Annotated in this window: 52 protein-coding genes, 1 tRNA gene and 1 pseudogene (2 of these 54 cut by a window edge); 21 read left to right on the top strand and 33 right to left on the bottom strand. The window is 68.4% G+C overall.

Annotated elements, in window-relative coordinates:
* On the top strand, positions 1-419 hold the 3' portion of the coding sequence (locus HBB12_RS03570; protein WP_236988102.1) for a Crp/Fnr family transcriptional regulator. 247 nt of this gene lie to the left of the window's left edge; 419 of the gene's 666 nt are visible here — the last part of the coding sequence; its start codon lies beyond the left edge, outside the window; its stop codon occupies positions 417-419.
* Between the two features lie 42 nt (positions 420-461).
* On the opposite strand, the gene HBB12_RS03575 is transcribed toward HBB12_RS03570, so the two are convergent.
* From HBB12_RS03575 to HBB12_RS03615, 9 genes are all read right to left on the bottom strand, one after another.
* On the bottom strand, positions 462-1,358 hold the full coding sequence (locus HBB12_RS03575) for an extracellular catalytic domain type 1 short-chain-length polyhydroxyalkanoate depolymerase (protein WP_236988103.1): 897 nt from the start codon (positions 1,356-1,358) through the stop codon (positions 462-464).
* 419 nt (positions 1,359-1,777) lie between these two features.
* A complete protein-coding gene (locus HBB12_RS03580; RefSeq protein WP_236988104.1) occupies positions 1,778-2,812 on the bottom strand; it encodes a fatty acid desaturase in 1,035 nt (344 codons plus the stop codon).
* A gap of 107 nt (positions 2,813-2,919) precedes the next feature.
* Complete coding sequence (locus HBB12_RS03585) at positions 2,920-4,941, bottom strand: transketolase (RefSeq protein ID WP_236988105.1); 2,022 nt, start codon at positions 4,939-4,941, stop codon at positions 2,920-2,922.
* Entirely contained in the window at positions 4,938-5,075 is a 138-nt protein-coding gene (locus HBB12_RS03590; protein ID WP_177303217.1) for a hypothetical protein, read from the bottom strand. The genes HBB12_RS03585 and HBB12_RS03590 overlap by 4 nt, the downstream gene beginning before the upstream one ends.
* Positions 5,076-5,150: 75 nt before the next feature.
* Positions 5,151-6,149, bottom strand: a complete 999-nt coding sequence (locus tag HBB12_RS03595; RefSeq protein WP_236988106.1) for a patatin-like phospholipase family protein — start codon at positions 6,147-6,149, stop codon at positions 5,151-5,153.
* A gap of 536 nt (positions 6,150-6,685) precedes the next feature.
* A complete protein-coding gene (locus HBB12_RS03600; RefSeq protein WP_177303221.1) occupies positions 6,686-7,048 on the bottom strand; it encodes a CsbD family protein in 363 nt (120 codons plus the stop codon).
* 90 nt (positions 7,049-7,138) lie between these two features.
* Positions 7,139-7,297, bottom strand: coding sequence for a hypothetical protein (locus HBB12_RS03605; protein ID WP_236988107.1), 159 nt, complete (start codon positions 7,295-7,297; stop codon positions 7,139-7,141).
* Between the two features lie 157 nt (positions 7,298-7,454).
* A complete protein-coding gene (locus HBB12_RS03610) occupies positions 7,455-8,429 on the bottom strand; it encodes a PhnA-like protein (protein ID WP_093570990.1) in 975 nt (324 codons plus the stop codon).
* Positions 8,430-8,467: 38 nt separating this feature from the next.
* Entirely contained in the window at positions 8,468-8,725 is a 258-nt protein-coding gene (locus HBB12_RS03615; protein WP_093570991.1) for a GlsB/YeaQ/YmgE family stress response membrane protein, read from the bottom strand.
* Positions 8,726-9,942: 1,217 nt separating this feature from the next.
* On the opposite strand from HBB12_RS03615, the gene HBB12_RS03620 reads away from it, so the two are divergent.
* The gene (locus tag HBB12_RS03620; protein ID WP_093570992.1) at positions 9,943-10,227 is read left to right on the top strand and encodes a hypothetical protein; all 285 of its coding nucleotides are present in this window, start codon (positions 9,943-9,945) and stop codon (positions 10,225-10,227) included.
* A gap of 298 nt (positions 10,228-10,525) precedes the next feature.
* Here the strand turns inward: HBB12_RS03620 and HBB12_RS03625 are convergent, their stop codons facing one another.
* On the bottom strand, positions 10,526-10,861 hold the full coding sequence (locus HBB12_RS03625; protein ID WP_093570993.1) for a hypothetical protein: 336 nt from the start codon (positions 10,859-10,861) through the stop codon (positions 10,526-10,528).
* A 227-nt stretch (positions 10,862-11,088) separates the two neighbouring features.
* On the opposite strand from HBB12_RS03625, the gene HBB12_RS03630 reads away from it, so the two are divergent.
* The 3 genes from HBB12_RS03630 to HBB12_RS03640 all read left to right on the top strand — a co-directional run bounded on the left by HBB12_RS03630 (position 11,089) and on the right by HBB12_RS03640 (position 12,746).
* Positions 11,089-11,922, top strand: a complete 834-nt coding sequence (locus HBB12_RS03630) for a Crp/Fnr family transcriptional regulator (RefSeq protein WP_236988108.1) — start codon at positions 11,089-11,091, stop codon at positions 11,920-11,922.
* Complete coding sequence (locus HBB12_RS03635; protein ID WP_093570994.1) at positions 11,919-12,161, top strand: hypothetical protein; 243 nt, start codon at positions 11,919-11,921, stop codon at positions 12,159-12,161. Before HBB12_RS03630 ends, HBB12_RS03635 begins: the two co-directional genes overlap by 4 nt.
* Before the next feature lie 201 nt (positions 12,162-12,362).
* Entirely contained in the window at positions 12,363-12,746 is a 384-nt protein-coding gene (locus tag HBB12_RS03640; protein ID WP_093570995.1) for a DUF7831 domain-containing protein, read from the top strand.
* A 289-nt stretch (positions 12,747-13,035) separates the two neighbouring features.
* On the opposite strand, the gene HBB12_RS03645 is transcribed toward HBB12_RS03640, so the two are convergent.
* From HBB12_RS03645 to HBB12_RS03670, 7 genes and pseudogenes are all read right to left on the bottom strand, one after another.
* The gene (locus tag HBB12_RS03645) at positions 13,036-13,302 is read right to left on the bottom strand and encodes a hypothetical protein (RefSeq protein WP_093570996.1); all 267 of its coding nucleotides are present in this window, start codon (positions 13,300-13,302) and stop codon (positions 13,036-13,038) included.
* Positions 13,303-13,769: 467 nt separating this feature from the next.
* Positions 13,770-14,369, bottom strand: coding sequence for a phasin family protein (locus HBB12_RS03650; RefSeq protein WP_236988109.1), 600 nt, complete (start codon positions 14,367-14,369; stop codon positions 13,770-13,772).
* Between the two features lie 233 nt (positions 14,370-14,602).
* Positions 14,603-15,958 (bottom strand): cation:proton antiporter, encoded by a 1,356-nt coding sequence (locus HBB12_RS03655; protein ID WP_236988110.1) that lies wholly within the window; start codon positions 15,956-15,958, stop codon positions 14,603-14,605.
* Between the two features lie 110 nt (positions 15,959-16,068).
* Positions 16,069-16,188, bottom strand: a complete 120-nt coding sequence (gene tnpB, locus HBB12_RS03660) for an IS66 family insertion sequence element accessory protein TnpB (protein ID WP_093570998.1) — start codon at positions 16,186-16,188, stop codon at positions 16,069-16,071.
* Between the two features lie 34 nt (positions 16,189-16,222).
* Positions 16,223-16,558 (bottom strand): annotated as a pseudogene (gene tnpA / locus HBB12_RS34440) (IS66-like element accessory protein TnpA); the annotation flags it as partial.
* Positions 16,559-16,868: 310 nt separating this feature from the next.
* On the bottom strand, positions 16,869-17,837 hold the full coding sequence (locus tag HBB12_RS03665; RefSeq protein WP_236988111.1) for an ADP-ribosylglycohydrolase family protein: 969 nt from the start codon (positions 17,835-17,837) through the stop codon (positions 16,869-16,871).
* A 1,588-nt stretch (positions 17,838-19,425) separates the two neighbouring features.
* Entirely contained in the window at positions 19,426-19,977 is a 552-nt protein-coding gene (locus HBB12_RS03670; RefSeq protein ID WP_236988112.1) for a hypothetical protein, read from the bottom strand.
* Between the two features lie 125 nt (positions 19,978-20,102).
* Between HBB12_RS03670 and HBB12_RS03675 the strand changes: the two genes are divergently transcribed.
* On the top strand, positions 20,103-20,363 hold the full coding sequence (locus tag HBB12_RS03675; RefSeq protein ID WP_236992649.1) for a helix-turn-helix transcriptional regulator: 261 nt from the start codon (positions 20,103-20,105) through the stop codon (positions 20,361-20,363).
* A gap of 122 nt (positions 20,364-20,485) precedes the next feature.
* Here HBB12_RS03675 and HBB12_RS03680 read toward each other — a convergent pair whose 3' ends face one another.
* On the bottom strand, positions 20,486-20,761 hold the full coding sequence (locus tag HBB12_RS03680; protein WP_236988113.1) for a hypothetical protein: 276 nt from the start codon (positions 20,759-20,761) through the stop codon (positions 20,486-20,488).
* Between the two features lie 306 nt (positions 20,762-21,067).
* The gene (locus HBB12_RS03685) at positions 21,068-21,580 is read right to left on the bottom strand and encodes a hypothetical protein (RefSeq protein ID WP_236988114.1); all 513 of its coding nucleotides are present in this window, start codon (positions 21,578-21,580) and stop codon (positions 21,068-21,070) included.
* A 308-nt stretch (positions 21,581-21,888) separates the two neighbouring features.
* Between HBB12_RS03685 and HBB12_RS03690 the strand changes: the two genes are divergently transcribed.
* The 4 genes from HBB12_RS03690 to HBB12_RS03705 all read left to right on the top strand — a co-directional run bounded on the left by HBB12_RS03690 (position 21,889) and on the right by HBB12_RS03705 (position 28,129).
* Positions 21,889-23,370 carry a VapE domain-containing protein gene (locus HBB12_RS03690; protein ID WP_236988115.1) on the top strand — a complete coding sequence of 494 codons (1,482 nt, stop codon included), beginning with the start codon at positions 21,889-21,891 and terminating at the stop codon, positions 23,368-23,370.
* Positions 23,371-23,529: 159 nt separating this feature from the next.
* Entirely contained in the window at positions 23,530-25,641 is a 2,112-nt protein-coding gene (locus HBB12_RS03695) for a DNA polymerase III delta subunit-related protein (RefSeq protein WP_236988116.1), read from the top strand.
* Between the two features lie 3 nt (positions 25,642-25,644).
* On the top strand, positions 25,645-26,997 hold the full coding sequence (locus tag HBB12_RS03700; protein WP_236988117.1) for a hypothetical protein: 1,353 nt from the start codon (positions 25,645-25,647) through the stop codon (positions 26,995-26,997).
* Positions 26,975-28,129, top strand: a complete 1,155-nt coding sequence (locus HBB12_RS03705) for a DNA polymerase III delta subunit-related protein (protein WP_236988118.1) — start codon at positions 26,975-26,977, stop codon at positions 28,127-28,129. Before HBB12_RS03700 ends, HBB12_RS03705 begins: the two co-directional genes overlap by 23 nt.
* An 817-nt stretch (positions 28,130-28,946) precedes the next feature.
* Here the strand turns inward: HBB12_RS03705 and HBB12_RS03710 are convergent.
* A complete protein-coding gene (locus HBB12_RS03710) occupies positions 28,947-30,503 on the bottom strand; it encodes a DUF6538 domain-containing protein (protein WP_236988119.1) in 1,557 nt (518 codons plus the stop codon).
* A gap of 85 nt (positions 30,504-30,588) precedes the next feature.
* A tRNA-Ser gene (locus tag HBB12_RS03715) sits at positions 30,589-30,680 on the bottom strand.
* Positions 30,681-30,808: 128 nt separating this feature from the next.
* On the opposite strand from HBB12_RS03715, the gene HBB12_RS03720 reads away from it, so the two are divergent.
* Genes HBB12_RS03720 through HBB12_RS03740 form a run of 5 tightly spaced genes read left to right on the top strand, consistent with a single transcriptional unit; the run spans position 30,809 to position 33,848 of the window.
* Complete coding sequence (locus tag HBB12_RS03720) at positions 30,809-31,708, top strand: polysaccharide deacetylase family protein (RefSeq protein WP_236988120.1); 900 nt, start codon at positions 30,809-30,811, stop codon at positions 31,706-31,708.
* Positions 31,709-31,726: 18 nt separating this feature from the next.
* Positions 31,727-32,020, top strand: coding sequence for a hypothetical protein (locus HBB12_RS03725; RefSeq protein ID WP_236988121.1), 294 nt, complete (start codon positions 31,727-31,729; stop codon positions 32,018-32,020).
* A complete protein-coding gene (locus HBB12_RS03730) occupies positions 32,017-33,042 on the top strand; it encodes a CobW family GTP-binding protein (protein WP_236988122.1) in 1,026 nt (341 codons plus the stop codon). The genes HBB12_RS03725 and HBB12_RS03730 overlap by 4 nt, the downstream gene beginning before the upstream one ends.
* 50 nt (positions 33,043-33,092) lie before the next feature.
* The gene (locus HBB12_RS03735; RefSeq protein WP_236988123.1) at positions 33,093-33,392 is read left to right on the top strand and encodes a hypothetical protein; all 300 of its coding nucleotides are present in this window, start codon (positions 33,093-33,095) and stop codon (positions 33,390-33,392) included.
* 45 nt (positions 33,393-33,437) lie between these two features.
* Complete coding sequence (locus HBB12_RS03740) at positions 33,438-33,848, top strand: thiol-disulfide oxidoreductase DCC family protein (protein WP_236988124.1); 411 nt, start codon at positions 33,438-33,440, stop codon at positions 33,846-33,848.
* 93 nt (positions 33,849-33,941) lie between these two features.
* Here the strand turns inward: HBB12_RS03740 and HBB12_RS03745 are convergent, their stop codons facing one another.
* Positions 33,942-34,919 carry an alpha/beta hydrolase gene (locus HBB12_RS03745; protein WP_236988125.1) on the bottom strand — a complete coding sequence of 326 codons (978 nt, stop codon included), beginning with the start codon at positions 34,917-34,919 and terminating at the stop codon, positions 33,942-33,944.
* Positions 34,920-34,996: 77 nt separating this feature from the next.
* Positions 34,997-36,208 (bottom strand): acyl-CoA dehydrogenase family protein, encoded by a 1,212-nt coding sequence (locus HBB12_RS03750; RefSeq protein WP_236988126.1) that lies wholly within the window; start codon positions 36,206-36,208, stop codon positions 34,997-34,999.
* A 378-nt stretch (positions 36,209-36,586) separates the two neighbouring features.
* Here HBB12_RS03750 and HBB12_RS03755 point away from each other — a divergent pair, with 378 nt between their 5' ends.
* On the top strand, positions 36,587-38,260 hold the full coding sequence (locus HBB12_RS03755; RefSeq protein WP_236988127.1) for a methyl-accepting chemotaxis protein: 1,674 nt from the start codon (positions 36,587-36,589) through the stop codon (positions 38,258-38,260).
* A gap of 61 nt (positions 38,261-38,321) precedes the next feature.
* Here HBB12_RS03755 and HBB12_RS03760 read toward each other — a convergent pair whose 3' ends face one another.
* The 4 genes from HBB12_RS03760 to HBB12_RS03775 all read right to left on the bottom strand — a co-directional run bounded on the left by HBB12_RS03760 (position 38,322) and on the right by HBB12_RS03775 (position 42,139).
* Positions 38,322-38,831, bottom strand: coding sequence for a hypothetical protein (locus HBB12_RS03760; RefSeq protein WP_236988128.1), 510 nt, complete (start codon positions 38,829-38,831; stop codon positions 38,322-38,324).
* Entirely contained in the window at positions 38,828-40,630 is a 1,803-nt protein-coding gene (locus HBB12_RS03765; RefSeq protein WP_236988129.1) for a PQQ-dependent dehydrogenase, methanol/ethanol family, read from the bottom strand. Before HBB12_RS03765 ends, HBB12_RS03760 begins: the two co-directional genes overlap by 4 nt.
* Before the next feature lie 148 nt (positions 40,631-40,778).
* Entirely contained in the window at positions 40,779-41,360 is a 582-nt protein-coding gene (locus HBB12_RS03770) for a QcrA and Rieske domain-containing protein (RefSeq protein WP_236988130.1), read from the bottom strand.
* Positions 41,361-41,530: 170 nt separating this feature from the next.
* Complete coding sequence (locus HBB12_RS03775) at positions 41,531-42,139, bottom strand: SCO family protein (RefSeq protein WP_236988131.1); 609 nt, start codon at positions 42,137-42,139, stop codon at positions 41,531-41,533.
* A 294-nt stretch (positions 42,140-42,433) separates the two neighbouring features.
* Here HBB12_RS03775 and HBB12_RS03780 point away from each other — a divergent pair, with 294 nt between their 5' ends.
* Complete coding sequence (locus HBB12_RS03780) at positions 42,434-42,913, top strand: cupin domain-containing protein (protein ID WP_236988132.1); 480 nt, start codon at positions 42,434-42,436, stop codon at positions 42,911-42,913.
* A 418-nt stretch (positions 42,914-43,331) separates the two neighbouring features.
* On the opposite strand, the gene HBB12_RS03785 is transcribed toward HBB12_RS03780, so the two are convergent.
* The 4 genes from HBB12_RS03785 to hisC form a co-directional block, all read right to left on the bottom strand.
* On the bottom strand, positions 43,332-44,060 hold the full coding sequence (locus HBB12_RS03785) for an SDR family oxidoreductase (RefSeq protein ID WP_236988133.1): 729 nt from the start codon (positions 44,058-44,060) through the stop codon (positions 43,332-43,334).
* Between the two features lie 22 nt (positions 44,061-44,082).
* A complete protein-coding gene (locus tag HBB12_RS03790) occupies positions 44,083-45,279 on the bottom strand; it encodes a patatin-like phospholipase family protein (protein WP_236988134.1) in 1,197 nt (398 codons plus the stop codon).
* 108 nt (positions 45,280-45,387) lie between these two features.
* A complete protein-coding gene (locus HBB12_RS03795; RefSeq protein WP_236988135.1) occupies positions 45,388-46,320 on the bottom strand; it encodes a prephenate/arogenate dehydrogenase family protein in 933 nt (310 codons plus the stop codon).
* Entirely contained in the window at positions 46,313-47,428 is a 1,116-nt protein-coding gene (hisC, locus tag HBB12_RS03800; protein WP_236988136.1) for a histidinol-phosphate transaminase, read from the bottom strand. Before hisC ends, HBB12_RS03795 begins: the two co-directional genes overlap by 8 nt.
* Before the next feature lie 239 nt (positions 47,429-47,667).
* Between hisC and HBB12_RS03805 the strand changes: the two genes are divergently transcribed.
* Entirely contained in the window at positions 47,668-48,447 is a 780-nt protein-coding gene (locus HBB12_RS03805; RefSeq protein ID WP_236988137.1) for a DUF1499 domain-containing protein, read from the top strand.
* A 506-nt stretch (positions 48,448-48,953) separates the two neighbouring features.
* Here the strand turns inward: HBB12_RS03805 and HBB12_RS03810 are convergent.
* Both HBB12_RS03810 and HBB12_RS03815 read right to left on the bottom strand, forming a co-directional pair.
* Entirely contained in the window at positions 48,954-49,880 is a 927-nt protein-coding gene (locus HBB12_RS03810; protein ID WP_236988138.1) for an MBL fold metallo-hydrolase, read from the bottom strand.
* A 356-nt stretch (positions 49,881-50,236) separates the two neighbouring features.
* On the bottom strand, positions 50,237-51,226 hold the full coding sequence (locus tag HBB12_RS03815; protein WP_236988139.1) for a DUF2865 domain-containing protein: 990 nt from the start codon (positions 51,224-51,226) through the stop codon (positions 50,237-50,239).
* A gap of 257 nt (positions 51,227-51,483) precedes the next feature.
* Between HBB12_RS03815 and HBB12_RS03820 the strand changes: the two genes are divergently transcribed.
* The 3 genes from HBB12_RS03820 to trxA form a co-directional block, all read left to right on the top strand.
* Complete coding sequence (locus tag HBB12_RS03820; protein WP_236988140.1) at positions 51,484-51,837, top strand: CsbD family protein; 354 nt, start codon at positions 51,484-51,486, stop codon at positions 51,835-51,837.
* Positions 51,838-52,003: 166 nt separating this feature from the next.
* Positions 52,004-55,459, top strand: coding sequence for a double-strand break repair helicase AddA (gene addA, locus HBB12_RS03825; protein ID WP_236988141.1), 3,456 nt, complete (start codon positions 52,004-52,006; stop codon positions 55,457-55,459).
* 142 nt (positions 55,460-55,601) lie between these two features.
* Positions 55,602-55,765: the 5' portion of a thioredoxin gene (gene trxA, locus HBB12_RS03830; RefSeq protein ID WP_236988142.1), read on the top strand. The gene runs 157 nt beyond the window's last position; only the first 164 of its 321 coding nucleotides appear in the window; it begins with the start codon at positions 55,602-55,604; the stop codon falls past the right edge of the window.

Here is a 55,765-nt window from a genome sequence, read left to right on the forward strand (position 1 = left end):
TGCGCGAGATCCTCGGGACCAGCCCCGACCTGCAGGCCTTCCTGCTGCGCTACGCCTATTCCGTGACCGTCCAGATCGCCGGCACCGCGCTCGCCAACACGCGCTACAAGGTGGACCAGCGTCTCGCACGCTGGCTCCTGATGTGCCACGACCGCACCACGGGCGACGAATTGCCGACGACGCATCGCTTCCTGTCGCTGATGCTCGGCATCAACCGTCCGGGACTGACGACCGCACTGTCGGTGTTCGAGCAGGCCGGCATGATCCGGACCGAGCGCGGCACCATCACGATCCGCGACCGGGCCGCGCTGCTCGCGAAGGCCGGAGCCTGCTACGGCGGTCCGGAGGGCGAGTACGAGCGCCTTCTCGTCGAAGGACGCCCGGTCCTCCCGGTAAGCGACGCTCGCGAGGGGCCCTGATCGTCGTCCCGCTCTCGCCCTTGCCGTGCGCCCGGCGCGGCATCACCGGCGCGGGTTCGCCATGAAGAACCGCACCATCTCGCGGCTGGCGTTGGGGCCCGCCGGATCGGTGTGGGAACCGGCCGGATGGCCGCCGGCCCAGGCATGCCCCGCGCCGTGCAGAATCCACTGTTCCGACGTCCAGGCGCCGGCCGGTTCTGTAAGGAGGGTGCGGGTATACGCCGTCCCGCCGCTGGAGCGCCCCTCGACGGTAGTGACGATCAGGTCCGAATCGGGTCGTGCCTGGGCGACGGCTTGGTCGCCGTTGATGGGGGCGACGGTCGTATCCCGGTCGCCGTGGAAGACGATGGTCGGCACCGGATGCGTCGCCTGCCGCGGCGGCAACAGGGCGCCCCGATACATCGTGGGCAGGGCAAGGAGCATCGAGCCGGCCGAACCGCAGGCGAGGCCGGAATGGATGCCGACGGCCGCGTAGAGGTCCGGATACGTCATCGCCATGACGGCGGCGGCGGCGCCGCCCGACGAGAAGCCCGCGATGTAGACCCGCGCCGGATCGACGCCGAAGCGGCCCATGATCTCCCGGGTGAGGCCGGCCAGGATCGACGGCTCGCCCCGCTCGCGCTGCTGATCCGCGTCCCGGAACCAGTTCCAGCTCTTGGTGATGTTGGCCGACCGCGGCTGATCCGGATAGGCGACGAGGAAGCCCTGCTCCTTCGCCAGGCGATCCATGTTCGTGCCGATGGCGAAGTCGCGCGCCGATTGCGAGCTGCCGTGCAGCATCACCACCAGCGGTCGGGGGCCGTCCCCGGGGCCGGACGGCACGAACAGGTCGTAGGCCCGGCTTCCGGCAGAGTTGCGGAACCGGCACTCGAGCGCCCGGGGCCGGTCGATCGACAGCCCCGAGGCTCCGGTCTGGTCGATCCTGAAATTCATGGTCATCGCTGAACTTTCGTGTGCGGATTCGCCTGGAGCATCACCGGATCGCAGCCGCGGTTCGTGGGCATCGCGCCTTCGCGGATGCGCCGACAGCCACGCTGGAATTCGTCGCCTCTCCGGACGAGGCCGATCTCGTCATCGCCCAGGGCCGACCGGCGGGCCGTGCCGGAACCCGCCCGCCGCACGGTGAGGGGCGGATGGGCACGAGGCGGGACGGCCTTGCCGGAGGATGGAACGAACGATGCCGTCGGCACGGGTCGGCGTGGCGGCGCCCTTCCGACAACCCCCCGGCCTCGGCGATGTTGCATTGCAACATGAAAGGCCGGACAGACCTGCCTCGTCGGAACCGATTGCCGGCCTCGGGACGGCGCCGGCTCCCGACCGCGAGGCGTGAGGCGGGGCCGTGGCGTTCCGGCCGTCCTTCAGGCCGCCTCGAGCGTCCGCACGCGCGAGAACCCGACCAGCCTGCGGGCATCCTCGTCCCAAAGCGCCAGACCGAGGCAGCGGAGGCTGTCGCGCAGCGTCAGGCGGCCCACCTGCCCGAGCATCGCGTGGTCGTCCATGCATTCCTGGAGGCGGTAGTTCGGGATGCGGCTGTTGAGGTGATGGACGTGGTGCAGGCCGACATTGCCGGTGAACCATTGCAGCACCGCCGGCAGCACGTAGTGCGAGCTTCCACCGAGAGCGGCGGTGTGGAAGTCCCAGGTCTCGGGACCGTCCCAGACCGTGTCCTCGTACTGGTGCTGGACGTAGAACAGCCATCCGCCGATCCAGGCCGCCACGCACGTCGTCGGAACGAGCGCGACGAGCACCGGCATCACCCCGCCCGCCGCGACAGCCAGCAGGCCGACGAGCACGGCGAGAGCCGCGTCGAGCGCGAGCACGTCGCGCCAAGCGGTGCGCCAGGGCAAGCCGACGCCGAACGGCATGCGCTGGAGCAGCATGAAGTTGAGCGGCGAGCCGAGCCCAATCAGCAGGAATGGATTGCGGTAGAGCCGGTACCGGAGCCGGCCCAGGCGCGACAAGGCGAGGTACTCCCGCACCGTGAGGGTCGCGACGTCGCCGGTGCCGCGTCGGCTCAGGTCTCCGGTCGAGGCGTGGTGCAGAGCGTGCGCCCGCTTCCAGCTGTCGTAGGGCGTCAGCGTCAGCAGGCTGAGGGCGCGGCCGATGCCGTCGTTGGCGGTGCGGGAGGGCAGGAACGATCCGTGCCCGCAATCGTGCTGGATGATGAAGAGGCGGACGAGGAGGCCGCCGGCCGGGACGGCGAGGAGCGGCACGACCCAGCCATGCCCGGTCGCCGCCGCGGCGACCATGGCGGCGCACAGGACGAGGTAGGGCAGACCGGTATTGGCAATCTGGCCGAGGGCGCTGCGCACGTCCGGCTCCCGGTAGGCCGCGCAATGGCGGGCGATGTCGCGCGCCGCGATTCCTGCGGGAGGCGTCGTCTGGGTATTCATGGGGTCAAGCCTTGCATCGGCGGGCGGCGGTCCTGCGCCGGTCGGCCGGGACGGGGGAGGGGGCAATCGCCGCCGCATTCCCGTCCGGCCTCACAGGGAGACGGGCCTCAGGCGACATTCCGGGCCGCCGCCTCGACGGCGGAGACGATGTCGGCCACCCCGAGACGGACATAGGCGAGCACGTCGTTAGGCGTACGGCCGCTCTTCGGCATGGTCCGGACCGCGAGGGCGTGCACCCTCGGCGCGTCGACGGCCTCCGCCGCGGCCTCCGCCAGTTCGCTGCCGATCCCGCCGACGTAGTTGTCCTCGACCGTCATGACCACGCCGCCGCGGCCGGCGAGTGCCAGGACCGGCGCGGTGTCCATCGGCAGGGAATAGGCGTCGACCACCGCCACCGAGTGCCCGGCGCTGGCCAGAACCTCCACCGCCTCCAGGCAGCCATGGACCATGTAGCCGGAGGCGACCAGGACCATCCGCGGCCCGTCGTTCGGCGAGCAGCGCAGGACCTTATGGCCGCCGAACGGGAAGCGCTCGTCGTCCGCGTAGAAGATCGGCAGGTCCGCCCGCACCGCCCGCAGGTAGAAGGCGCCCGGGGAGCACGCCATGGCGAGCACCATCGCGTAGGCGCCCACGGCGTCGCTCGGGGTCAGCACCGTGACCGCCGGGCGGCCGGCCTTGTCCTCGACATGCGAGAAGGCGCGCATAAAGGCGACGTCGGCGAGCGCCATCTGGCTCGGCCCGTCCGAGGCCAGGGTCGCGCCGGCATGGGTGCCGACGAGCTTGAGTCCGGCGCCGCCGATGACCGCCATCTCGATCTGGTCGAAGGCGCGCTCCAGGAAGCGCCCGAAGGTGCTGGCGAACGGGATCTTGCCGCCGCTCGCGAGGCCCGCGGCCGCCGAGACCATGTTCTGCTCGGCGATGCGCGCCTCGAAGTAGCGCTCGGGAAAGGCCTTCGCGAAGCCGTCGGCGTAGGTCGAGTTCTTCACGTCGGCATCGAGCGCCACGACGGCGGGATTCGCGGCGCCGAGAGCCTCCAAGGCGAGCCCGTAGGCCCGGCGCGGCGAGAGGGCGCGCTTCTCCTTCACAGCTGCGGCGACCGTCGGGTTGCGGCCGACCGCCGCCATGAACCCGACCGGCTCGGTCGCAGGCGTCGAGGCCGGCGGCGCGGGAGGCGGCGCGATCGTGAGGACCGCCGCGCTCGCGCCGGGGTCGATGCCGGCGACGCCTAGCGCCCGGGCGCGCGCATCGAGGGCGGCGAGGGCGGCGTCGAGCCCGCCTGCCGTGACGGGGGTGCCGTGATGACCCATGCCGCCGAGGTCGGGCACTCCCCAGCCCTTGACGGTGCGGGCGATGACGCAGAGGGGCCTCGCCTCCCGCGAGGTCGGCCGCGCCCGCAGGACCTGCTCGATCGCGACGGGATCGTGGCCGTCGACCACGACCGCCTCCCAGCCGAACGCCTCCGCCTTGCGTGCCAGGGACTGCCAGTCCTGGGCCGGGGAGACCCGGTCGCTCTGCCCGAGGGCGTTGCAGTTGAAGAGGGCGACGACGGACGAGAGCCCGTGATCGGCGATGAAGTCCATCGCCTCCCAGATCTGGCCCTCTCGCGCCTCGCCGTCGCCGATGATGCAGTAGATCGCCTTCGCGCTGCCATCGATCCGGGCGGCCGCGGCAAGCCCCGCTGCGACGGAGAGCCCCTGTCCGAGCGACCCGGTCGCCGCGTCGAAGAACGGAAACCCGAGCATCGGGTTGGGGTGGCCGTCGACGAAGCTGTCGATGCTGCGCAGGGCGAGGAGATCGTCCAGCGTCATCGGCCGCGCCGCGCCGCCGGGGCGGACCGTCACGCCGAGATCGGTGCAGGCCGCGTAGACGATGGGCACCGCATGGCCCTCGGAGAGGACGAGGCGGTCGGAACCGGGGGCGTCGGGTCGGGCCGGGTCCCAGCGCATCACCCCGTACATCAGCACCGTGACGAGGTGGGCGAGCGACAGCGCGGTGGTGGGGTGCCCGCTCCCGGCCGAGGTGGTGGCCCGAATCGCGAGCTTGCCGAGCGCGATCGCCTTGGCGTGGACGGCCTTCGACCGGATGTCGTCGGCCGGATCGATGGGCGGGACTGGCGCGGGCATGCTCATGCGGCGGCTCCTGTGCGGGACGTGTCGGGGGCCGCCGCCGCCGGCGCGTTGCCGGATTCGATGCAGGGGCGGCTCAGGTCGTCGAGCCAGACGGCGACCCCGTTCGCCGCGAGGTCGTGCAGTGGGTTGGTCATGCGGTCATCCTTGGTTCGTCGGAGCACCCGCCGGCCGGGCCGATCCGTCGCGCCGGCCACGTCCGGGGCGCGCGGTCATCCGATTGACCGCAGGGGCGGGGCGCGCCCGGCTGGGAGGCGGGTGCCTTCGGCGAGCCAGGCCTCCGCCGCGCTGCGCCCGGCCGCGCGCAGCCGCAGCAGGAAACGCCAGCCGAGATCGGTGCTGCTCTCGTCCCGGAGCGCCGGGTGGTGGTCCTCTGCCGAGACGCGGTGCAGCGCCAGGGCGCGGAGCTTCGCCACCAGGGCGCTGCGGCCCCCGCCGGACCACGACAGGTCCACCATCGTGCGCAACGCGGACAGCTCGCGCTGGAGCACGCCATCGAAGGTGATCTGCTCCAGTCGCCGGACGATGTCGGGCGCGCTGCAGGGCGCCCCCTGGCCGAGACTTGGCACGATCTGAACCAGCAGGATCGCCGGGGCGTCGGACGCCTCGATGAGGCGGATCAACGGCGGGTTGGCCGAGTAGCCCCCGTCCCAGTAGCGCCGGCCCTCGATCTCGACCGCCTGGGACTTCAGGGGGATGCAGCCCGAGGCGAGGACCATCTTGCGCACGAGTTCGGTCTCGCGAAAGATCCGGGTCGCGCCATCCGAGACCGCGGTCGCGGCGACCAGGAGCTTGAACGGAGGCGCGGCGCGAAGGGCGTCGAAATCGACCGCGTCGGCGAGCAGCCGGTCGAGGGCATCGTGGTTGAAGGGATTCGACTGGTAGGGCGAGAGCCAGCGGGACGTGATGTCGGTGAAGACGGTCACGGCGGGCCCGAGCTGAGGCGGCGCGGTCTCGCTGATGCGCTTCCAGAAGCGGTCGAGGTGGCGCCGCGCCTCCGGCCGGCCACCGGCGATCAGGCCGGCCGCCATCACGACGGCGTTGACCGACCCGGCATTCGTGCTGCTGACGGCGTCGATGACGAGATCGTCCTCCTCCAGCAGCCGGTCGAGGACGCCCCAGGTGAAGGCGCCGAACGAGCCGCCGCCCTGGAGTGCCAGCGAGAGGGTGCGAGGCGCGCGGTGCGGTGCGAGGTCGGTCGGTGCGGTCATCGGATCGGGTCCGGTGTCGGGGCGAGGACGCAGGCCGGTCCCGGGTCGGTCGGCGGGAGCGGCCGCTCCGAATGATCGCCTCTGTGCGGGGACCGCGTCCCGTCGCCTGCGCCACGACAGCGCGACCGCGCCGAGGCACAGGATCCCGACGACGGCGAGCAGCGACGGTCCGAGGCGGCGGAGAGGAGCCTGCGTCACCGGCCCGGACCTCGGCGCGGCGGCGGATCCCTCGACGCTGGGTCCCGTGGCGCCGGTTCTCACTTGGGTGCAGACGACGGGCCGGTCCAGGAAAGCGTCCGCCATCGCGAGGCGGAACGGAAGCGGCCCGCGGCGTTCCGAACGGGGATCGATGGCCATGGTGGTCTCGTGAGCGTGGAGGAAACGGGTCGGATCCCGGGGCGATCCTTGCCCGGAAGCGGCTTGGGACCGGGCAGGAGCGCCGCCGCTTCGCGCCATCCTCCGACGCCGTCGTGGGTCCGGCGGTGGGCGATGCAGGGGCGAAAAAGCCCGATCGGAGTTCGTCCGTGGCGTTCCCATCAGCGGCGTCTGCGGATCGCCACGGCGAGGAGGTAGCCGAGGGCACCGGCCATCGCGGCGAACGCGAGCGGGAATTCCTTCGCATACTGGGTGAGCGTGTCGCCGCCCCGTCGGGGGGCGGCTCCGGCCTCCGGAAGGACGTCGCGACCCGTGTCGATCGCCCGGTCGGCGAGGTCGCCGGCCTCGCCCGCCACGTCGCGCACGGTGTCGCTTGCCTGCCCGACGCGGGTCTCGGTGGCGCCTCCGACCTCGTCCCGCTTGCCCTCCGCCCTGGTCTCGTCGTTCCCGGCTACGGTGCCGGCCGCGCCCTGGACCTTGCCGCCGAACTCCCTGGCGGCGCCGGCGATGCGGTTCTCGTCCATCTCGTTCTCCTGTCGTCGTCGGGTCGGGGGCCGCCGCCGGGCGGAACCGGCTGGTCCGCCCGTCCGCCGTGCCACCCGCATGAAGGCCCGTCAGGGTCGGCCGGTCGTCGGGTTGGTGGGGTCGTCGTCGGTCGGCCCCAACCGCCGGGTTTCCGGACGGTCGTCCGACGCCTCGGCCCGCTCCGTCATGCCCGGCGGCGCGTCGCGGGCTTCGCTGCGGCCGTTGCCGGAACGGCCGCAGCGCCTCACGGGACCGATCTTCCGCCGCCCGCGTGGCGGGAGGGCATGGCCGATGCTGCGATCGCGAACAGGACGAGAAGCTGGATCACGGCACCGGCCTTTCACGGGAGGAGAGCCGAGGAGGCCCGGAGTGATGCGGGGCTCGCAGGCGCGGCCCGCAAGGACGTCACACGCGGCGCGGCGCCGGTGCGTGGGAGGAGATGCGGGTGACGACCGGCGCGACGGCCGCGCTGCGACCGGCGAAGAAGGCGGCGAGCGCACCGAAGATCAGGGCCAGCGCCCCGGAGAGGGCTCCCTGGGACACCCGACGGGCAGCGGCGTCGGCAACCTCCTTCGACTGCTCCTTGGCCGAGGCGAGGGTCTCCTTGAACTGCTGCACGTATTGGGCGACCTGGCTCCGGGCCTGCTCGACGGGGATGTTCTGGGCCTTCGCCAGGGCCTGGGCGGCCTTGTCCTGCGCGGCGGCCTGCTGGGCTCCGTCGCCCGAGACGGCGGCGCGCATGGCGGTCACCGCGGTGTCCTTCAGCGCGGCCGGATCGGACCCGGATCCGCCCCGGATTCCGGCCTCGATCCCTGAGAACGGGTCCGTGACCTTGCTCAGGGACGGCGCCGCCGCCTGCGCCAGGGTCGAGACCGATCCGCTCATCGCGTTGCCGACCCCGCCGATGGCCGAGGTGGCCGTGCCGAGGGCGCCACTGACGATGCCGCTGGCTGCCGACGACAGCATGTACAGGACGACGAGGGTCGAGACTGCCCAGGCGAGCAGGCCGTGATGACCTGCCATGGCGGGCGACGGCTTGCCCGAGAGCCGGCCGGCGAAGTATCCGCCAGCCCCCGCGGCGAGGATCCCGGAGAGGACGAACCAGAGGCCGGCGCCGATGCCGAGCGAACTCGCCGCCGGGGTGCCGTCGCCCAGGGGATCGACCGTCGAGAGGCCGATGCCGAGGCCGAGCATGTTCAGGATAACCTGGGCGATGAGCCCGACCGTGGCGCCCGCGAAGACTGCGCTCCACGAGACCGAGTTCAGCATCATCGTGCGCACCTCCTCGGCCGGCGCGACGGCATTCGTCTGGGATGGGGCCGGATCGAGGCCGGGCTGGCGGCCCGGGGCGACGGGCGTGGCTTCGCTGATGGTGGGCATTGGGGATTCCTGGATGTCGGGATGGGACGGGCGGCGGATCAGACGACCCGGCGGCCCACGAGGGCGTGGTAGAGCCACAGCACGACCACCGCTCCAACGGTGGCGACGAGCAGGCTGTAGAGGTTGAGTCCCGAGACGCCGGGCTCGCCGAACTGATGGAACAGGAAGCCGCCGACGACGGCGCCCACGATTCCGAGTGCGATGTCGACGATCAGCCCCTGGCCGGTGCTGTTGACGATCCTGCTGCCGATGAATCCGGCGATCAGGCCGAGGATGATCCAGGCGAGGAAAGACATGGGTTGGCTCCAGCTTGCGGCAGGCGGCGGGTCCCGGCGCGAACGCGCGACGGGCGATGGAACGCATCCGATGGCGAGGTCCGCATCGGGCGCGTGGACATGACGGGTGTCGAATGCGGCCGTGGCTTCGGCCTTGCCGACCGTCAGGCCGATGGCCTGCTTGCAGGGCACCGCATGATCGGGCGGCGGATGCCTACGGCATCGGATGGATCGGCCCCGCCGCCATGGCCATTCATACCTTCGCAGAGGGTACGATTATTAAATATCTGTTCGTGGCATAAGTTCCAAATATTTTAGCGATTTATTGAAGATAAGTCGGCGGACGGGCCGAAATATACAAATAACATATGTATGTCTTATTCGAGACAATCATCGTTGGATGATGATCGGCACGGAAGAGATCGTCGCCAGGACCGAAAAACACGTCGCCACGCGGATGGAAACACCGACCGGTCCGTCACGGGCCGCCGGCCGTCGAAACCAGGGACGGGATCCCGCAAGGCACGCATCCGTACGGCGTGACGATCCCCACTCCTCGTACCGGGCCGCGTCGGGCGGCCCCGTCGACCCCTCGGCGGAGCAGTCGCACCGACCATGTTTCTTCACATGTCCGACGCCTCGATATTGGCATACCCGAGAAAGACGCACCCGATCATATGATGAAATAATATAAATTGGCGCTATTCAATGGTGTCCAGGTCGGATTTTCGATAATACCCCCTCCTGCGATTAAGGGAGCGACATAAGTATCCGAGCGTTGCCGGGCATGGGCGCATGCCGTCTCGCGGGGTGTTGGCGCCGGCGGAACGGCCGATATCCGGGAGCGCCGACACCGAAGCCCGCAGGCTCGTCGGCGATTCGACCCGGTGTGTGGTGCCCGTCCGCCGCCCCTAGCGCATCCAGGAATCGATCAACCTTCAACGGAGATCCGGCATGGCCGAGCGTCACGATCAAGCCCTATCCCCGCCGGGGCCGCAGCGGAAGGGGGGCCGGATCAAAGGATTCCAGAGCTACGTCCGATCGCACCATGATCGGGCGATTCTCCGGGCAGCGGCTCCGCGCAGGCCTCGCGATAATAAATTCTATGACATTCAAATGATATTTTCGCACAATCCCCTTATAGGTGCGAATTATTTCAATGTCACGTGGCTGAACCATCCTGATATTCGGCAAGTTGTCGTTCATACGACTCGCAAAATCGCTAGCGGAGCATGCACATGACGGAAAACACATCGGGCCAGGACAGCCGCCAAGGCAAGCCTGGCAAGCCCGTGCTCTATGTCTTGATCGCCAGCTTCGGCTTGGCCTTGGTCTCGTTCGTCGCCCTGCTGACCTGGCAAGGCGCGAATGCGCCGACAGACGTGAGCCAGACCGCATCGCGACAGCAGGGCACGGGTTCGGCGAGCGGGCCGTCGAACGCAGCGACGTCGGCGACTTCCACTGGCGTGCCCGCCGGCAACCCGGCCTACCCGCAACCCGCGTCGCGCAGCGGCAATCCGTGACACCCGTCTCGACCGAGGGGTGGGGCGGCTATTCCGCGACATCGACCGGTGGCCGGCATGTCACTGTCGGCCGATAGCGGCGACGGCGGCGGCATTCGCAAGGATCGTGTCCGGGGCCGCGGGCGGGGGGCGTCCCCACGGGTTGATCGGCGCTCGCGCGGCGGGGCTCGCCGCACAGGCGCTGGCTGTCCGCCGGCCGTATCCTCGCTCCAGTCCGGGGACCGGCACCACCGATGAATCCGGCGGCGGTCGAACCCACCCGCGAGGGGCGCCGCCGACCGTGCCTCGGTCCTCGGCCTCATCCGCGCGGAAGGGGGCGAGCCTCGTCGAGGTCCGGCAGGTCCCGATCGGTTTCCGACCGCGCCGTGTAGTGCGGATCGAGCTGAGTCGTGAGCAGATCGCGGCCCTCGCCGGTGTCCTTGCTGATGGCGAGCAGGGAGTTGTAGGACCGATCGTTGTCCCGCAGGGACGCGTTCAGGACCTCGTGGGGCGCCAGGTGCCGGCAAGCCAGGCGCTGAAGCATCGCAATGATGTCGACCTCCGTCGCGAGCTCGAAGCCGATCGTGCTCCTGAAAAAGATCTCGACGCCGCTCCGGCCTTCGATCACCCAGACGCGTCTCGGCTCATCCGACATTCGGTGCTTCTCCTTCGATGCCAACGGATGCACTCCTTGCGCGCGCGAGACCGAGGGGGGCGGGTGCAGGTGACGTCCGGTCTGTGCAACAGACCTCGCTTGAACGATCTCACGCAGGGATCGTCTTTCGCGCTCGGAGAGGCGGCCTTACGCTGCAACCCTGACCAGATATTATCCGGAAAAATCGAAGAAAACGGTGGTATGTTATATTTGGTGATAAATTTGTGTTGTATTCCAAGCTCGTCATCGGTTGTTTCTTACAGGTGCTGATGGCTGGGAGAGGTGTGCGCTTCCACCTGCAAAGTGAAGGGAGGGCCGCCTTGGTCCCCACATCGAGCCACCCGGCAGACATGCTCGTTCGCAAGCTGGGCAGCATTGCGCGCCTCTCCGACGAGGAGCGCCGCGCCGTCATGCGCCTGCCCATGACGATCAGGCCGTTGCCTGGCGGGCATGATATCGTATGCGAGCACGACCGTCCCATGCAGTGCTGCCTGATTCTGGATGGCTGGGCGAGCCGCTACCAGTTGTTAGCCGAGGGCAGGCGCCAGATCTTCTCGTTCCATGTTCCGGGCGACATTCCCGACCTGCAGAGCTTGCACCTGCGTGTCATGGACCACAGCCTGTGCGCCTTGACGCCCGTCACGCTGGCGTTCGTCCCCCACGAGGCGATTCGCGACCTGACGACCGGGTATCCCGGCATCGCGGCGACGCTCTGGCGTGATACCTTGGTCGACGGTGCCATCTTCCGAGAGTGGATGGTCGGGATGGGCCGTCGGTCGGCATACCAGGCGGTCGCGCACCTGTTTTGCGAGATGTATGTCAAACTCGAGGCCGTCGGGCTGGCCGAGAATCATCGCTACAGGCTGCCCGTCATGCAAGTCGACATCGCCGACGCGCTCGGTCTGTCGAACGTGCACGTCAATCGTGTTTTACGCCAGTTGCGCGAGGAAAATTTGCTCGCGCTTAGGAATGGCTGGCTCAATATTTCAAACTGGCCGGAACTCGCCAAGATCGGCGAGTTTGACCCCTTGTACCTCCATGTAGACCGACTGGCAGCATGAGCCTCCTCTTTCAGCCTGTCCCGATCGCAACGGGCAGCCGCGACGCAGAGAGCCGGCTCGTCTTCGGCGACGGCTTCCTGGTCGCTGTGCTGGTCCGCCTCTCCGAGGATCACGGGGTGGATGAGGGAAGGTGGTTTCTCGAGGCGGGCTTCGGCCGGGTGGATGACCAGGGCCAGCCCACCTTCGCCGATCTTGATGAAGCGCAGGCGTGGATCCAGCATCGCCTCGACGGGCAATGAGCCGGTCGCCGGCCCTCGCGCTTCGGGCGACACGACGGAAAAAGGCGTGCGCTATCCGTGAGAAATGCCAGGCCGCGCACGGGTTTCGCTGTCCTCGAGCGACATGGCTCTGCCTCGCGCCGGACACTCGGCCGTCTCGGCCCGATGTCGCGCGAGCCTCGGCCCCGAGGCATGGCAGAACGGAAACACGGGAAGTAGCGCATGCCGATCCGCCGGGAGCACCAGATCACCCGCCAGATGCTCCGAGATGAGCCCGACACGCTCTGGGTGTTCGGCGACACGCTGATCGGCAAGAGCCTGGGCGGCCAGGCGGCAGAGATGCGTGGCGAACCGAACGCCGTCGGCATCGCGACCAAGCCGTTGCCGGCCATGGACCCGGCCGCCTACTTCACGGACGCTGATATTGAGACGTTCCGCAGGGCTGCTGAAACCCCGTGTCGCCGACTCGCCGATCACCTCCGGTCCGGCGGCATCGTCGTCTGGCCGGCAGCAGGAATCGGGACGGGTCTTGCAGATCTGGAGCGACGCTCGCCGCGGATCTGGGCGAGCCTGGAGCGGACTCGTGAGACCCTTGAGAGGCTGTGAACTGCCCGTTTGCCTACGGAGAGGGAGCAGCGCTCCCAGCGGCACGGCCGTTTCGGTGGAGGGGTCCATCTCCTCGACGTCGATCGCCAGCCGAACTTTGCCGGATCGGCTCTCCTCCGCCGGATCATGAGAAGGCCGCCCCATCGGGCGGCCCCTCCCTGCCGTCGTTACAGGCCCAACAGGGCACCGGTGGTACCGGCGACCGTCATGGCGAGTCCTCCGACCAGTACCCCGATCATCGCGTAGGAGACGGCCCGCAAGAGCATGGCCTGGATTCCATCCGACCCGATCAACAGCGATACCCGCCAGAGGTCTGACCATACTGCTTGACCGGGAAGTTCTGCTGGTTGGCGTTGCCCTCCGAAGCCGAGCTCATCGGGCAGGCGCCGTAGAAGGGCACGCTGGTATTGGCACGGCCGCCGATCGAACCCGTCGTCTCGACGTCGTCGCTCCAGAATGGGTCCGAGGGGGAGCTCGACTCGAACGCCATGGCGGATGAGAGCGAGGCAATGCCGAGGACGAGCGCCACGGCGAATGAAGCGATAGTGATTTTCATGTCTTGTGATGTTCCTTGGTCCAAAGCGCGGACGATCCAGTAAATTGTCGTCCACGTCGATAAGATTAACTTACAGAAAATGTCTATGATGCGATGTGTCTATGCGCACTCACGATATCGGAATAAAGCCAGATTGGGCGGAAATCGAACTGAAATGATGAGAAATTTTTGCTGAAATCGCGAATTTGGCAAAATTATGCGAGATCAAATCAAAAATATCCTCATGGCGACTGCCCAAGATGCCGACGTGCTGAATCGTCTCGACCCCGGTGAGCCGAACCTTGATTGACGGCCTGGCCGGCGACAGCGCGCATCACGACGCCGAAGAGCGAAGGAGTTGGCGTTCTCCCAGGGCGAACTCCGCACCGCCCGGCATGGGCTGCTGTATCAAAAGAAGGGCCGCTGTCCGGCGGCCCTTCGCTGGATCGGCAGGATCCCGGGGTGTCTCGCCCGGGCTCCGGCACCCCTCAGCGGACGACCGGAGGGGTCTGGTCCACGCCGGAGAACGCCTTACCGGCCTCCTCGATCGCCCGGACCGAGCCCTCGGCGATGACCCGGCTGTCCTGGACCATATGCTGCAACCCCTCGCGGACCAGCTCGCTCTGGATCGCCGTGAAATCCTGCACCGACGACGCGCGCGTCAGACGGGTCAGGCCGTCGATATTGCGCTGCCACTGCTTCTGGCCCAGCTCGAACCAGTTGCGGGACGCGTCCTGCACCGCTTGCGCCAGGACCGTGCCGCACCGCGTGACCGCCTCGATGTTCTGCTGGGACTGACGGGCAAGGCGCTCGCTGTCCTGCCCGGTGAAGCCGAGGACGCGCGTGAACCGATCGGCAGCCTCCCGGGCCTGCTGGGATGCGGTGTCGACGTTCTTCTGCACGATCTGCTTGGCATCGTTGGACGCTTTTGCGCCGAGATCGGCCATCTTGCTCATGCCGTCCCGAGCCGCCTCGGTGAATTGAGTGCCCTGCTCGCTGGTCTTGCTCATGCTTGCCTTGACGGCGTCGGTCAGCTTGTCGGTCTGCTCGGCGTGCTTGTTCGACGTGGCGCTCTGATTGATGCCCATGGGAATTTCCTCGTTGTTTCGTGGAGGTGCACCGGAAGAACCACCGCACCCGCCCGGCGCATCGGCCGGGGGCTGCGAACTTCGATGGTTTTTTGCTGCACCGCATCCATATCGGTGCGAATTGGCCAGCTTCAAGTGCGGCGCATCATAATTAAACTGCCGTTTTCGTCCGTAAAAAGCATCAAGATCCATAGTTTAGGTGTAAGTGCATGGTTGCGTTGCACAATCTCGTATCAGCCGCGACGATCCCGGAGCTGATGGTCCTGGTCCGTCTCATTCGTCACGAATACCTTCGATCGATCGGCCTGCGCCGGCCTGGAAGCGGCGGGATCGGCCTGGGAGGGGAGCCCGGCCGGGCGTCCCATCTTCCGGTCGAGGGCGAGCAGGACCGGGGTGACCATGATGCCGTGCATCAGGATGGAGATCAGCACGGTCAGGCCGGCCGTCGCCCAGAGCAGGTCCGTTTGCTCGAACGGGGCATGGCCGATGGCGAAGCACAGGTAGTAGACCGTGCCCAGCCCGCGGATTCCGAAGAAGCTGACGACCGCCCGCTCCTCGCTGCGTCGGGCGCTGCCCAGCAGGCTGATCCAGCCGCTCAGCGGACGGACGACCAGGAGCGCCAGCAGGGCGAACGCGACGGCCGGCCAGGTCAGGGCGTGCAGGAGCCCCCCGCCGACGAGGACGGCGCCGAACCCGACCAGCAGCACCATCATCAGGATGCGCTCAAGTTCCTCGGCATAGTCGTGCATCGTGCGGTGGTAGTCGTGCCCCCGGTTCGAGGCACGCAGGGCGAGGGCGGCGGCGAACACGCCGATGAAGCCGTAGCCGTCGACTGCCTGGACGCCGCCATAGGCGATGCAGGTGACGCCGAGCGCCACGAAGCCGTCGCCGGTGCGGGACAGCTTCGAGACGTTCGGAAGATGGAAGGTCAGCCAGCCGAGCCCCCGGCCGATGACCGCGCCGAGCACGAAGCCGACGACGATCTTCCACACCACGTCGACCGCCAGCCAATGCGACCAGGACAGGCCGGCGAGGCCTCCGGTTCCCGCCATGGCGATGGCGAGGTTCACGAACGGAAAGGCAAGCCCGTCGTTGAGGCCCGCCTCGGAGGTCAGTGCGAAGCGCGGCTCGTCCTCGTGCTCTTCGGCCGGGTGACCCACCTGAACGTCCGAGGCGAGCACCGGATCGGTCGGGGCCAGCGACGAGGCGAGGAGCAGGGCCGCGGCGCCTCCGAGCCCGAGCAGGGCCGATCCCAGGAGAGCGAGCGCCAGGATGGTGAGAGGCATGCCGACCGCGAGCAGGCGCCATGTCACGGCCCAGCGCTTCCAGCCGATCATGCGGTCGATCTTCAGGCCGGCGCCCATCAGCGAGATGACCACCACGGCCTCGGTGGCGTGCTCAATGAGCTTGAGGTGCAGGCTCGGATGGGGCATCAGGTCGTAGAGCGTCGGAACGGCCGACAGGGCGGCACCGATGCCGACACAGCAGATGGGGAGCGAGAGAGGCAACCGGCGCAACACCATCGGCAGCCACGCCGTCAGCAGCACCATGACGCCGAACCCGGCGACGACGACGATGTATATGTCCATTGGTAGCCGAACGACGTCCTCTGTCGCCTCGTTCCTGGTCGCGTCGTCTCTGCGACTTTGAGAGCATCGGTGATCAGGTGGCCCTGCCGGCCGCGGAACAAGGCCTGGCCCTAGAAGGGATCGCGCGCCAGATGGTCCTGAACGAGGGCGGCCAGCCCGTCGAAGCCCTTGCGCATGTCGGTGTGCCCGGTGGCCAGCCAGACGCCCGAGCCGGACGGAACGGGGATCATCGACCGAGCAGCGCGGCGATCGCGCCCTGAGGAGCGTCAGGTCCGCCCCGGTTGCGGCCCGCACCCGATGCCCGCCGGCCAGCTCGATCTCGACCAGACCCGACCCGGCCGGCACGTCGGCTGTCGCCGTAGCTGGAGGTGGCAGGGCGAGCGGGATGTAGTTCGATGGGGCAGCCGCAGCCGAGGTCCGGTGCTCGGCCAGCGCGACGCGCCGCCATCGGAACAGCAAGCTGGAGTGCAGACCGTGCCGGCGGGCTACCTCCGAGGCTGTCGTGCCCGGATCGTCCGCCTCAGCCAGGATGGCGCGCTTCTGCTCGGGCGACCCGACTTGGCGCGTGCCCGCAACAACGACACGAGGAGAGTTAGTCATAGGTCCAGACGCAAGGCCGATACAACGCCATCTGACGTCAGACACTTATCCAAAACAAATTACTACAAGCACAAGGCGGCTGCCACCGAGATCTTACCTTGAAGGATATCGTCAGCTTCTGGATATGCGGTGCCTTCAATCGCGACTGCCAAGTTGCCGCATGAGAGACGTAAATGGGGTCAAGCAAACATCGCTCAATGAAAACGCACTAGTCCGCAGTCACCGCGCCTATGTCCGTTCTCGAAATTGCATCCGACCTTCGAAGTGCGCGAGATTGATGTCGGCATGCGGCGCATTTCGGTCCTTCACATCAGGTCGGAGGTGTCACTCTGGCCGACAAGAGCGTCATGGCTGACTCTTCGACCTGGGCGCGCCAAGCCAGAGGACGAAGCCAGCGCTCCGGGATGGCAGCGGCACCGTAGAGAGCGCCGGCGAGCTGGCCGGTGACGGCGCCGACCGTGTCAGCATCCTCCCCGAGGTTCACCGTAAGGACGAGTGCGTCCTCGAAGCTGGAGGTGGTGCCGACTGCCCAGAGAGCGGCTTCCAGCGTGTCGATGACGTAGCCAGACGAACGAATTTCGTCGCGCGACTTCTGCCGCCAGGAACCCCCACCGATCGCAGCGATAACGGGGTCGCCGGACCACGTGCGGGTATGGAGAACGTCGGGCTGACCCAGCACGGCTTCGCGTAGGAGCTGGACGAAGAAGGCGCAGGCTTCGATCGCCTGCGGGGCGGCGTGGGTCACCCGGCTCTGGTCGCGGGCAAGTTGGTCGGCGCGGGCGGCGTCATGAACGGCGAAGAGGGCAACGGGGGCCAGGCGCATGAGGGAGCCGTTGCCGGCGCTGCGTGGATCCGTGGAGCCGGCATAGGGCTTCTGGGTCTGGATAAAGCTGGCGAGCGCTTCACGAGTGGTGATGCCGATGTCGAAGCAGGTGCCGGTGCAGCTGTAGACACCTTGTTGCCACCAAGAGACGAAGCGGGTGGCGAGATCGTGCGGATCGAACCCATTGCAGGTGACGAGACTGTCGGCGAGCGCCAGAGTCATCGCGGTGTCATCGGTCCAGTGCCCGGCTTTGAGATCGAAGGGGCCACCCCCGGTCATCTCGGTATGAAGAGGCTGGCTGTCTCGTTCAGTGAACTCCAGGGTGGTGCCGAGGGCGTCGCCGACGGCAAGACCGAGGAGGGCACCGCGGGCGTGGTCGAGGATGGCGGGGGAGGGGGACTGAGCAATGATCAGAGGGGATCTCCTGCGGGTACTCGATGGAATGAAGGTGCCCATCTCGCCGTCGGCAGTAATCCTAGGCGTGAGACCGGGGCAGAAACGGAACCGAGAAAGGGAGAAGCGGAAACTGGTGCCTCTAAGCTGCTGATTTTATGAAAGGACCGAACAAGGGCGCGGACTGCGCTTTCCAAGGTGGGTGAGCGGCTGACCAGATGCGATCGGTTGGCCTCCGCGGGGGAGGTTGCGGGGGAGCCAAAAGGCGCCTGAGTGGATGAAGTTCGGGTGCGGGGCGCATGAGCCATTCAGCGCCGAAGCAGATCGCTATGGCAGACATGATGCGGGATCGGGTGGGAAGGTGTGTGCAGCTGTCCTGCGGCATGCAGCTTTCGGGATAGACGAACGAAGGGTGCTGTTTCGTGGCGACTGGGCCGTGAGGCCGGGGGTGGCAGCGGCAACCATCCAGGGGGCAGATATTGATGCCGGCAGCGTACCATAGGGAGTTGCTGACGGACTGTCGGGGCTGATCAGAGGTGCAGGCGCATCCGCCGGCGTGTTGTCGTCCCTGGCCTATCCCTCGGCTGGAGCGAGAGGTAGCTACGGGATCAGGATCATCAGTTCAGGTCACTCTCCCCACCCATCCGCATCCGGACTGCTCGGGGATGATGGAGAGAGGGACAGCAGAGAGCTGCAGACTACTGGAGCTGTGGGACGGATCTGTGAAGCTGGGGTATTTGATATAGTGTCGGCTGTGAATTCCTAGAAATGGCAAATGCGCGCTGACACTACAGCGTTTCCGAGCCTGCCGCCGACTTTGATTTTTTTCGTACGCGGGCCCCTTGCTTCCGCACCAGCCCGGGGATCAGCGCTCCAGACGAAGTTGGTCTAGATCGGAGAGGAGGAGATGGAGTTCGCGCCACGGCGAGCTGTCACAGAATGCGTCGCCCGGCTCCTGAGTTGCCAGCAGCGTTAGGAGTTTGAGGCGCAGGTCTGATAACGTTCGGGCTGGCGTGGCAATCAGTCTAGCAGCTGTAGCACGAACCGCTGCATCAAACGCGGCCTCACGTTCACGTGCACGAGCGAGACCGGAGGCTTGGACGCCCCGGTTCCAAGCATCTTGTCGCCGAATCAGGACCTGCTGCAAGCGGTACCGCTGCCGCCCAGGTGGGACATGCAAAGCAATGGTTTCCAGGTCTGCCGCGTACTGTACAGGCCCGTCGGGGCGGAGCGGCAGCTTGACTCGGGGATAGTCGAGTTCGGCGAGCAGCCAAGCTTCCCGCCGATCGCACCGCGTCAAAGCCGCCTCATGCTGCGCAAGCAGCCCTTCAAATTCGGCAAAAAGGCTTGGGATGAGATCAGATGCCGAGGGCTGATTGATGTCCGTAGCGAAAGTCGTCCTACTTGCAGAGCCTCGGGATGTGGCAATCAGCAACCCTGGCATGAGAGTTAGAAGGCGTCGCCGTGTTGGCGAGCGAGTGGCCTGCAACGCACGGCTACAGGCATTGCGATCGTCACAGCTGTCCACGATATTGCCTCATCCTTGTTGGACGAAGCTTCACAGAGGGTCTGGATTTCTTTCTGGTCGAACGACACAAATCTGACAAAATGAAAAGTCGGGCCAGAATCATATCGCCAATGAATGCTGATATCATTCGCCCAATTCGGCTTGCAGAAATATCTCATCATTGGCATCAGATGTCCAGACGATACTGTAATTGTAGGTATGTAGGCCCTTTGATGTGAATAGCTGCGCGGCACAGCTGCGCCTTTTGTTCAGGTTAGCCCGAACTGCGAGCATGTTGGCATCAGGGTTTGGATCCAATTTTGCTCCAGATGCGCTGGCTAAATTCAGAACCATAGCCAGGTAATCGGTGACAGCACCGACTTTATGAACCTTCACCGGACCAAGGAGCGGCGAAGGGTTGGTCTCTACGGCTTGCTTGAGCAAATCCCGGGCGATCGGAGCATCGCAGGCGGGAAGCTGGCCTTGGACGAAGCTTGCTTCAGCGGCAGTGGCCGCGGGTCCGGCTTCGGTGCCGCTGGCCCTGTGAACGAGACGATAGCCGCCCAGAAGGACGACGCCGATGATGGTGCCCACGGCGGCAGCTCGCCGGGTACGGGCACCGTCAGGGCTGGCAGCATTGTTGGCGTACCGAGCCTTGAGTCGGGTGATGATGTTCTCGGGACGGTTCTCGGGCATGGCTTTTCCCTCAACGTGCTGGCTTGAGATTCACGCGAACCAGCCCGCAGTTGCTGAAGCGTAGCCCTAAGGTGTGGCTATAGCCAGTGGTTTGATAGCCCTCACAGTGGTGCCTGTTCGTGATGATGAACGGGCGAGCCCTGGTGGCATGGAATCTGCGGCGAGTGCGCGTGGCGGCTGGCATAAGCCAGGAGCGCCTGGCGGCCGACGCCGGTGTGGATCGAGCCTACCTCGGCGGCTTGGAACGAGAGACCGAGAACCCTAGCGTCGACCTTCTGGATCGGGTGGCAGCCGCGTTGAGTGTGCCCCTGTGCGAACTATTTGTGCTGCCGCAAGAAGGGGCAGAACCACCACGGCCGCTGCGAGGCGGACGGAAGAAGGGCTGAGGTTAACGCCTCAGCGAAATCTGCGCTTCGGCGTGCTTGAATCGCAAGGCCGCAATTGCGGCGGCGCGGACTGCGCTACCACCTTGTATAAGGCATCTATACGCAGCCAGCAGACGGGGGCGCTACCGGTCGACTGGTTGGGTTTTGCTCTGAGCGACCCGAGCCGCCCTAAGCTGCCGATCGCGCTCGCCGTCCCTGGGTGAGCCGGGCGCGGGCAGGCCGAGAGCGTTCGTGAAGGCGGCCAAGCCCCGCTCGGGTAGACACACTGGATCATTGTCGCGATGGATGCGCCCCGTCGTCGGATAGAAGTTGTAGAGCCCGACCTTGATGTGGACAGCCCCAGGGCGGTGAAAGTAGGTCGGGCTGTTGCGCACGAGATAGCGCAGCGCTTTGGTCATGCTGGAGACGTCGTCGAGGCGAAGGGGCTCGTGCTTGTGTTGCGCATGGATCGACCGTAGCCGTTAGTTTTGCAACCTGCCTGTCTGGATGGCGCAGGCATATGGCAGCGTATGATTAGCCAAAATTATCCGCACGTCGCCTTCCACTCCGAGGGTTTCCCGTCGCTGCTGATGCCGTGGCTGGTCCGGCACATGACCTGCTGGCCTGCCGTCCTATCTCAGCGCTCGTTGTAGCGAGGTACCGACCGGCTCGCAGTCGATGCGCCGGCGCAGCAACAATACAACACAGCAACGAGGCCCCGCTGCTCAGCCTCCTCCCGCGTCCAAGCGCACATAGGTTTTGCGCACGCCATCCGCCGTCCAGTGGCGTCCCGTGGCCGTCGTGACCCCGCGCGCGTTCAGCTCGTCTGCCGCAGCCTTCCAGCGTCCAGATCCTTCGGGCAACTGCGACAGAACTGCAGCAACCTCCTGCTTGGCCTGCGATCGCGTCGCCTGTGCCTCCGACGATTGCCGGCGCTGCCAGCGCCGGAAGTGTTTCACCGGATCGAAGACGCCCCCCTCGATCGGCGCCGGATCGGGGCGCAGGTCCTGCACTTGGATGCCGCGGTTCTCACTCGCGTCTTCGAGAATGGTTCGCATGACGCCATGGGGGCGCCAGTGATGGACGAGGGAGAAGTCGACGTACACGAGCGTCGCAGCATTGGCCGCGCACAGCGCAAGGGGGCGAGCCAGCGCCTCAGCCACGGCGTCCGTCCCGCGATCGACCGCCAACTCGAGGAAGGCCGCCTCGTCGAGAAGATGGCCCCTCTGCTCGGTCACGTAGCGTCGCACCAGCGTGAGTTGATAACGGATTGTACGACTGAGCCGGGCGACCGCCTCGACGTCGCGAGGCCACGACCGCACAGGCCGACGCGGTACCGGGAGCGTCCAGTAGAACCCGACGAACTCTTGCCCCACAATACTCCCTCCGCTGCCGTGCCTACGACGCCCGCTGCGTTGCGACGATCCCGGACAATTCGGCCGTTTCCGCAGCCACCGGCCCTACCCGGCTACTCCTGGTCCATCGCCTCGCAGGCCGGAGCGAACATCCCGTTCCTCCCAGCAGGTTCTCTAGGACTGAGGGTACCATGACTCCCAATGAAGCCTACCACGTGCTCGGGCTCGAGCCGAGCGCCACCATTGAGGCGATCAAGGCTGCCTTTCGGGCGGGCGCCAAGACCAATCTCTCCGACCTTAACAGCGGTGGCAGCGACACGAAGTTTCACCGCGTTCAGGAGGCCTACGATGTCCTCGCCAAGAGCCGCGTAGACGGCGGCCTCGAAGAGGCTGACGCGGCCGATGACGCGGACGACGATCGTGGTCAGAAACACAGACAGCCGCCCACCGATGCCGCCGTTGATTTCGTTCAGGCCTTCCTCGCTGAGCGCGGCATCGAAATCCTGTTCGACGGCTCTCTCACCAAATCCGGCGCCATGCTCAAGGCTGAGAGCTTGGACGCGATCGTCGCCTTCCTCAATCAGGAAGAGGTCAACAGGGAGTGGCTCATCGATGAACTCGTCAGTCTGGCCCAGAGCCGTGGCATCGCCTTCAAGAAGAGCGACCTTACGCGCGCGGTGCGCGTCGTGATGCGCGTGGCGCAGAGGATGCGCCGCAACGCGGTCGTCTTACCCTTGCTGATGCCGCCCACTGATGCGGAGCGGGTGATCGCCCCCCAGGCGTGGTCGCAACTGACCGAGGCCGTCTTCGAGACCGATCCGGTGCTCGCCGCTGCCTGCCTGCAGCACTTTATCTGGCAGGTGAAGCGCAAGCTCCTAAACTTGAGCGTCGAGCACCACCTGATGCCCGTCATCTGGAGTCCGGTGCAGGGCGGCGGCAAGACCACGTTCGTGCGCGCCTTCCTTGAACCGGTGCGCGAACTCTCCGGCCCGGTTCTGCTTTCGGATTTCGCCGATAAACGCTCGGGCGACATTTACCACTTCCCCGTCCTGTTCGCCGACGACCTCGAGCAGATCGAGCCGCGTCTGGTCCAACCGCTCAAAGGCCTGGTGTCGGGCGATCGCATCCGGCGGCGCAAGCTTGGCACCTCGTCAAGCGACGGCTATGAGCAGCGCACTACGCTGATCGGCACGGCCAACCACCCCATCGACGCGCTCGTGGCCGATGCCACCGGAAACCGACGCTTCGCCAGCCTTGCCTTCCGGAATGGCAAGAAGGAGACGGGCGGTGACGAGAGCGTCTGGGACGCGGTCAAGGCTGCCGATTACGCCCTGCTCTGGCGCTCTGTGGACGTCTATGGGGCGGCGCCGATCGCCGCGCATCTGCCCGCCCTCGTCGAGCTGCAGAAGATGCACTGCCAGCCGGATCCCATACTGGCGTGGCTGCTCGCGCTCGACTTCTCCACAGAGCGGGTCAAGCGCGTCAACAGTACCTATGGGCCGCGCGCCTCCGACCTGCACGATCTGTTTTGCGAGCAGATGAACAGCGTGATGACGGGCACGCGGTTCGGGATCGGCATGACGCGACACGTCCGCAACCCTAAAGTGCCCTACGGCCCGCGGATCAAGAAGGTGTCGGGCTGGTATTACCCGATCAAGGATGTCGCGCCTTGACCCGGCAGACCCGGCAGACCCGGCAGACCCGGCAGACCCGGCAGACCCGGCAGACCCGGCAGTGTTTGCGGACGCCGGTGCGCCGTCAAGCCCCGATCTCGACCAGGTCGCGTGATGACATCCGCTCACATCACAGTCCCCGCACCCGGGATCAGACTCATGACGCCCATGAACCTCGCCCAGAAGTATCGCCCCGCCACTTTCGAGGCTGTGCTGGGCCAATCCCACCCTGTCCGGTTCCTCTCGGGCTTGATCCAGCATGGCCAAGCCGCCCGGTCGCTGCTGCTGCACGGGGCGATCGGGTCGGGCAAGACCTCGCTCGTGCGGATCTACGCGCAGGCGCTTAACTGCGAGACCCCGACTGCGGAGGGCTCTCCTTGTCGGACCTGCAGGTTCTGCCGCGAGGGAGCCGGCTTCCACGAGTACGACACGAGCGGCCGCGGCGGTGAGCGCGACGCCGTCCTCGAATGGGTCGCCCCACTCTACCGGACTCCAACCGAGCACCGCTGGACGGTGCTGTTCCTCGACGAGGCACAGGCGCTCGAGGCCAGGGCCGCCGACGCCCTCTTGAAGATGGTCGAGGAGCCGGAGCCGCGGGTAGCCTTCTGCTTCGCCACGACGGAGTTCGCCAAAATCAGACCGGCGCTGCGCTCGCGCCTGATCAGCTTCGAGATCAAGCCGTTGTCGGCAATTGATGCGATCGCGCTCATAAAAAAGTGCGCTCAACATGAAGGCATTAACTACGAGCCCGGCGCGCTCGAGCTCCTCGCCGGCCTGCGCCAGGGCTACGCCCGCGACCTGCTCACCGGGCTCGAGCAGGTGCGCGACCCCAACGGCCGCCCGGTCACGATCGCTCGGGTGCGCGAGGTCTTCGACATCGACCACACCGAGCGCCTTCTCACCTACGTGCACGCGCTCGCCGAGGGCGATCCGGCGGCACAGAACGCGGCGTGGTTGTCCTGGCAGGAGGTTGCCGCAACGAAGCTCGGATGGCTGCAGGCACTGCTCACTGGCCTATACTACAACGACGTGCTGGGTCAGGCGATCACCGTCGACGCGCTGATTGCCTCGATCCTGCCGGCGGAACGCGCGCCGATCCTGACCACCTTCCGCGAACGCCTCGGCGTAGCGTCGGCCGAAGGCCTCGCCCCTTACTGGCGGGCGATGATGTCGCACTGGACGGTCGCGTCGCTTGAGCGCGACGAGACGGCGCTGCAGCTACGGGTCGCGCTGTTCCATTACTTTGTGAACAACGAACTTCCAGCGCTCGAGCGTGGACCGCAGCCGAAGGCCCACCGACGCTCCACGACGCGCACGGACGTGCCCAACGAACCCATCGTAGCCGACGAGCCCGAGCTCTCACACCTGCCAGTCGGCGGGCCGGATCGCTCCCTGACGGTCGACGACGCGCGTGGCATGATCGCATCCGCCTCCTACCTGATGCAGGAACACGGTCGGTTATTCAACGCGCGCTTGCGGATCGAGCCAGCGCTGCTCGGCATCGAAGAGGAGGCGGAGGCCGTCGCTCTCATCGCGGAGTTCTGCCGGGATCTGGACGCGCAGGTCCGCCTTTGGAGCCGGGCACCCTTCGCACGCCTCAGTCTCATCGAGCGCGACATCGGGCGCGGGGGCCATGTTACCGGGTGCATCCTCGTCCATCTGCCGGAGGCAACCGAAGCCGGCCGCTCGGTCGAGACGATGGCTCGGATCGTGTCGTGGGCGAGCCTCTGGCGGCGCGAGGTGTGGCTTCCGGGCTGCAACGCGGTGGCCGTCGAGACCCCGGCCACGGCTAGGGCGAAGCCCGTGACCTTCCATTGGGACGGAGTCCTTAACCTATGCGCCGGGATCGGCGAGGACGCGATGGAATGGGATTCGGCCTGCGGTACGCCGGCCCCGCTGTTGGACTTGCTCGAGATCCCCCAGTCGCGTCGGCGGATCGTCGGCCGGATCGCCGCGCCGCTCGTCGGTCGTTCCGACCTCCTCGGCCCGCGCGCAGTCGAGGAGGCGTGCGCTAACGGCATGCTGCTCCTGTCGGCTCTTGAGGCAGGGCAATGGGGCCACATTCGCTCGGGCTGGGAACTGCAGGAGCACACCGACCGACGGCGGACGAAGACAGAGCGTGCCGCGGCGCTCGCGCATGTGGCGGAGGTATATGGCGACACGGCGGAAGCCCGAACACGCCGCGCGAACCTCGAAGCGAGCTGGCAGGGGCTGCCGGAGAAGCGATTACGGCGGGAATGGCGGGGCTGGTGGCTTCCGGAGGAGGTCTAAGCCATGATGCGCGACATCGACTTCCTCACGGATCGGCCCGCTTTCGCCGGCACGCTGATTTACCGGTACCATTCCGGGATCCTGCGCCCGCAGGTGCGCGCGGCGTTGGCCGAGATCGCGGGCTGGGAGGGACGTGCCCTCTCCCGCTGCGAACGAGATGACCTGCTCGGCACCGTAGGTGTGAGCTTGGTCTCCGACGCCTATTTGTGCGACTGGACGGCACTCACTCCATCGAGCGCGCTAGCATCCAAGCTCGACGCGATCCTCACGCGCATTGTCGCAATGGCCGGCCAATGCTTCGCGCTCTTCATCCCGTTTGAGAGCTCCCTTTCGGCGCGACCGCTCTGGGACGAGGTCGAGCGGACGGCGGGTCTCGTGCTCGTCGAAGACCATGTCACGAGCGATACGCTGCTGCCGGCGCTGAGCCTGTTTCAGGCGATGAGCGACCTTGCGACAGGTGCCGATTGGCTCGCCGACCCCGCCTTCGTCGCGAGCTTCGATCGATTCAGGGCGCGCGGGAGACGCACGCTGCTCGAGCTGCGCCATGCCTTCGACGAGCGCGTTGCCGCCTGCACGGATCCAGTCACCCACGCGTTCCGGCCGGAGGTCTATCGCGATCTTCATCCAGACGAGGAACGTTCGCACACGGCCTCGGCACGGCGCGACCTGCGCCGGCTTTTGGCGCGTCATCGTGGTTGGGACCGCTTCGCTCTTGTTCGGACACTCGACGATCGCCTTGCGCGGGACGGCTGGACGGCGCTCGCCGTGATCGCTGAGCTTCACCGTGCCACCGCTTCCATCCTCGAGCAGCCCAATTACTCGGCGGAACACGGCGTGATGAAGAGCGTCGGGATCATCGATCTCGTCCTGTGGGCGGCCCTCCTTCTGTCCTGGGATGGACGGTTTCGCGCGGTCGCGGCCACCGACGCGGACGGATACCGGCGCCGGCCAAGCTGCCTCGTCATCACGCTCGACGAACTCGGTCGGGACTTCCTCGCGCGGGCAGACCTCACGGTCGACGTCGACCCGTTGGCGGGCGTCTGGGCTGGGCTGGACGACGCGTTGATGCGCATCGCTACGAGTCCAACCGACGCGCTGGGGTCAGTCCGGATGGCGACGCTCGACGCGCTACATCAGCGCCTGTGCTGCGCGACGACAGATATCGCGTGGATGCTACGCCTGCGTCGGCGCGTCCGGCGGGCGATCGGCGAGGCAGAGGCAGCAGAGACCGAGCGTCGCGCCGACGAGATCGGGAGGGAGCGCGCGGTGCAGGACGCCGCGGTAGAGACGGCCCGGGCGAAGGCCGGAGCAGCCGCGATCGCACGAGCTCTCGATGAACCGAAGACAGGGCGCTGAGATGAGGGATCCTGACGAAACGACGCCGGACGACATCGAGGACCGGAGATGGCTTGGTTTGAGCCAAGCAACGGTGCTCGGACACGCCAGGACGGCGAACGCACTGCGCGAACGTGTTCGCGCTCGCCGGCACGACACCGGGATCATACTCCACGGGCCGAAGAGCGTCGGCAAGCGGACGCTCGCCCGGCTCTACGCCCGGGCTGTGCTGTGCGAGACACCGGACGAGGCGGGCGAGGCCTGTGGAGGCTGTAACGAATGCAGGTCGTTCATTGCGAGTCGTCCGCTCGGCTACAAGTGGCTCGATGCGGTGAAGCACGGCGATGAGAAGACGGCCCGCAAGCTCGTTTCGGAACTGGCTACCGGATCGCTGGCGGCCCGTCGGGTCATCGTCATCGCGAACGCGGATCGGTGTGCGAACAGGGTGTTCGATAGGCTCCTGAAGACTCTGGAGGAGCCTAAGAGCCCAACTACGTTCATTCTGCTGGCCCGTGCGCTCAGTGATGTGCGGTTGGCCGGGCAGTCGCGATGCGAACTCTACCGCTTGCGTCCCCTGATGCGGGAGGACGCGCGGGTACACTTGGTCAATTTGCTCTCCGTAACTGGAAGGAGGGTCGAGGAACGTGTGCTAGACGTGGTTGTCGCCGAGTCCGGCGGACGGGTTGGCGCGATGCACGCCGTCCTGCAGCGGCTCGGCACGCTGCCCGCCATAACGCTGGCCAGCGTGCGGACGACCCTGGGTCACGACTGGGTCGAGGGTGTCACAGCTTTCTGGCGAGCGGCACTGTCCGGGGAAACATCACCATCGGCGGCGTTGACGCCGCCTCTGGCGGATGACGCCCGCGAGACGGGGCGGCGCCTGCGGGCGGTCCTGCTGCAGCTGCGACCGTCCGATCTCGATGGCGTGCCGGCGACGGCATCAAGTCACGAAGCCGCGCTCGTGCACCGCACCCCGGTGATCCGTGGGCTGACCGCGGCGCTGGAAAGCCGGGCAGCGTCACTCGGTCGGCGGCCATCCGATCTCTGGTCCGCGCTTGCCTGCCTCTGGCTCTCGGACGATCACAGCGATGTCGAGGGGCTATCTGAAGGGGTCCGCGCGACGTGCCGCCTCCTTGCTCCAGAATATGTGTGATGGTGGCTCTGTTGAGCAAAAGTTCCAGCAATCGATCGATTTCAATTGAGCATACGAACAAGTCATAAGTCGTTGGAGGGGTTCATCAGCGATTTTGGTGGATCCGGCAGGCTGAGGGCGAGCGCCTGGTCGATGCCGGTGCTGATCCGCAGATCAGGACAGGACCCTGTTCCGCCATCTTCCCGGTTGCCGCCTTCTCCGTGTGGCACGTGCCAGCCGCAATGCTCTTGTCGTTGCCGCATAGGCCCAGCGTCACGATGTGACCGAGGCTCAGCAGATTGGCAGGATGGCGATCGTAGCGGCTGTGCACCGCGTGACTGGGTGTGCCACAATCAGTAGAGGGAGAGGCCCGAGTGGGCTGTTGGGCCCGCAGGGCACAGCTTCGCCGGTGACCCGGCAGAAGCTGGCGCTCGCTTCAGTCTCCACATTGGAGGCCGTCGGAGCCGGGGCCGGAAGTGAAACCTTGTGATAGGCAGGCCGGGGTTGGGCTGTCGGCCTTTACTCACCGCTTCCCGCCATCCAGGCGGCCAACGCGGACGGATGCCTACTCTCCGGACCCTTGGAGTAGGCGGTCGTCTGGAGGCTCGGGGCTACCCGGTCCTCGCTCCTGATCAACTCGGAAGTCCGAGTCGCCCTTGTATGCCGATGCCCTTCGGCGTTTGGTCCGGAGGCCCCATGTTCACCTGGTTAGCGTCATAGGCGCGGAGCCCGTAAGGGGCATGGCGTGTCATATATATTATTGCCACAAACCGACACTGTCTGTCAAGATAAAATAAGTAAAAATGCTGTCCAAAATGACATTTCCGTCTTTTAGAATTCAAGGTATCCGCGATATTTGTTCTAGAAGCATTGGTAAGCCATAGCCACCGTATGCGCCACTGACCGATTTCTGTCTACCCAGCATGTAGATTGTCACGTCCTCGCGCAAACCTTTATCGCGAGAGAGAGTTGAGAAGCGATGGCGCCAACCGTGATTCGGTTGCATGCGCGGATCGACCATTCCTAGTGAGCGGATCCAACGTCCCAGCACTTTGCTGCCGTTTCCTCCTCGACTGCCAAATCGATCAGGTGGAAGTTCGGCGAACAGAGGTCCCGATTTGGCTGAAGCTACGAACTCCAGGAAGCCTTGCGCAATCAAGTTCGGGTGGACTGGGATAGTACGCTCAGAATTTGCATTCTTGAGTGAGCCCGCTTCAGGGCGAATGGCAATAACATGGATCTTACTGTCTGCGTAGACATCTTCCTTGCGCAACTGACAGATCTCAGCCACTCGTGCGCCGGTATAAGCGCAAAGCCAGGGGACCCATCGCCGCACGCTGTCATGCGCCTCCGTGGCTGCCGCTAAGATTTGCTTGACCTCATCCTCTGTTGGATCCCGCTTACGGTCGACGCTACGAGCTTTGGTTGTGACCTTAATGCCGCGCGCTACATTGTTTGTGATCTTCTTATTATCAACGCCCCACTGAAGAATTGTTCTTAGTGGCCCAATTTTACCATTGCGAATTGTTGTGCCTCTCAAACCCTGTTGAAGCAGAGAATTTTTCCAGCGCACTACGTCGTCTTCTGTCACTGCTGTAGCATCGCCGCGCCCATTAAAGGCGATGAACTCCCGAACCACTCGTGGGAAGACGTAGGCAGTTTTGGCGGCAGGCTGGCGCTCGCGCAGCCAGCCTTCGATCAGTGCTTCTAATTGAACAACCTCTCCGCTGGCGCGCGATAAATCAGGAGCGTGAGCCTTGAGAGTCTTAGAGGTGGCCGATATTGCCGACGAGACCTTCCCGTCAGCAACTGGCGTCCAACGCCCCTGACTCATATCGCGGAGTTGCAGAGCGCCTATCTGCATCGCCTTAGCAATGGCACGCACAAGTTCCCGGCGGCTATCGAAATCAACGCGGAGTCCGTCCCGCGCGAGCTTCCAATCAGCCGTTCGTTCGCACCAGGCCCGCATATCCTCACGAACCATTATGAGAGGATCAAGCGGTCTATTAAAAAAGTCGAGGGCTGACTCTCCGGGTTTGAGAATGATAGACGCTGGCGAGAAGAGATCTCCGCCTGCTTCGATATTCCAAAGATCCTGACGGCTCGGATAGTCGTGATATTTGGCGACAAATTCCTCGCCGATGCTGGCGGCAAGAATATGCGCATCTTTCTCGGTGAGGGTACGTGCGCCGCCCCGGAGGTTCGCCCATTGTGCCTCAAGCTCGGCGAGCGCCAAAGCGAACAAGCGCTTCGCTTCTTTAGGATCGCGTGTGCCGAGGCTGCGGCGGACCTCGTTACGGCCGAGCACCGCCTTCAGATCGTCCGGGACGCGCCGGCGCAGGTAGTAGACCCGCGTGCGCGGATGAAGCCAGGGAGTCGCCATTGCAAGGGCCATGTGTACCACCCGTGTGTACCACCGGGCGCCCAAAAAGCCATTGTTAGACAGCAAGCTACGGCAGGATCACCACATATTTACGTGGTGGCGGAGACGGAGGGATTCGAACCCTCGAAGCCCTTTTAGGGGCTTGCTCATTTAGCAAACGAGTGCCTTCAGCCGCTCGGCCACGTCTCCGGTGGCCAACGCTCTAGGGAATCGGCGGGGCGCGGTCAACCGGTTTTCCGCGAGGCTTGCCCTTCGGAGGCGACTTGACCCCCTGGCGCTGCCGGTTGTCAGATGGCTCCGCAGGCGGGGAGACCGGAATGGCGAAAGAGATCTTCGTGTCCTACGGCGTCGACGTCGACGCGGTGGCGGGCTGGCTCGGATCCTATGGCGGCGAGGACAGCCCCTGCGACATCTCCCGCGGCGTGTTCGCCGGCAAGGTCGGGGCGCCGCGGCTCCTGCGGATGTTCGCTCGCTGGGGCATCCAGACCACCTGGTTCATTCCCGGCCACTCGATCGAGACCTTTCCCGAGGAGATGAAGGCCGTGGCGGCGGCCGGCCACGAGATCGGGATGCACGGCTACAGCCACGAGAACCCGATCGCGATGACGCCCGAGCAGGAGGAGGCGATCTTCGACAAATGCGTCGGGCTCATCACCGATCTCGCCGGGAAACCGCCGCGGGGCTACGTCGCGCCCTGGTGGGAGTTCGGGCAGAAGACCAACGAGCTCCTGCAGAAGAAGGGCATCCGCTACGACCACTCGCTGATGCACAACGACCACCACCCCTATTACGTGCGGGTGGATGAGGCCTGGACCAAGATCGATTACGCCCAGCATCCCTCGACCTGGATGCGGCCGTTCGAGCACGGCACCGAGACCCGGCTGATCGAGATCCCGGCCTCCTGGACCCTCGACGACCTGCCGCCGATGATGTTCGTCAAGGCGGCGCCCAACAGCCACGGCTTCGTCAACCCGCGCGACATCGAGCAGATGTGGCGCGACCAGTTCGACTGGGTCTACGCCAATTACGATTACGCCGTCTTCCCGATCACCATCCACCCGGACGTCTCGGGCAAGCCGCACGTGCTCCAGATGCACGAGCGCCTGTTCCAGCATTTCAAGGCCCATGACGGCGTGCGGTTCGTGACGATGGAGACGATCGCCGAGGATTTTTCGACGCGCTTCCCGTTCGAGGGCACGGCGCGGCCGGAATCCTGAGCCCGGTAAGCCAAGGCGATGTGCGGCCTGTGCGGCGCCTTCGGGGCGCCCGATCACTGGAGCGACGGCGTGCGGCGCGGGACCCCGCAGGCCGAGCGCCGGGCCCGGGCGTCGGCCGCCAACCGGGTGCTCGGCCTCTACGGCTTGCGCCTCGCCGCCTGGGCCGACCGCTACACCCTGTCGGGCCGCACCGGGCGGAGCGCGGTGGTCGACCATCTCGGTGCGCTGTGGCCGGCGGCGGAGCGCCTGTCCGGGCGCGCCTGCGATCCCCTCGACCCGGCGGTGATCGCGGCGCTCGAGGAGACGGCGTGACCCCCGTCACCCTGCTCACCGGCTTCCTCGGTGCCGGCAAGACCGCTCTGCTCGCCCGCCTGCTGCGCTGGCCGGCCCTGCGCGACACCGCCGTGTTGATCAACGAGTTCGGCGAGGTCGCGCTCGATCACCTGCTGGTCGAGCCGCTGCAGGGCGAGGTCGCGCTGCTGCGCGGCGGCTGCGTCTGCTGCAGCATCCGCGGCGACCTGAAGGCGGCGCTGATCGACCTGCACGACCGCCGCCGGCGCGGGCTGGTGCCGGACTTCCGCCGGGTGGTGATCGAGACCACCGGCCTCGCCGATCCGGGCCCCGCCATCGCCACCCTGGTGGCCGATCCGGTCCTGCGCCACGCCTTTTCGGTCGGGAGCATCGTCACCGTGGTCGATGCGGTGAACGGCGCCCGCACACTCGACACCCACCAGGAGGCCGTGCGGCAGGCGGCCTGCGCCGACCGGCTGGTCCTGTCGAAGACCGACCTGGTGGAGCCCGAATGCGTCGCGTCGCTGCGCACGCGGCTCGCCGCCCTCAATCCCGTCGCGCCGGTCACGGATCTCACCCTGGAGGACGAACCGGAATCCGCCCTTCTCACCGACGATCCGACGGGTGAGGGCAGCGCCCGGCGCTGGCTCTGCGCCGAGGTTCCGGCGGTCCCGCACGGCCCGGTCGGTGCGGTGACGATCGAGAGCGGGCCGGTGGACTGGACCCGGTTCGGGCTCTGGCTCGGCATGCTGCTCAACCGGCACGGCGCGCGGATCCTGCGCCTCAAGGGCCTGGTGGCGGTCGAGGGCGTCGGCACGCCGGTGGTGATCCAGGGCGTGCAGCACCTTGTCCATCCGCCCCGGCACCTGCCCGCCTGGCCCGACGGCATCGCCTGCACCCGCCTCGTGCTGATCGGCCACGACCTCGACGGCGACCTCCTGCGCCGCTCCTACGGCGCCTTCACGGGCGCACCAGCCTTGACCGGCGCATCGACCGTCCCGGGACCACACGCCGCTCCGCTCCCGGCGGCAGCCGATCGTTAACCCTGCGGGTCCTACATCTCCCCCCTGTCCGGCCGACGGGAGGGTGAGGCGTGAACGCACTGGTGCCGAAGGAACTCGCCGCGAAGCTGAGCACCCTGCCGCGCCGCCCCTGCGCGCTCGGCGAGGCCGGGCACGAGCCGCACAAGCCCGTCTTCGCCGAGATCCTCGACCGGTCCGGCCACGGCACCGGCCATTTCGTCCGCCTGCCGCAGAGCATGGTGGAGATGATCACCCGCGAGGCGCGCGGGCCCGAGCCGATGCGCGAGCCGGAGCCCGCCCCCGACCCGGAGCCGGCCGCCAAGCCCCGCCGCAAGCCGGCTGCCAAGCGCGGTGCAGCCAAGGCGGAGTGACGCGCGGGCTTCTCGTGCGTCCGGCCGATCGGCTAGGATCGCCGCATGACGATGTCGGCGTCCCCCGGTCCCATCATCCTGTTCGATGCCGAATGCGTGCTGTGTTCGGCCAATGCCCGGTTCGTCCTCGAGCGCGATCGCGCCGCGACCTTTCGCCTGGCCTCGATGCAGAGCGAGGTCGGCCGATCGCTCTACCGGCGGCACGGCATGGACCCGGACGATCCGGCGAGCCTGCTCGTCGTCGAGGGCGACCGGATGCGCCGAGACAGCGACGCCGTCCTCGCCATCTACGAGGGCCTCGGCTTTCCCTGGAGCCTGGCCCGGATGTTCCGGATCGTCCCGGCCGCCCTGCGCGATCCCGTCTACCGCGCGATCGCGCGCAACCGCTACCGCCTGTTCGGCCGGCGGGACACGTGCTGGATGGCGCCCGAGCGCTTCCGGGACCGGATTCTGTGAGGCGAATGGCGGCTCCCGGCGCCGTCACGGACCGCCGATTCCGCCTCTCACCGCGACGGCGCTCGCGTCCGACGCGACAGAGGAGCGAAGCCCCTACCTCCCGCCCCGCCCGCCTTCCGGCCCGCCCAGGCTCCAGCGCTCCAGAAGCGCCTCGGCGACGAAGCTCAGCACCGTCGCGGAGGTCCGCACCAGGCGGCTCATGGTCAGGATGCCGTGGGTCTGGTCGGAGAGGTGGAGCGCCGTGACCGGCACGCCCTCGCGCTCCAGGCGGTGGGCGTAGGCTTTGCCCTCCTCGCAGAGCGGGTCGTGGCCGCAGGTCAGCACCAGGGCGGGCGCCGTACCGGCAAGGCTCGCGGCGCGGGCCGGGGAGGCGCGCCAGTCGGACCGGTCGCGCGGCTCGGGGGCGTAATGGTCGACGAAGTAGCGCATCGTGCCGGCGGTGAGGGGCTGGCCGTCCGTGATGCGCTCGAAGCCCTCGCTGGTCAGGCCGAGATCGACGGAGGGATAGAGCAGCACCTGCATCGCCGTCCGCGGCAGGGTGCCGTCCCGGCCCATCAGGGCCAGCACAGCCGCGAGGTTGCCGCCGGCACTGTCGCCGCCGACCGCGAGACGGTTCGGATCGATTCCCAACCCCTCCGCCCGCTCGGCCACGAAGGCCAGGGCAACGGCAGCATCCTCGACTGCCGCCGGGAAGGGATGCTCGGGGGCGAGCCGGTAATCGACCGAGATGATGCAGGCGCGGGTCAGGTTGGCCAGCCGCCGGCAGATCCAGTCATGCGACTCGATGTTGCCGAGCACCCAGCCGCCGCCATGCAGGTAGAGGAGGCAGGACAGCGCCTCGCCCGGCACCGTGCCCTCGCCGCGATAGAGCCGCAGCGGTACCGGCCCGGCCGGGGAAGGCGCGGCGAGGTCGCGGATCTCGGCGACCGGGTCCGGCGGCGGTTGCAGGGCCCGGCGCCCGGCCAGGTAGCCGCGCCGTGCCGCCTCGGGCGGCAGCGCCTCGAGGGGCTGCGCGTTGGCGGCGCGTAGCATCGCCAGCAGGGCCTGGACATCGGGATGGAGGGCGGGCATCGGGCGGCTCGGACGAGGACAAAGGAGCGGAGAGCCTTAGCAGGTCCCCGCTTCATATGTGCCTCGGACCTTCGGCCTCACGCCTCGGCGGTCGGCCAGGCGAAGAAGCCGCGGCCTTCCGATTCGAGGTGCCGGTTGAGCACCATGCGGTGGACCTCGTCGGCGCCGTCGACCAGCCGCGCCTGGCGGGCGTAGCGGTAGATCCATTCCAGCACCGTGTCCTTGGAATAGCCGCGGGCGCCGTTGATCTGGATGCCGATATCGGCCGCCCGGTGCAGGGTGTTGGCGACGTGGACCTTCGCCATCGACACCTCCTTGCGGGCAAACCGGCCCTGGTCGAGCTCCCAGGCGGCGCGCATCACCAGCAACCGGCCGATCTCGATATCCATCGCGAGGCCGCCGAGCATCAGCTGCACGCTCTCACGATCGGCGAGGCGAATGCCGAACCCCTCGCGAACCGCCGCATACTCTTGCGCGATCTCGACGCAGCGGCCGGCGAGGCCGAGCCAGCGCATGCAATGGGTGAGGCGGGCCGGGCCGAGGCGCACCTGCGTCACCTTCAGGCCCTTGCCCTCGCCGCCGAGCACGTCCTCCGGCTTGATGGTGAGCCCGTCGAAGGCGAGTTCGCAATGGCCGCCATGCTCCTCCGGCCCCATGATCGGGATGCGGCGCACGATCTCCCAGCCCGGCTGGTCGCGGTGGAACAGGAAGGCGGTCAGCCCGTAGCGCGGATCGTCCGAGGTGCGGGCGATCAGGATGAAATGGGCCGCGTCCTCGGCGCCGGTGATGTACCATTTGCGCCCGGTGATCCGCCACGAGCCGTCCGGCTGGCGCTCGGCGCGGGTCCTGATCATCGACGGGTCGGAGCCGCCGCCGGGATGCGGCTCGGTCATGGCGAAGGCCGAGCGCACCTTCCCCGAGACGATGGGCTCGAGCCAGCGCGCCTTCTGGTCGGGCGTGCCGAGGGCCTCCAGCACCATCATGTTGCCGTCGTCGGGGGCGGCGGAGTTGAACACCACCGGCCCGAAGATCGAGCGGTTCATCTCGGTGTAGCAGGCCGCCATGCCGACCTTGCCGAGGCCCTGGCCGCCGGTCTCGGGCTTGAGCTGGAGGCACCACAGGCCGGCGGCCTTGGCCTTGGCGCGTAAGGCCGCCAGGGCCTCGGAGCCGATATTCTCGTGCTCGTCCCAGGTGCTGCGGTCGGCCTCGACGGGCAGGATCTCGCTCTCGACGAAGGCCGCGATGCGGGCGCGATACTCCTCGATGCGGGGGGAGAGCGTGAAGTCCATCGGCGAATCCTCCGGCGTGGAACTATATTTCCATACGCTTGCGCCGTCCGGAGGCCCGTGGTCAAGCGCGACCGTGCCGAGGCACCTCGCATTCGGTACCGCTCCGCCCCAATCGGAGGGATGGAAACGGCCGCGACGGCCTCCCGCCGCTTGCGCCGGTCGCTGCGCCGATCGCGCCGGAGCGAGGCAAACGTTCTTATGGTTGAACCGCTCGGGAGGACAGTCAGTAACGTTTCAGAGTGTCCGGATGCCGTGCATGGTCGATTTCGATCACAATTGTCATACGGTTGGGTAGTATATTACGATTTACCTTACGTTAATTTGCGTCAAATATATTTCGTAAAATACCGACTATTCCCATTTTCCGGATCTTCCGCGATGTCTTCGATTCGCGCGCGCCTCCTGGCCGCACTGGCATCGTTGTTCGCCTCCATCGTGACGATCGCCGGGATTGGCTGGTACGCGTCGAGCCTCGCCAATCGCGACATGAACGGCATGTACCGGGACCGCGTCGTGCCCTTGCGCGATCTCAAGATCATCGCCGACTTGTATGCGGTCGACATCGTCGACACGGCGCACAAGGTGCGCAACGGCAACATCTCCTGGCCGGCCGGGACCGCCTCGGTCCGGAAGGCGCAGACGCGCGTCGCCGAGATCTGGCAGGCCTACATGCTCACCAACATGGACGAGGCCGAGCGACGCCTCGCCGGCGCGGCCCGGCTCAGCATGGAGGCGGCCGACGGCAGCGTCTCCGATCTCCAGGCGATCCTGCGCGCGAACGACCAGGCGGCACTCGATGCCTTCGTCCGGACCCGCCTGTACCAGGCGATCGACCCGGTCAGCGAGCAGGTCGCGAAGCTCATCGATCTCCAGATCGCCGAGGCGGGCGAGCTCTACGACGGCTTCGCCGCGGCGTACCGGCTGAACCAGACGATCGGCGCCGGCATCGTCCTCGGCGGGCTGGCGGCGGGGATCTTCGCCCTCGCGACCACCTTGCGCGGCGTGCTGGCGCCACTCGCGGCGATCACGTCGGCGATGCGGCACCTGGCCTCCGGCGACGCGGCCCGCCCGGTTCCCGGTCTCGGCCGGAAGGACGAGGTGGGCTCGATGGCGGCGTCGGTCCAGGTCTTCAAGGACAACCTGATCCGCTCCCGGCAGATCGAGGAGGAGAGCGCCCTTGCCCGTGCCTCGGCCGAGGAGCAGCGCCGGGCGACGATGCGGGAGATGGCCGGGCGTTTCGAGGAGGCGGTCGGCGGCGTCGTCGACCGGGTGTCGTCCTCCGCCGCCCAGTTGCAGGCGACCGCCCAGGCCATGGCGGCGGCGGCGGCACAGACCTCCGGACGCTCCACCGCGGCGGCGGCTGCCGCCGCGCAGGCCTCCGACAATGTCGGCACCGTGTCGGTCGCCGCCGAGGAACTCGGGGCCTCGATCCAGGAGATCGGCCGCCAGGTCCACAACGCGGCGGGCCTGGCGCAGGGGGCCGTGCACGAGGCCGACCAGACCGGCCGCCTCGTCGAGGCCCTGGGTACGACCTCGGTGCGGATCGGCGACATGGTCGGGCTGATCTCCTCGATCGCCAGCCAGACCAACCTGCTCGCCCTCAACGCCACCATCGAGGCGGCACGGGCCGGCGAGGCCGGCCGCGGTTTCGCCGTGGTGGCGGCCGAGGTGAAGGAACTCGCGACCCAGACCGCGCGGGCGGCGCAGGAGATCGTCGGCCAGATCGGCGAGATCCGGGGTGTGACCGCCCAGGCGGCGAGTGCCATCGGCACGATCGGGGACCGTATCCGGGAGGTCGATGCCGGCGCCACCGCCATCGCTGCCGCGGTCGAGGAACAGAGCGCGGCGACCCAGGAGATCGTCCGCAACGTGGTCGAGGCCTCGGCCGGTGCCGGGGTGGTCACCAGCAACGTCGTGGAGCTGGCCCACGCCTCGGAGGAGAGCGGCGCCGCCGCCGCCCAGCTCCTCGCCTCCGCCTCCGACCTGTCGCGCCAGTCGAGCCAACTCTCGGCGGAGGTCGGCCGCTTCCTCGCCACCGTCCGGGCGGCCTGACGGCCCCCCGGATCCCGCCGTCACTGACCCACCGTCACTGACCCGCCATCACTTGCCTGCATCACTTGCTCTTCGGCGGCCCGGTCGGGACCAGGAGGGCGATGCGGTAGGTGCCGCCCTCCCGGCCGATCAGGAACACGCTGGTGGGCGGCGCGTCGCCCTCCACCGGCGGTTCGTCGAACACCACCCGCAGTCGCTCCGTCACCGGCATGTTGGCCTTGAGGGTGCCGCGCGAGGTCGCTTCCGCCAGGCCGTCCTCCGGCATCGGCTCCAGGGAGGCCGCCTTGATCGGCCGGCCGAAGCCGGCGCGGATCTGGTAGAGCGTCAGCCGCTTGCGGTGCGCCCGGGTGCCGGTCCAGTTCACCAGCCGCTCGAAGGCGGAGGCGTCGTGGTCGGTCATGGCCTTCGTCACGTAGGCGACGAGGGCGTCGGCTTGCGCGGGGAGGGGGCTTACGGCCCCCTGCTTCGCGGCGCTCTCCTGGGCCGGCTCGGAGTTCTGTGCCCGCGCCGCTCCGGTCAGGCTCGCCGCCGCGAGGGCGGCGAACCCGAGGGCCGTCAGGCGGCGCCTCATCGGGCCGCCGCCTCCTCGCCCATCACCCGGAAGACCCAGATCACCCCGCCCTGCGGCAGGACGCTGACCCGGCGCTCCTCGGGAATGAGCGCGTTGATGCCGGTCAGCATGCGCTCGGCATCGACGCCCCAGCCGGCCTGGACCGCGACGTACTGGATCCCGTCGACCATGTAGCTCGACGGCACGCCGGTGACGCCGGAATTGAGACGGGTCTCCCACAGCACCTTGCCGGTGGTGCCGTCCAGCGCCCGGAACTTGCGGTCGCTGGTGCCGCCGGCGAAGATCAGCCCGCTGCCGGTGGTGAGGAGCGGCCCCCAGTTCGCCGAATCCTGGAAGTCGTGCTGCCAGGCCTTCTTGCCGGTCTTCGGATCCCAGGCCTGGATCGCCCCGATGGCGAAGGGCTTCGACTTGTCGACGCCGTCACGCAAGCGCAGCGAGTTCAGCACCTCGTCGATCGGGATGCCGATATAGAGCTCGCCGGGCTTGCGCGTGCCGGCCTGGGCGCCGGCCAGCTCCGAGCACAGGTTGTCGTTACTGGGGATGTAGAACAGCCCGGTCTTCGGGTTGTAGGCCTCCGGCGGCCAGTCCTTGCCGCCCCACAGGCCGGGGCAGAAGGCGGCGCGGCGGTTGATGCCGGGGATCTTGGACTGGTCGTAGGTCGGGCGGCCGGTCTTCGGATCGAGGGAGGAGAACACGTTCTGGTACACGAAGGGCTTACCGTCGACGAAGCTCAGCGGCCCGTCCTTGCTGCGCTCGAGCGTCCAGAGATAGCCGTTGCGGCCGGCATGGATCGCGGCCGGAATCGTCTTGCCGTCGCGCTCGATGTCGATCAGCACCGGCGCCGAGACCTCGTCCCAGTCCCAGGCGTCGTTCCAGTGATACTGGTGGTGGCCCTTGATCTTGCCGCTGTCGAGGTCGAGCGCCACGACCGACGAGGTGTAGAGGTTGTCGCCCGGCCGCGCATCCGGCGTCCAGGGACCGCCATTGCCGGTGCCGAAATAGGCGAGGTTGGCCGCCGGATCGTAGCTGCCCTGGATCCAGACCGAGCCGCCGCCGGTCTTCCAGGAATCGCCCTTCCAGGTATCGGCCGCCGGGTCGCCGGGGCCGGCCACCGTGTAGGTCTTCCAGGCCTCGTTGCCGGTCTCGGCATCGAGCGCCGTGATGAAGCCGCGCACGCCGTACTCGCCGCCCGAGACGCCGACCACCACCTTGCCCTTCGCCACGAGCGGCGAGAGCGTCATGTAGTAGCCGTCCTGCCAGGGGGCGACGCATTTCTCCCACTTCACCTTGCCGGTGGTGGCGCCGAGCGCGACCACGCAGGAATCGGTGGTGGTCATGTAGACGCTGTCGCCGTAGAGGCCGACGCCGCGATTGGTCGGGTGCAGCTGCGACAGCTCCGGCGGCAATTCCTTCTGGTAGCGCCACAGGATCTCGCCGGTGCGGGCGTTGATCGCCATCACCTGGGCCTGCGGGGTGGTGACGAACATCACCCCGTTATTGACGATCGGCGGGGCCTGGTGGCCCTCGCTCACGCCGGTCGACAGGCTCCAGGCCGGGACGAGCTTGGTGACGTTCTTCGCGGTGATCTGGTCGAGGGGGGAATAGCCCCAGCTCTGGTAGTTGCCCCGGTATTGCAGCCAGTTCTCCGGCTCCGGGTTGGCCAGCCGCTGATCGGTGACCGGCTTGTACTCGACCTTGCCGGCCGGGTCGGCCTTCAGCGGTGCGGCGGCGAGCGCGAGGGCCACGGCACAGGGCGCGACCGCGGCGAGCCAGCCCCTGGCTCGAACGAGACGTGACATGCTGCTCTCCTCAAAACAGGGGCAGGCACGGGCCGGCCCGGCGTTTCCTCGATCCCGATTCCTTGTTCCGGACCCGCGTCGTTGCTGCGTGGGTCTCGGTCTTTCTCTTGGAAGACCAAGGCGGCGCGTGCGCCGCCTCACCTCCCGCTCAGGCGGGCCCCGGCCCCGGCTTGCCGATGAAGCCGCCGGCCACCATCAGCGTGCCGCCCTCGCCCTTGGCGAGCGGCAGCATCGGCAGGCGCTTGCGCGCCGGCCCCTTGGCCACCCGGCCGCCCTGGGCCGGCAGGAACTCGGAATGGTGGCAGAAGCAGCTCAGGCGCTGCGTCTCGTGGCTCCAGCCGGAGATGGTGCAGCCCTGGTGGGTGCAGATGGCCGAGAGCGCCACGACCCCGTCGACCGCGTGGGCGCGCTGGTCCTCCGCGACCTGGTCGGGCGCGACCCGCACCAGGAGGATCTTGGCGAAGCGCGAGCCCTCGCGCCTGACCCCCTGCGGATCGACCGCCACCGCCTCGACGAGGTCGCCACCGACCGGCAGCGCGTCGAGGGTGATCGGCTCGCCGGCCTTCGCGCCGTCGCCGAGCACCAGCCGGTCGCCCTTCTGCGGCAGCGCCTCCTCCGGTCCCGCCCAGGCGGCGCCCCCCGCCGCACAGCAGGCCACGGCCCCCATCACCACGCTGCGCCGGTCGAGCCCAGGCTCGTGCCGCTGCGCGCGTCGTCTTGCGCGATCCATCGTTCCTCCCGGTGGAATCGTTCTTTGTTCTTATGATTTTCTATATGAGTAGCCGAGCCGGCGGTCGCGTCAACCCGCTTCATGCCAATTCACGGGTTCCTGATGTTTCGTATGCTTGGTGCGGCGCACCCAAATCCTGTGCGGTGCAGCGCGGCCGCGGCATCGGAGGCTCAGCGAGCGAGGTCTTGACGGGCCAGATCCTGACGGACGAGCGCGGATCGCAGGGTCTCGGCCAGCGCATCCGGCGCGATCGTGGTCGGGATCCGCGCCATCACGGCTCCCGTCGGGCCGACAAGGAAGAACTCGGCCGGGTGATCGACCACGCCGTCGTGGCGCCGGATCGGCGGTGCGGCGTAGGAAGCGGCGAGGCCGTCGATGACCGCGAGCGGGCCGGTCACCGCCACGATGGCGGGGTGGAACGTGTCGAGATAGGCCGCGAGCACGGCCGGGCCGTCGCGCTCGGGATCGGCGGCGACCAGCACCGGCACCAGCCGGGCGAGCAGGGCCGGGGCCAAATCGTCGAGGGCCTGCGTCACCGTCATCAGGGCGGTCGGGCAGAGGTCGGGACAGCGCGTATAGCCGAAATAGACCAGGCGCAGCCGGCCGGCGAACCGGGCCTCGTCCACGGCCGCACCGGTCTGGTCGACGAGGCCGCGCCCGGCGGGCCAGGCCAGGGAACCGGCTCCCGCGGGCGGGACGACGCCTGCACCGACCGACAGCAGGGCCGCGACGAGCGGTCCCCGGCCGAGGCGCCGCACCCATGACGAGACCGCACCCATGGCCAAAACCTCACACCACTTGGCGATGTAAGCGTCTTCGCCACGAAGCGCCATCGGACGGCGCCGATGATCCCCACATCTCGCAGGCTTTTGACCGATAACCTCGCGCCCCGGCGGCCTTTTACAAAAGGTTGCCCTGTCGCGGCGAGGGCTGCTTAACCGTCTTCTGCCGGCATTGCCGCATGCGGGCACATTCGAGCCTTCGCCGCAGCCCTCCGTTAACGGCGGTCGGTTGGTATGGCGCCACGAGGGAACGGTTCGTGACGGCCGGCGACGGTCACCGCGGGGGGCATCATGGGAATCATCAAGCAGCTCATCACATCGTCCGGGCCGCTCCTGGCCTATATGGGCGTCGTTCCCCTGCTGCGCATGGTGCCGTTCCTGCAGCGCCCGGCGCCGCCGTTCCGCGATGGACCGCTCCAGGCCACCGTCGACTTTCCGGCTTTGCAGCCCCCGGCCGAGCCCTACGCGTGGCCGCGCTCCCACATCCTGTCGGGCAATCCGGTCCAGACCGCGACCTACATCTATACCAGCCCCGACAACCTGTTCGCCGCCGGCATCTGGACCTGCGAGATCGGCAAGTTCCGCATCGATTTCGGCCGGGCCGAGTTCATCCAGATTCTCGCGGGCGTGGTGATCGTCACCGATGCCGAGGGTGTCTCGAAGACCTACCGGGCCGGCGACGCCTTCGTGACGCCCAAGGGGTTCTCCGGCACCTGGGACGTGATCGAGCCGATCAAGAAGCACTTCACCTGGTACGGCTCGGGGGAGTGAGCGGGCGGACGGCTCCGTCTGTATCCTTCGACCGAGCTATCACGCCCATTGCCAACTCGCAGGGTCATTCCGGGGCCGCGGAAGCGGAGCCCGGGATGGCAGCCTGTTTCACTTAGCTTGCATCTTTGTCCAACCCACGACCTCATCCTGAGGTGCGACCGAAGGGAGCCTCGAAGGAGGGCTCCAGATACCACTACGACTCCTGGAGCCCTCCTTCGAGGTCAGTCGATCTCCGATCGACTAACACCTCAGGATGAGGTGAAGATTAGGATGTTCTAGGGATTTCCCTAAATTTTAGCAGCTCGATCCGCCCAAACAGACTCTCAGAATGAGATTGCGGGGCAGGAGGGAATACGTTGATCGGTCAAACAAGCTCTCGACGGCATGGAGCAAATCGATCCGATATCGCAGAAAACCATTACAGATCGAAGTTCGTCGGCATCATCACCACGTCGCGGATGGTCATGCCCCGCGGCCGGGTCAGCATGAACATCACCACGTTCGCCACCTCCTCGGGTTCGAGCAGGCTGCCGGAGGCGCGGGCCTCCTCCAGCTTCTCGGCCGGCCAGTCGGCCAGCAGCGCGGTGACGACCGGGCCGGGCGAGATCGCGCCGACGCGGATGCCGTGCTTGAACACCTGCCGCCGCACCGTCTGGACGAAGCAGTTGATCGCCCATTTCGACGAGGCGTAGACCGGCTCCCACGGCGTCGGGTAATGCGCGGCGAGCGAGCTCGTCACGATGATGTCGCCGGAGCCCCGCGCGATCATGTGCGGCAGCACGTCGTGCACGTTCTTCATCACGACGTTGACGTTGAGGTTCAGCATCCGGTCGATCGCGGTGCTGTCCGCATCGACGAGGTCGCCGCCGACGTAAGATCCCGCATTGGCATGCAGGATGTCGAGGCGGCCCGCCGCCTCGAGGATCCGCGGCAGTAGGCCGGCGCAGGCGGCCGGATCGAGGAGATCGAGGGAGAGCGGGATCGCCGCCCCGCCATGCCTGGCGCATAGTCTGGCAAGCGCCGCCTCGTCCCGGTCGACCAGCACCACGCGGGCGCCCGCCGCCAGCATCGCCTCGGCGCTGGCGAGCCCGATCCCCGAGGCCGCGCCGGTGACCGCCGCGACCTTGCCTTGCAGTTCTCCCGCCACGGCGTTTCCTTCTCTGCCGATGTCAGCGCAGGGCCAGCGTCGGCACCGCCGGCTCGCCGTCCCGTGGCAGGCTCGTCTGCCACACCGTGCCGCTGCTGCCCTTCTGGTAGCCGTCGTCGTAGAGGCGGCGCATATAGGCGGTGTCGAACCCCTGCGAGGCCGGGACCTCGGGGATGCGCCGGTCGATATAGGTCAGGTTGAAGCCCATCCCGTTGCGGCGGGCGAAGGCCTGGGTGCTGGCGAGCGTCGCCCGGGCGCGGGATCGCCCGACCGTCGAGAGCGAGCGGACGGCGATCGGCAGGGTGCCGTTCTGCACCACGTCGAAGCTCGGCTCGATGCGGCCGTTGATGACGACGTAGATGTTGGGCTTGCCGCGGCTCGCGGCGATGCGCCCGTCCTGGGTCAGGAAGGCCTCGGGCAGGGTGAAGACCGGCGTCACCACCGAGCCGTCGACATGCATCTCCTGGAAGGCGTGGTTGCCGGCCTGGGCGTCGATCAGCATCGGCGGGAAGACCGCGGGCACGCTGGCCGAGGCGGTCAGCACGTCGCGGAAGAGTTCGACGGCATTGGGCTGGCCGCTCGCCGCGATGGCGCCCATGTCCCAGATCACCGCGCGCTGCGAATCGAGGTTGGTGGTGACGACGAGGAGCCGCCGGCCCTTGCGGTGCTCCTCGGCCACCGCCGCCAGCAGGTCCGGCGTCACGTAGCGCCCGACGAGGTCGCGCAGGCGTGCATCGCCGAACAGGCCGTCACCGGTCAGCACGTTGAGGGGGTTGGGCGAGCGCACCAGGGTCGCGGCCTCGCCGCTGGTGTAGATCTGGCGCAGGTAGCCGTCATAGGCCGGGCCCAGGAACGCGAACGGGGCGATCAGCGCACCCGTCGAGACGCCCGAGACCATGGTGAAGGTCGGGCGCTTGCCGGTCTCGCTCCAGCCGTTGAGCACGCCGGCGCCGTAGGCCCCGTCGCCGCCGCCGCCCGAGAGGGCGAGGTAGCTGAACGGCTCGCGCGAGGCCTTCACCTGGTCGGCCACCGCCGCGAAGCTGCGGGCCGAGCCGTCGGCCCAGAAGCGGATGTCGGGCTGCTGGCCCGGCACCGTGGCGGTTGCGGCTTCCGCCGCCGTGTAGGGCATGCGCGGCAGCGAGGCGCAGGCGGCCGCTTGCGCTCCGATCAGGGCCACCGCGAGGCCGCGCTTCCAGGTCGATCGAAGGGACACGATCATCACACCACGAGTTTCGCCACGCCGCCTCGCCGGGGAGTATCCGACGAACACGACGAAACGGCAACGCTTATGGCAAAGCTCGAGAGGCCGAACGGTTCCGCGCGAGGCTCACTCCGCCGCCTTGGAGCCGGCGCGGCGGCCGAAATCCGGCTCGGCGGTCTCCTGGCCCACGGCGACGATGCCGCGGCGGATCGCCCGGGTGCGGGTGAAGAGCGCGTGCAGGGCCTCGCCGTCGTCCCAGCGGATGGCGCGGGCCAAGGCCGCCAGATCCTCGTTGAAGCGGCCCAGCATCTCCAGCACCGCCTCCTTGTTGGTGAGGAAGATGTCGCGCCACATCGTCGGGTCGGAGGCGGCGATGCGGGTGAAATCGCGAAACCCGCCGGCCGAGAACTTGATCACCTCGGACTGGGTCACGGTCTCGAGATCGGCGGCGGTGCCCACGATGTTGTAGGCGATGAGGTGCGGCACGTGGCTGGTGATCGCCAGCACGAGGTCGTGGTGGGCCGGCGTCATCGTCTCGACGACCGACCCCAGTCCCTCCCAGAACGCCCGCACCCGCGCCACCGCCGCCGGATCCGTGCCCTCCGGCGGGGTCAGGATGCACCAGCGGCCGTGGAACAGGCTGGCGAATCCCGCATCCGGCCCCGAATGCTCGGTGCCGGCGACCGGGTGGGCGGGCACGAAGCCGACGCCTTCGGGCAGGTGCGGCTCGGCCGCCGCCACCACCGCGGCCTTGACCGAGCCGACGTCGGACAGGATCGCGCCGGGCGCGAGCGAGCCGGCGATCTCCGCCGCCACCGCCCCGATGGCGCCGACCGGCACGCACAGGATCACGAGATCCGCCCCCACGACGCCCGCCGCGAGGTCGGTGGTGGCCTCGTCGGCGATCCCGAGCGCTCGCACCCGCTCGATCACGCCCGCGTCGCGGTCGACCGCGACGATCGCCTGAGCGAGCCCGCCCGCCCGGGCACCGCGGGCGATCGACGAGCCGATCAGCCCGAGGCCGATGATGGCGAGGCGCCGGAACGGGGCCTCAGCCACGCGGGGGAGCCTTCACGAACTCGGTCAGCGCCGCCACCACGGCCTCGTTGGCCTCGGCGGTACCGATCGTCATGCGTAAGCCGTTCGGCAGCCCGTAGGCCCCGACCCGGCGCAGGATCATCCCGCGGGCGGTGAGGTAGGCGTCGGCGTCGGCCGCGGTCCGGCCGGCTGTTTCAGGGAAGTGGATCAGCACGAAGTTGCCGACGCTCGGCGTCACCACGAGGCCGAGGCCCTCCAGCGCCTTCGTCACCTTCGGCAGCCACGCGTCGTTGTGGGCCACGGCCTTGGCGATGTGGGCGTCGTCGGCCATCGCGGCGGCGCCCGCCGTGATGGCGGCGGCCCCGAGGTTGAACGGCCCGCGGATGCGGTTGACCGCGTCGGCGATCGCGGCGGGCGCGACCATCCAGCCGATCCGCAGCGCGGCAAGCCCGTACACCTTCGAGAAGGTGCGGGTCATCACCACGTTCTCGGATTCGGCCACCAGCTCCAGGCCGGCGGCGTAGTCGTTGCGCCGGACATATTCGGCATAGGCCGCGTCGAGCACCAGGAGGGTGGATTTGGGCAGGCCGGCATGCAGGCGCCGCACCTCGTCGAAGGGCAGGTAGGTGCCGGTCGGGTTGTTGGGATTGGCGAGGTAGACGATGCGGGTCTTGTCCGTCACCGCCGCCAGCAGCGCGTCGACGTCGGTGGTGCAGTCGCGCTCCGGCGCCACCACCGGCGTGCCGCCCGCCGCCAGGATGGCGATGCGGTAGACCAGGAAGCCGTATTGCGAGTACAGCCCCTCGTCGCCCGGGCCCATATAGGCGTAGGTCAGGAGCGACAGCAGCTCGTCCGAGCCGGCGCCGCAGACGATGCGCTCGGGATCGAGGCCGTATTTCTGCGCGATGGCCTGGCGGAGCTTGGTGGCGCTGCCGTCCGGGTAGAGCTCCAGATGCGCCGCCGTCTCCTGCATCGCCGCGATCGCCGCCGGGCTCGGGCCCATCGGCGTCTCGTTCGAGGAGAGCTTGTGCAGCGTCACGCCGGCCGGCGCCGCGCTCTTGCCCGGAACGTAGGCCTCGATCGCGAGGACACCGGGGCGCGGGACGGGGCGAAGGGCGGCGGCGGACATGGGCGAACCTTGGAATCGGCGTCGAACAACGTCACGCCGTCTAGAGCAAGTCGCGGCCTTTGGGAAACGGCGCGAAAAGCGCGGGAGCCCTGCGCCGGGCACGGCGGCGATTCGCCGGTTCAACGCGGCGGGCGCCCGGTAGCGCCGGCGGTCGCGGGGCGATACACCGGGGCTTCAAGGCCGCCCGTTCCGGCGCGGTCCTCGCCCCGCCGGATCATGCAGCCGAGTCGTCCTTCTTCATGCGCCGCCTGATCGTCGAGGAACCCGTCACCCGGGCGGCGCCCTGGGCGTTGCGCCTCGCCTGGCTCTCCCTCGCGGTGGTCGGCCTGTCGCTGCTCCTCGTGCGCGACCCGCGGGCGCAGACCGAGGCGGCGCTGGCGGCCCTCGGCTCCGGGGTGGGGCTCGCGCTCCTGGCGGTCCTGCTCGCCCTGGCGGCCTTCGTGCGGATCTGGCGCGAGGGCGCGCGCGGCCTCGGCATCGCGGTGGGCGGCCTCCTGCTCGCCGTCGTGGTCCTGGCCTATCCGGCCTACATGGTGGCCCGCGGCGCGATGCTGCCGCCGCTCACCGACGTCTCGACCGACATCGAGACCCCGCCGGCCTTCTCGCGCTCCCGCGCCGCCTGGGAGGCGCGGGGCTGGCGCCTGCCGCGCGATTCCAGCCCCGCCGCCCGCGCGCTCCAGCGCGAGGCCTATCCGCAGATCGCCCCGATCACCCTCGATCTCGGCCCCGACGAGGCCTTCGCGCTGGCCATGAAGGCGGCGCAGAACCGCAAGTGGCAGGTGGTCGAATCCTACAAGCCCGGCGGCCGGGTGGGCAACGGCCGCATCGAGGCGGTGGTGCGCTCGCGCCTGCTCGGGCTGCCCTACGACGTCACGGTCCGCCTGCACCCGCGGGCCGACGGCACCCGCATCGACGTGCGCTCCGCGACCCGCTTCGGGGATCGGGATTTCGGGCAGAATGCGGATCACATCCGGGCGTACTTGGATGAAATCGGGAATCTGGCGCTAGCGGTGAAGTAGGCGGGCGCTTTGTCGAGGTTGCTTGACTGAGCGACCCCGACATCTCACCCACGACCTCATCCTGAGTTCCTGTTTGAACGGGATCGTCTTTCATGAAGCCGGACACGGCAGGGCATATCTTGCCCGCGACCTCATCCTGAAGTGTCAGTTCATCGGAGATGGACTGACCTCGAAGGAGGGTTCCAGGGATCGCTGAGGTTTCTGGAGCCCTCCTTCGAGGTCAGTCGATCTTTGATCGACTAACGCCTCAGGATGAGGGGGAGGGTAGGATATCCTTGATCATCTGAATTTCAGCGATGGAAACACCACTCAAACAGGCTCTGAGGTGCGAGTGAACCTAGCGTCGACGGATGGCTCCAGACAACTCGGCGATCCCTGGAGCCCCCCTTCGAGGTCAGTCGATCTGCGATCGCGTGCGATCTCTGATCGACTGACACTCAGGATGAGGTTGCGGACGGGATCGCGATGGTCGAACGCATGCGCAGGGAACGGGCCGAGCCGACGTCTCATCCCGGCCGATACTCCGAATCCAACGTCGGCATCCCCTCCGTCACCACCCGCCCGCGCTCCACCAGATCCTCCAGATGGGCGAAGACCGAGAGCGCCGCCGCAGGGCGCAACGTCGGATCGAGGCCGGAATAGAGCGCGGCGACGAGGCCCGGGATGGTGCGCTCGCCGGAGGCCAGCCGTTCGACGATGCCGGTCTCGCGGGCGCGGCGGTGGCTCAGCAGACCGCGCACGAAGCGCTGCGGCTCCCGCACCGGGCCGCCATGGCCGGGCCAGTAGATGCTTTCCGACCGGCCGCGCAGTTTGTCGAGGGAGGCCATGTAGGCCCCCATCGCGCCGTCCGGCGGCGCCACGATGCTCGTCGACCAGGCCATGACGTGGTCGCCCGAGAACAGCGTCTCCTCCTCGGGGAACGAGAAGGCGAGGTGGTTCATGGTATGGCCGGGGGTGGCGAGCGCCGTCAGGGTCCAGCCCGGCCCCGAAACGCTCTCGCCGTCGGCCAACTCGCGGTCCGGCCGGTGGTCGGCATCGCCCGCCGCGTCGAGCCGTCCCCGCTCCGCGCCGCGCACGGCGCGCGCCGGCCGGTGCGGGCCGCAGCCGAGGATCGGGGCGCCGGTCGCGGCGGCGAGCGGCCGGGCGCCGGGCGAGTGGTCGCGGTGGGTGTGGGTGACGAGGATCGCGTCGACCGTTTCGCCGTCGAGGGCGGCGAGGAGGGCCGCCCGGTGCTCCGGATGGTCCGGGCCGGGATCGATCACCGCCACGCGGCCGTGACCGACGATGTAGGTGCAGGTGCCGCTCTGGGTGAAGGGCCCGGAATTCGGGCAGACCAGCCGCCGGACCAGCGGCGACACCGCCTCGACCCGGCCGCTCACCGGCGCTTCGCGCAGGAAGGAGGGCGCCGCCTCGGGCGCCTCGGACTCGCTCATCGGACGGGCTCCCGCGGCGTTGACGACGGGTCCGGGTTAGCCGGCGCGCTGCCCCCTGTCGAGGGGCCGGTCCGGGCGCCTCCCCCCGACGTCAGCCGGCCATCCACGCCCAGCACAGGAGGCCTGCGAAGAACAGGCCGGAACTCACGAAAACGGCCGCGACTTCGCGGAACGACGACAGACGATTCTCGAGCGCGGGCGACATGGCGGACGACGATGCGGGAGGGAGCCGGGCGGAGGCCTCGGCGGGAATGAGTTTCGTCACGAGCCCCTGTGAATCGCAAGCGCCGCGAGGGCGTCCTGCCCCGGAAGACGGTCCCTGTCTCCGGCCCGCAACAGAATCCCGCGGGCGCCGATCAGCGGAACGGGGAGGGCACCACGATCCGGATCGGGCCGGCGGTCGCGTCGCTGACGACGTCGGTAAAGCCGAGATTGCCGGAGGCGTAGCGCAGGCGGCCGAACCCGCCGGTCTTCTCCTCGGCGAGCGAGCGGCGGAACTCCGCCCGCGCCCGCTCCAGGCGGCTCACGTCGAGGGTGCGGTCGAGGTCGCGCCGCTCGGCGCGGGAGAGCATTCCGGCGCGGCGGAAATCGACGAAGCGGGCTTCCCCGCGCCGGTCGCGCCCCGCGAAGACCTGACCTCCCGTCCCGCCGGCCACCGCGTCGCCGGGCCGGAGGGTCGCGTCCTGCAGGAGCAGCCGGGCATAGCCGCCCGGGCCCGGGCTGCACGTGCAGTTCTGAACCCGCCGGCTGCGATAGGCGAAGGCGGCGGCGAGGCTGCGATAGGGCTTGCCCGTGCGGCTGACGGCCTGGTCCAGTTCCTCGCCGGCCCGCACCGTGTAGAGGGCGGTCTCCGCCCCCGGGCAGGCTGCGGCGCAAGCCTGTTCCTGCGCCGGCGCCGCGGTTCGTCCGTCGAGGTTGGCGAGCGGAAACAGGTAGCCGTCGCAGGTACGCACGCAGACGGTGCGGGCATGGTTGCCCGCGCCGGTGTGGTGGCTCGCGGCGGCGTCATCGGTCCGGCGCAGGGAGGCGGATTGCGCGACCGCGGCCCGCGGCCGCGGCGCCGGATCGGTCCAGCGCGGCCGCTCGACCGTCGCCTTGGCCGGCCGGCTCGTCCAGCGCACCCGCCGCTCGCCCAAGGAGGCCTCCGGTCGCGGCGCCCGCGCCGGCAGGCCGAGGCTGCGCGGCACGTCGCCGAGCAGGAAATCGAGCACGCCGGCATCGTCCGCCGCGTGCACCAGGGTGGTACCGGCGCCCACGCCCCCGATGCCGAGGAGCGCGCCGAGGGCCAGCGTGCGGACGAGGGCACGCGTCCGGGCGCCGCCGGACGGAGTCGAGGGGAAGTTCACGGGATGCCTCACCGAAGGTTAAGGTCAATTAACGATTCGCCCGGGACTCGCGCAACTGCGGAAAAGCGCTGAGATAACAATTTCATGACTCGACGCCGGCGGCGGGGTGATTCGGCTTGCCGCCGCCTCGGGCGGGAGCCCTGCGCCCGGCGATTCAAGAGGGTGAGCGCCGGTCCGCGCCACCGTTTGGCGCCTTGATGCGTTGAGGAGGGGAGCGGCGGCCCTGCGCGGACCGCCGACAGTCAAGGAGACTCGCGATGGATTCCGACCGGATCATCGGCGCCGGCAAGGAGCTCGGCGGCAAGGTGCAGCAGCGCGTCGGCGAGTGGACGGGCGATGCCGGCACCCAGGCGCAAGGCCTCGCCGACCAGGCGGCGGGGGCGGCCCGCAACGTCTACGGCCAGGCCAGGGACGGGGTGAGGGACGCGGTGCGCGGCCTTGCGGATACCGCACCGGACTATGCCGACCAGGCCCGCGAGACCGGGCGCCATTATTACCGGCGCGCCGACCGGGCGGTGGCCCGCCAGATCGGCGACCACCACCTCGCCGCCCTGCTGGTGGCGGGCGGGATCGGCTACGTCTTCGGTTGGCTGCTCCACAACCGCCACTGAGCACCGCTCCCTCGGGATCGGTGACGCTCGCTTGCGTCGCCGATCCTGTGCCCCCGCCGCCACGCCGCGCGAAATCCCTGTGCAGCACCCCCCGATCCCGCTTGAGGCAACGCCCCGTTGAGTGCGACCGCGGCAGGATGGCCGTCTGGCCTCGGCAGGAGTGCGGATGGGTATCGAGGGGTTCGTCGTCGACGGGCTGACGCAGGATGCGCAACGGCGGGCCGCGGATCCGCGCGCTTCGGCCTGGGTGTCGGCCAATGCCGGGGCGGGCAAGACCAAGGTGCTCACCGACCGGGTGGTGCGCCTGCTGCTGCACGGCGCGGCCCCGGCCAAGATCCTCTGCCTCACCTTCACCAAGGCCGCCGCCGCCAACATGGCGATCCGGGTGTTCGAGCGCCTCGGCCGCTGGGTCACCCTCGACGAGGCGTCCTTGCGCGCCGAGCTGACCGCGCTGGAGGGCGAGGCGCCGGACGGCGCGACCCTGCGCCGCGCGCGGCGCCTGTTCGCCCGGGCGGTCGAGACGCCGGGCGGTCTCAAGATCGAGACCCTGCACGCTTTGTGCGAGCGCCTGCTGCACCTCGTGCCGTTCGAGGCCAACGTGCCGGCCCGCTTCGTGGTGCTGGACGAGGCCCAGACCCGCGAGGCGATCGACCGCACCATCGACAACGTGCTGGCCGACGCGGTCGATACCCGCCATCCCGGCCTTGCGGCGGCTTTGAGCCTCGTCGCCCCCGAGGCGGCGGGTGAGGCCCTGCGCCGGGCGATGACGGCGGCGGTTCAGAATCGCGGCCTGATCGGCCATTCCGACGGGCTGCCGGCGCGCCTGGCCGCCCTGCGGGGCGCGCTGGGGCTTGCCCCCGACGAGACGCTAGCAGTGATCGAGGCGCGGATGCTCGACGGCGGGCCCGACCTCGCCGGGCTGATCGCGGCCCTGCGCACCGGCAAGGCCAACGACGAGAAGCGCGCCGACGCCCTGGCGCTCGCTCTCTCCGCCACCGGCCCGGCCCGGCTGACGCTGACCCTCGCCGCGTTCTTCAAGGACGAGGGCGAGGGCGACGCTTACGCCGCCTCGTCGCTCGGCACCAAGTCGGTCGCGGCCGACGCCAAGGAGGCGTTGCTCGCCGAGCAGGCCCGGCTCGCCTCGCTTCGCGACCGCCTCAAGGCCGCCCGGGCCTTCGCCCGGACCGAGGCCCTGTTCACGCTCGCCGCCGAGATCCACCGCCGGATGGAGGCGCAGAAGGCGCGCCTCGGCGCCCTCGATTTCGACGACCTGATCCACAAGACCCTCGACCTGCTGACCCGGGTCGATTCGGCCTGGGTGCTGTACAAGCTCGACCGCGGCGTCGACCACGTGCTGATCGACGAGGCGCAGGACACCAACCCGCAGCAATGGGAGATCCTGCGCCGGATCACCGAGGATTTCTGCGCCGGCGAGGGGGCCCGCGAGGCGGGCAACGGGCTCGCCCGCACCCGCTTCGCGGTCGGCGATCCGAAGCAGTCGATCTACAGCTTTCAAGGAGCCGCGCCGGAGGAGTTCGAGACAACGCGGCGGGCCTGGCGCAAGGACTCGGAAGGGGCCGGGCTGCCCTTCGCCGATGTCGGCCTGACCCTGTCGTTCCGCTCGGCGATCGGCGTCTTGCAGGCGGTCGACGCGACTTTCGCGTTGGCGGATCACTATCGCGGCCTGTCCTTCGGCGACGCGGCCATCGGCACCGTGCATTCCACCGCCCGGGTGCGGGCGCCGGGCCAGATCGAGTTGTGGCCGGTCGAGCGGCCGAGCGCCGAGGAGGAGCCCGACGCCTGGACCCATCCGGTCGATGCGATCGAGGCCGGCGCGCCGGCGCTCGTCACCGCCCGCCGGGTCGCCAGGGCGGTGCGGCTCTGGACCACCTCGGGCGACGAATCCGGCCGGGTCTGGCGGCCCGGCGAGGTCCTGATCCTGGTGCGCAAGCGCTCGGCCGCCTTCGAGGGCGTGATCCGGGCGCTGAAGGCCGAGGGCGTGCCGGTGGCCGGCCAGGACCGCCTCGACATCGCCGCCCACATCGCGGTCCTCGATCTCGTCGCCGCCGGCCGCGCCGCACTGCTGCCGCAGGACGACCTGACGCTGGCGACCGCGTTGAAGACGCCGCTCGTCGCCCTCACCGACGACGACCTCGTCGGCATCGCGGCCGGGCGCGATCCGGCCGAGTCCCTCGTCGCGGCGTTGCGCCGCCGGGCCGAGGCCGGAAACCCGGCCGCTCTCCGCGGCGTCTCCGCCCTCGACGGCTGGGCGGCGCTTGCCCGCGAGCACGGGCCGTTCGGCTTCTATGCCGAGCTGCTCGGGCCGCGGGGAGGCCGGGCGCTGCTGGTCCAGCGCCTCGGCGGCGAGGCGGGGGATGCCATCGACGTCTTCCTCACCGCCGCCGCCCAGGCCGAGGCCGGCCCGGACGCGCCCTCGCTCACCGGGTTCCTCGCTCGCTACGCTCCGAGCGGCGGGCGCGACGCCGGCGGCCACACGGTGAAGCGCGACCTCGATTCCGCCCGCGACGAGGTGCGGGTGATGACGGTGCACGGCGCCAAGGGCCTGGAGGCACCGTTGGTCCTGGTGCTCGACGGCTGCGATGCGCTGGGCCGCGATCCGCCGCTCATCCCGATGCGTCTCAAGGACGGCAGCACCGTGCCGGTCTGGTCGAGCGCCAAGGCGCATGACAGCCCGGCGATCACCCGCGCCCGCGACGCGCTCCATGCCAAGGCCGGGGAGGAGCACAACCGGCTGCTCTACGTCGCGATGACCCGGGCCAAGGACCGGCTGGTCATCGCGCCGTATTCCGGCAACGACAAGGAGACGCCGGCCGAGGCCTGGTGCGAGATGATCCGCCGCGGCCTGGTGCACCGGCTCGGCGGCGTCGAGGCGGCGGAGATGCCCTACGGCCCGGCGGAGAGTTGGCGCGAGGGCGCCGCCCTGCCGGAGGCGGCACCTAAGCCCGAGGGGGTCGAGGAGCCCGCCCTGGTGCCGGATTGGCTGCATCGCGCGGTGAGGCCGGAGGCCGAGCCGCTGCCGCCGCTGCGCCCCTCAGGGTTGGGCGCCGCCGACGAGCCGCGCCGCTCGGACGCCCGCTCCAGCGATCCGGCGGCCCGCCGTCGCGGCGTGCTGGTCCATGCCCTCTTGGAGCACCTGCCCGGTCTCGCGCCCGAGCGCCGGCCGGCGGCGGCCGCGGCCTTCGTCGCCGCCCGTGCCCCGGGTCTCGATTCGGACAAGCGCGGGACAATCGCCGCGGAAGCCCTGCGCCTTCTCGACGATCCCGACCTCGCGGTGCTGTTCGGGCCCGCGGCCCGGGCCGAGGTGACGCTTGCCGGCAGCATCGATGTCGGGGGAGCCTCGCGCCCGGTGCATGGCCGGGTCGACCGCATCGCCGTGACGGGGGAGGCGGTCTGGCTCGTCGACTTCAAGACCGGCCGCCCCCCGGCGGACGGCGCGCCGACGCCGCGGGGCCAGGCGGCTCAGGTCGCGCTCTATGCGCGCCTGCTCGCGACGATCTATCCGGGCCGGGCCCTGCACCCGCTCCTCGTTTGGACCGCCGGCCCGGTCGTGCGCCGCCTGACGCCGGAGGAATGCGACGCCGCCTTGGACACGCTGGCGTGACCGAAGGTGCGCCACCGCACGATCGGAGCGGGGACGGCTTGGCCGTCACGCTTGATCGGACCCGAAGCGGTTCTTAACTTCCCTCCCACGCGGGCCGGTCCGCGCCGTCGGCCGGCTTCATGACGAAAAGGATTTTCAAGCGATGGCAACCGTGAAGGTGACCGACGCGAGCTTCGAGCAGGACGTGCTGCAATCGGCCGAGCCCGTGGTCGTCGATTTCTGGGCGGAGTGGTGCGGCCCGTGCCGCGCGATCGGCCCGGCGCTCGAGGAAATTTCCAGCGAGATGAACGGCCGGGTCAAGATCGC

Origin of the sequence: Methylobacterium sp. SyP6R, from assembly GCF_019216885.1 — a bacterium.
GTDB lineage: Bacteria > Pseudomonadota > Alphaproteobacteria > Rhizobiales > Beijerinckiaceae > Methylobacterium.

Coding starts and splice junctions, on each gene's coding strand:
- HBB12_RS03610 (WP_093570990.1), bottom strand. CDS start 8,429: ATGCCCACCATCAGCGAAGCCACGCCCGTCGCCCCGGGCCGCCAGCCC.
- HBB12_RS03595 (WP_236988106.1), bottom strand. CDS start 6,149: ATGACCGCACCGACCGACCTCGCACCGCACCGCGCGCCTCGCACCCTC.
- HBB12_RS03765 (WP_236988129.1), bottom strand. CDS start 40,630: ATGTCACGTCTCGTTCGAGCCAGGGGCTGGCTCGCCGCGGTCGCGCCC.
- HBB12_RS03710 (WP_236988119.1), bottom strand. CDS start 30,503: ATGGCCCTTGCAATGGCGACTCCCTGGCTTCATCCGCGCACGCGGGTC.
- HBB12_RS03780 (WP_236988132.1), top strand. CDS start 42,434: ATGGGAATCATCAAGCAGCTCATCACATCGTCCGGGCCGCTCCTGGCC.
- HBB12_RS03690 (WP_236988115.1), top strand. CDS start 21,889: ATGACTCCCAATGAAGCCTACCACGTGCTCGGGCTCGAGCCGAGCGCC.
- HBB12_RS03805 (WP_236988137.1), top strand. CDS start 47,668: ATGCGCCGCCTGATCGTCGAGGAACCCGTCACCCGGGCGGCGCCCTGG.
- HBB12_RS03600 (WP_177303221.1), bottom strand. CDS start 7,048: ATGGACGAGAACCGCATCGCCGGCGCCGCCAGGGAGTTCGGCGGCAAG.
- HBB12_RS03745 (WP_236988125.1), bottom strand. CDS start 34,919: ATGCCCGCCCTCCATCCCGATGTCCAGGCCCTGCTGGCGATGCTACGC.
- HBB12_RS03670 (WP_236988112.1), bottom strand. CDS start 19,977: ATGCCCGAGAACCGTCCCGAGAACATCATCACCCGACTCAAGGCTCGG.
- HBB12_RS03680 (WP_236988113.1), bottom strand. CDS start 20,761: ATGACCAAAGCGCTGCGCTATCTCGTGCGCAACAGCCCGACCTACTTT.
- HBB12_RS03675 (WP_236992649.1), top strand. CDS start 20,103: ATGAACGGGCGAGCCCTGGTGGCATGGAATCTGCGGCGAGTGCGCGTG.
- HBB12_RS03760 (WP_236988128.1), bottom strand. CDS start 38,831: ATGAGGCGCCGCCTGACGGCCCTCGGGTTCGCCGCCCTCGCGGCGGCG.
- HBB12_RS03640 (WP_093570995.1), top strand. CDS start 12,363: ATGCCGATCCGCCGGGAGCACCAGATCACCCGCCAGATGCTCCGAGAT.
- HBB12_RS03705 (WP_236988118.1), top strand. CDS start 26,975: ATGAACCGAAGACAGGGCGCTGAGATGAGGGATCCTGACGAAACGACG.
- hisC (WP_236988136.1), bottom strand. CDS start 47,428: ATGTCCGCCGCCGCCCTTCGCCCCGTCCCGCGCCCCGGTGTCCTCGCG.
- HBB12_RS03790 (WP_236988134.1), bottom strand. CDS start 45,279: ATGATCGTGTCCCTTCGATCGACCTGGAAGCGCGGCCTCGCGGTGGCC.
- HBB12_RS03810 (WP_236988138.1), bottom strand. CDS start 49,880: ATGAGCGAGTCCGAGGCGCCCGAGGCGGCGCCCTCCTTCCTGCGCGAA.
- HBB12_RS03590 (WP_177303217.1), bottom strand. CDS start 5,075: ATGACCAACCCACTGCACGACCTCGCGGCGAACGGGGTCGCCGTCTGG.
- HBB12_RS03770 (WP_236988130.1), bottom strand. CDS start 41,360: ATGGATCGCGCAAGACGACGCGCGCAGCGGCACGAGCCTGGGCTCGAC.
- HBB12_RS03755 (WP_236988127.1), top strand. CDS start 36,587: ATGTCTTCGATTCGCGCGCGCCTCCTGGCCGCACTGGCATCGTTGTTC.
- HBB12_RS03620 (WP_093570992.1), top strand. CDS start 9,943: ATGACGGAAAACACATCGGGCCAGGACAGCCGCCAAGGCAAGCCTGGC.
- tnpB (WP_093570998.1), bottom strand. CDS start 16,188: ATGATCCCCGTTCCGTCCGGCTCGGGCGTCTGGCTGGCCACCGGGCAC.
- HBB12_RS03585 (WP_236988105.1), bottom strand. CDS start 4,941: ATGAGCATGCCCGCGCCAGTCCCGCCCATCGATCCGGCCGACGACATC.
- HBB12_RS03700 (WP_236988117.1), top strand. CDS start 25,645: ATGATGCGCGACATCGACTTCCTCACGGATCGGCCCGCTTTCGCCGGC.
- HBB12_RS03625 (WP_093570993.1), bottom strand. CDS start 10,861: ATGTCGGATGAGCCGAGACGCGTCTGGGTGATCGAAGGCCGGAGCGGC.
- HBB12_RS03740 (WP_236988124.1), top strand. CDS start 33,438: ATGACGATGTCGGCGTCCCCCGGTCCCATCATCCTGTTCGATGCCGAA.
- addA (WP_236988141.1), top strand. CDS start 52,004: ATGGGTATCGAGGGGTTCGTCGTCGACGGGCTGACGCAGGATGCGCAA.
- HBB12_RS03725 (WP_236988121.1), top strand. CDS start 31,727: ATGTGCGGCCTGTGCGGCGCCTTCGGGGCGCCCGATCACTGGAGCGAC.
- HBB12_RS03655 (WP_236988110.1), bottom strand. CDS start 15,958: ATGGACATATACATCGTCGTCGTCGCCGGGTTCGGCGTCATGGTGCTG.
- HBB12_RS03695 (WP_236988116.1), top strand. CDS start 23,530: ATGACGCCCATGAACCTCGCCCAGAAGTATCGCCCCGCCACTTTCGAG.
- HBB12_RS03775 (WP_236988131.1), bottom strand. CDS start 42,139: ATGGGTGCGGTCTCGTCATGGGTGCGGCGCCTCGGCCGGGGACCGCTC.
- HBB12_RS03615 (WP_093570991.1), bottom strand. CDS start 8,725: ATGTCTTTCCTCGCCTGGATCATCCTCGGCCTGATCGCCGGATTCATC.
- HBB12_RS03650 (WP_236988109.1), bottom strand. CDS start 14,369: ATGGGCATCAATCAGAGCGCCACGTCGAACAAGCACGCCGAGCAGACC.
- HBB12_RS03575 (WP_236988103.1), bottom strand. CDS start 1,358: ATGACCATGAATTTCAGGATCGACCAGACCGGAGCCTCGGGGCTGTCG.
- HBB12_RS03645 (WP_093570996.1), bottom strand. CDS start 13,302: ATGAAAATCACTATCGCTTCATTCGCCGTGGCGCTCGTCCTCGGCATT.
- HBB12_RS03820 (WP_236988140.1), top strand. CDS start 51,484: ATGGATTCCGACCGGATCATCGGCGCCGGCAAGGAGCTCGGCGGCAAG.
- HBB12_RS03635 (WP_093570994.1), top strand. CDS start 11,919: ATGAGCCTCCTCTTTCAGCCTGTCCCGATCGCAACGGGCAGCCGCGAC.
- HBB12_RS03580 (WP_236988104.1), bottom strand. CDS start 2,812: ATGAATACCCAGACGACGCCTCCCGCAGGAATCGCGGCGCGCGACATC.
- HBB12_RS03665 (WP_236988111.1), bottom strand. CDS start 17,837: ATGGGCACCTTCATTCCATCGAGTACCCGCAGGAGATCCCCTCTGATC.
- HBB12_RS03720 (WP_236988120.1), top strand. CDS start 30,809: ATGGCGAAAGAGATCTTCGTGTCCTACGGCGTCGACGTCGACGCGGTG.
- HBB12_RS03750 (WP_236988126.1), bottom strand. CDS start 36,208: ATGGACTTCACGCTCTCCCCCCGCATCGAGGAGTATCGCGCCCGCATC.